At 67.2% G+C, this 55,945-nt stretch carries 53 protein-coding genes and 1 riboswitch (1 of these 54 cut by a window edge); of the genes, 30 read left to right on the plus strand and 23 right to left on the minus strand.

The window, feature by feature from the left end:
* Positions 1 to 150 precede the first annotated feature (150 nt).
* The 5 genes from NR101_RS08665 to msrB (NR101_RS08685) all read right to left on the minus strand — a co-directional run bounded on the left by NR101_RS08665 (position 151) and on the right by msrB (NR101_RS08685) (position 3,798).
* Complete coding sequence (locus tag NR101_RS08665; RefSeq protein ID WP_256775143.1) at positions 151 to 426, minus strand: DUF4031 domain-containing protein; 276 nt, start codon at positions 424 to 426, stop codon at positions 151 to 153.
* A gap of 14 nt (positions 427 to 440) precedes the next feature.
* Positions 441 to 944, minus strand: a complete 504-nt coding sequence (locus tag NR101_RS08670; RefSeq protein WP_256775144.1) for a hypothetical protein — start codon at positions 942 to 944, stop codon at positions 441 to 443.
* 418 nt (positions 945 to 1,362) lie between these two features.
* Entirely contained in the window at positions 1,363 to 2,307 is a 945-nt protein-coding gene (motB, locus tag NR101_RS08675; protein ID WP_256775145.1) for a flagellar motor protein MotB, read from the minus strand.
* Positions 2,308 to 2,316: 9 nt separating this feature from the next.
* A complete protein-coding gene (gene motA, locus NR101_RS08680) occupies positions 2,317 to 3,171 on the minus strand; it encodes a flagellar motor stator protein MotA (protein WP_256775146.1) in 855 nt (284 codons plus the stop codon).
* Positions 3,172 to 3,330: 159 nt separating this feature from the next.
* On the minus strand, positions 3,331 to 3,798 hold the full coding sequence (gene msrB / locus NR101_RS08685) for a peptide-methionine (R)-S-oxide reductase MsrB (RefSeq protein WP_256775147.1): 468 nt from the start codon (positions 3,796 to 3,798) through the stop codon (positions 3,331 to 3,333).
* A gap of 138 nt (positions 3,799 to 3,936) precedes the next feature.
* On the opposite strand from msrB (NR101_RS08685), the gene NR101_RS08690 reads away from it, so the two are divergent.
* Positions 3,937 to 4,359: a classical arabinogalactan protein 4 gene (locus NR101_RS08690; protein WP_256775148.1), complete on the plus strand. Its 423-nt coding sequence runs from the start codon at positions 3,937 to 3,939 to the stop codon at positions 4,357 to 4,359.
* 229 nt (positions 4,360 to 4,588) lie between these two features.
* Entirely contained in the window at positions 4,589 to 4,762 is a 174-nt protein-coding gene (locus NR101_RS08695) for a lana protein (protein WP_256775149.1), read from the plus strand.
* 72 nt (positions 4,763 to 4,834) lie between these two features.
* On the opposite strand, the gene NR101_RS08700 is transcribed toward NR101_RS08695, so the two are convergent.
* Positions 4,835 to 5,314, minus strand: a complete 480-nt coding sequence (locus tag NR101_RS08700; protein WP_256775150.1) for an Lrp/AsnC ligand binding domain-containing protein — start codon at positions 5,312 to 5,314, stop codon at positions 4,835 to 4,837.
* A 149-nt stretch (positions 5,315 to 5,463) separates the two neighbouring features.
* On the opposite strand from NR101_RS08700, the gene NR101_RS08705 reads away from it, so the two are divergent.
* Together NR101_RS08705 and alr are read left to right on the plus strand one after the other, a co-directional pair.
* Positions 5,464 to 6,774 (plus strand): D-amino acid dehydrogenase, encoded by a 1,311-nt coding sequence (locus NR101_RS08705; protein WP_256775151.1) that lies wholly within the window; start codon positions 5,464 to 5,466, stop codon positions 6,772 to 6,774.
* The gene (gene alr / locus NR101_RS08710; RefSeq protein WP_256775152.1) at positions 6,753 to 7,826 is read left to right on the plus strand and encodes an alanine racemase; all 1,074 of its coding nucleotides are present in this window, start codon (positions 6,753 to 6,755) and stop codon (positions 7,824 to 7,826) included. The genes NR101_RS08705 and alr overlap by 22 nt, the downstream gene beginning before the upstream one ends.
* A 75-nt stretch (positions 7,827 to 7,901) precedes the next feature.
* Here alr and NR101_RS08715 read toward each other — a convergent pair whose 3' ends face one another.
* A complete protein-coding gene (locus NR101_RS08715) occupies positions 7,902 to 8,468 on the minus strand; it encodes a DUF3016 domain-containing protein (protein WP_256775153.1) in 567 nt (188 codons plus the stop codon).
* A 258-nt stretch (positions 8,469 to 8,726) separates the two neighbouring features.
* Between NR101_RS08715 and NR101_RS08720 the strand changes: the two genes are divergently transcribed.
* Together NR101_RS08720 and NR101_RS08725 are read left to right on the plus strand one after the other, a co-directional pair.
* Entirely contained in the window at positions 8,727 to 10,709 is a 1,983-nt protein-coding gene (locus NR101_RS08720; RefSeq protein WP_256775154.1) for a PAS domain-containing sensor histidine kinase, read from the plus strand.
* Positions 10,710 to 10,753: 44 nt separating this feature from the next.
* Positions 10,754 to 11,044, plus strand: a complete 291-nt coding sequence (locus NR101_RS08725; RefSeq protein ID WP_256775155.1) for a DUF3247 family protein — start codon at positions 10,754 to 10,756, stop codon at positions 11,042 to 11,044.
* Positions 11,045 to 11,102: 58 nt separating this feature from the next.
* Here NR101_RS08725 and NR101_RS08730 read toward each other — a convergent pair whose 3' ends face one another.
* Positions 11,103 to 11,366 (minus strand): hypothetical protein, encoded by a 264-nt coding sequence (locus NR101_RS08730; protein ID WP_256775156.1) that lies wholly within the window; start codon positions 11,364 to 11,366, stop codon positions 11,103 to 11,105.
* Between the two features lie 152 nt (positions 11,367 to 11,518).
* Between NR101_RS08730 and NR101_RS08735 the strand changes: the two genes are divergently transcribed.
* From NR101_RS08735 to NR101_RS08745, 3 genes are read left to right on the plus strand one after another with little or no spacing between them, the layout of a single operon-like run.
* On the plus strand, positions 11,519 to 12,643 hold the full coding sequence (locus NR101_RS08735) for a class I SAM-dependent methyltransferase (protein WP_256775157.1): 1,125 nt from the start codon (positions 11,519 to 11,521) through the stop codon (positions 12,641 to 12,643).
* Complete coding sequence (locus NR101_RS08740; RefSeq protein ID WP_256775158.1) at positions 12,640 to 13,344, plus strand: pseudouridine synthase; 705 nt, start codon at positions 12,640 to 12,642, stop codon at positions 13,342 to 13,344. The genes NR101_RS08735 and NR101_RS08740 overlap by 4 nt, the downstream gene beginning before the upstream one ends.
* The gene (locus tag NR101_RS08745) at positions 13,341 to 14,018 is read left to right on the plus strand and encodes an HAD family phosphatase (RefSeq protein ID WP_256775159.1); all 678 of its coding nucleotides are present in this window, start codon (positions 13,341 to 13,343) and stop codon (positions 14,016 to 14,018) included. The genes NR101_RS08740 and NR101_RS08745 overlap by 4 nt, the downstream gene beginning before the upstream one ends.
* Before the next feature lie 1,305 nt (positions 14,019 to 15,323).
* On the opposite strand, the gene fabB is transcribed toward NR101_RS08745, so the two are convergent.
* Complete coding sequence (fabB, locus tag NR101_RS08750) at positions 15,324 to 16,532, minus strand: beta-ketoacyl-ACP synthase I (RefSeq protein WP_256775160.1); 1,209 nt, start codon at positions 16,530 to 16,532, stop codon at positions 15,324 to 15,326.
* Positions 16,532 to 17,047: a 3-hydroxyacyl-[acyl-carrier-protein] dehydratase FabA gene (gene fabA / locus NR101_RS08755; protein WP_038690696.1), complete on the minus strand. Its 516-nt coding sequence runs from the start codon at positions 17,045 to 17,047 to the stop codon at positions 16,532 to 16,534. Before fabA ends, fabB begins: the two co-directional genes overlap by 1 nt.
* Positions 17,048 to 17,290: 243 nt before the next feature.
* On the opposite strand from fabA, the gene dinB reads away from it, so the two are divergent.
* Positions 17,291 to 18,373, plus strand: coding sequence for a DNA polymerase IV (gene dinB / locus NR101_RS08760; RefSeq protein ID WP_256775161.1), 1,083 nt, complete (start codon positions 17,291 to 17,293; stop codon positions 18,371 to 18,373).
* Positions 18,374 to 18,541: 168 nt separating this feature from the next.
* Positions 18,542 to 18,910 carry a hypothetical protein gene (locus NR101_RS08765; protein WP_256775162.1) on the plus strand — a complete coding sequence of 123 codons (369 nt, stop codon included), beginning with the start codon at positions 18,542 to 18,544 and terminating at the stop codon, positions 18,908 to 18,910.
* Positions 18,911 to 19,014: 104 nt separating this feature from the next.
* On the opposite strand, the gene NR101_RS08770 is transcribed toward NR101_RS08765, so the two are convergent.
* Both NR101_RS08770 and NR101_RS08775 read right to left on the minus strand, forming a co-directional pair.
* A complete protein-coding gene (locus NR101_RS08770) occupies positions 19,015 to 19,929 on the minus strand; it encodes an MBL fold metallo-hydrolase (RefSeq protein ID WP_256775163.1) in 915 nt (304 codons plus the stop codon).
* A gap of 134 nt (positions 19,930 to 20,063) precedes the next feature.
* Entirely contained in the window at positions 20,064 to 20,702 is a 639-nt protein-coding gene (locus tag NR101_RS08775) for an NAD(P)H-binding protein (protein ID WP_256775164.1), read from the minus strand.
* A gap of 97 nt (positions 20,703 to 20,799) precedes the next feature.
* On the opposite strand from NR101_RS08775, the gene NR101_RS08780 reads away from it, so the two are divergent.
* Entirely contained in the window at positions 20,800 to 21,702 is a 903-nt protein-coding gene (locus tag NR101_RS08780) for a LysR family transcriptional regulator (protein WP_256775165.1), read from the plus strand.
* A gap of 191 nt (positions 21,703 to 21,893) precedes the next feature.
* Complete coding sequence (gene gph / locus NR101_RS08785; RefSeq protein ID WP_256775180.1) at positions 21,894 to 22,544, plus strand: phosphoglycolate phosphatase; 651 nt, start codon at positions 21,894 to 21,896, stop codon at positions 22,542 to 22,544.
* Positions 22,545 to 22,786: 242 nt separating this feature from the next.
* On the opposite strand, the gene btuB is transcribed toward gph, so the two are convergent.
* Positions 22,787 to 24,628, minus strand: coding sequence for a TonB-dependent vitamin B12 receptor (btuB, locus tag NR101_RS08790; protein ID WP_256775166.1), 1,842 nt, complete (start codon positions 24,626 to 24,628; stop codon positions 22,787 to 22,789).
* A gap of 120 nt (positions 24,629 to 24,748) precedes the next feature.
* Positions 24,749 to 24,981: riboswitch (cobalamin riboswitch) on the minus strand.
* A gap of 152 nt (positions 24,982 to 25,133) precedes the next feature.
* Between btuB and NR101_RS08795 the strand changes: the two genes are divergently transcribed.
* Complete coding sequence (locus NR101_RS08795) at positions 25,134 to 25,712, plus strand: histidine phosphatase family protein (RefSeq protein ID WP_256775167.1); 579 nt, start codon at positions 25,134 to 25,136, stop codon at positions 25,710 to 25,712.
* On the opposite strand, the gene NR101_RS08800 is transcribed toward NR101_RS08795, so the two are convergent.
* A complete protein-coding gene (locus tag NR101_RS08800) occupies positions 25,713 to 26,087 on the minus strand; it encodes a TfoX/Sxy family protein (protein WP_256775168.1) in 375 nt (124 codons plus the stop codon). It lies immediately after the preceding gene.
* Positions 26,084 to 26,566, minus strand: a complete 483-nt coding sequence (locus NR101_RS08805) for a GAF domain-containing protein (protein WP_256775169.1) — start codon at positions 26,564 to 26,566, stop codon at positions 26,084 to 26,086. The genes NR101_RS08800 and NR101_RS08805 overlap by 4 nt, the downstream gene beginning before the upstream one ends.
* 74 nt (positions 26,567 to 26,640) lie before the next feature.
* On the opposite strand from NR101_RS08805, the gene bioD reads away from it, so the two are divergent.
* The gene (gene bioD, locus NR101_RS08810; RefSeq protein WP_256775181.1) at positions 26,641 to 27,327 is read left to right on the plus strand and encodes a dethiobiotin synthase; all 687 of its coding nucleotides are present in this window, start codon (positions 26,641 to 26,643) and stop codon (positions 27,325 to 27,327) included.
* 216 nt (positions 27,328 to 27,543) lie between these two features.
* On the opposite strand, the gene NR101_RS08815 is transcribed toward bioD, so the two are convergent.
* The 4 genes from NR101_RS08815 to msrB (NR101_RS08830) all read right to left on the minus strand — a co-directional run bounded on the left by NR101_RS08815 (position 27,544) and on the right by msrB (NR101_RS08830) (position 32,751).
* Complete coding sequence (locus NR101_RS08815) at positions 27,544 to 28,962, minus strand: PLP-dependent aminotransferase family protein (RefSeq protein WP_256775170.1); 1,419 nt, start codon at positions 28,960 to 28,962, stop codon at positions 27,544 to 27,546.
* A 716-nt stretch (positions 28,963 to 29,678) separates the two neighbouring features.
* Positions 29,679 to 30,419 (minus strand): peptide-methionine (S)-S-oxide reductase MsrA, encoded by a 741-nt coding sequence (gene msrA, locus NR101_RS08820; RefSeq protein WP_256775302.1) that lies wholly within the window; start codon positions 30,417 to 30,419, stop codon positions 29,679 to 29,681.
* Positions 30,420 to 30,435: 16 nt separating this feature from the next.
* On the minus strand, positions 30,436 to 32,208 hold the full coding sequence (locus NR101_RS08825) for a cytochrome c biogenesis protein DipZ (RefSeq protein WP_256775303.1): 1,773 nt from the start codon (positions 32,206 to 32,208) through the stop codon (positions 30,436 to 30,438).
* Positions 32,209 to 32,244: 36 nt separating this feature from the next.
* Positions 32,245 to 32,751, minus strand: coding sequence for a peptide-methionine (R)-S-oxide reductase MsrB (gene msrB / locus NR101_RS08830; RefSeq protein ID WP_256775304.1), 507 nt, complete (start codon positions 32,749 to 32,751; stop codon positions 32,245 to 32,247).
* Positions 32,752 to 32,900: 149 nt separating this feature from the next.
* Between msrB (NR101_RS08830) and NR101_RS08835 the strand changes: the two genes are divergently transcribed.
* Positions 32,901 to 33,620 (plus strand): response regulator transcription factor, encoded by a 720-nt coding sequence (locus NR101_RS08835; protein WP_256775305.1) that lies wholly within the window; start codon positions 32,901 to 32,903, stop codon positions 33,618 to 33,620.
* A complete protein-coding gene (locus NR101_RS08840; protein WP_256775306.1) occupies positions 33,617 to 35,086 on the plus strand; it encodes a HAMP domain-containing sensor histidine kinase in 1,470 nt (489 codons plus the stop codon). Before NR101_RS08835 ends, NR101_RS08840 begins: the two co-directional genes overlap by 4 nt.
* A 301-nt stretch (positions 35,087 to 35,387) precedes the next feature.
* On the opposite strand, the gene NR101_RS08845 is transcribed toward NR101_RS08840, so the two are convergent.
* Positions 35,388 to 35,744 (minus strand): phasin family protein, encoded by a 357-nt coding sequence (locus NR101_RS08845; RefSeq protein WP_256775307.1) that lies wholly within the window; start codon positions 35,742 to 35,744, stop codon positions 35,388 to 35,390.
* A gap of 183 nt (positions 35,745 to 35,927) precedes the next feature.
* Entirely contained in the window at positions 35,928 to 36,281 is a 354-nt protein-coding gene (gene queD / locus NR101_RS08850) for a 6-carboxytetrahydropterin synthase QueD (RefSeq protein ID WP_256775395.1), read from the minus strand.
* Positions 36,282 to 36,469: 188 nt separating this feature from the next.
* Here queD and NR101_RS08855 point away from each other — a divergent pair, with 188 nt between their 5' ends.
* Both NR101_RS08855 and NR101_RS08860 read left to right on the plus strand, forming a co-directional pair.
* A complete protein-coding gene (locus NR101_RS08855; protein WP_256775308.1) occupies positions 36,470 to 39,121 on the plus strand; it encodes a TonB-dependent receptor in 2,652 nt (883 codons plus the stop codon).
* 90 nt (positions 39,122 to 39,211) lie between these two features.
* Positions 39,212 to 41,776: a M14 family zinc carboxypeptidase gene (locus tag NR101_RS08860; RefSeq protein WP_256775396.1), complete on the plus strand. Its 2,565-nt coding sequence runs from the start codon at positions 39,212 to 39,214 to the stop codon at positions 41,774 to 41,776.
* Positions 41,777 to 42,033: 257 nt separating this feature from the next.
* Here the strand turns inward: NR101_RS08860 and NR101_RS08865 are convergent, their stop codons facing one another.
* Entirely contained in the window at positions 42,034 to 43,434 is a 1,401-nt protein-coding gene (locus NR101_RS08865; protein WP_256775309.1) for a DEAD/DEAH box helicase, read from the minus strand.
* A gap of 489 nt (positions 43,435 to 43,923) precedes the next feature.
* On the opposite strand from NR101_RS08865, the gene NR101_RS08870 reads away from it, so the two are divergent.
* Both NR101_RS08870 and maiA read left to right on the plus strand, forming a co-directional pair.
* Positions 43,924 to 44,913 (plus strand): fumarylacetoacetate hydrolase family protein, encoded by a 990-nt coding sequence (locus NR101_RS08870; protein WP_256775310.1) that lies wholly within the window; start codon positions 43,924 to 43,926, stop codon positions 44,911 to 44,913.
* Positions 44,914 to 44,942: 29 nt separating this feature from the next.
* Entirely contained in the window at positions 44,943 to 45,587 is a 645-nt protein-coding gene (maiA, locus tag NR101_RS08875) for a maleylacetoacetate isomerase (RefSeq protein ID WP_256775397.1), read from the plus strand.
* A gap of 106 nt (positions 45,588 to 45,693) precedes the next feature.
* On the opposite strand, the gene NR101_RS08880 is transcribed toward maiA, so the two are convergent.
* Entirely contained in the window at positions 45,694 to 46,827 is a 1,134-nt protein-coding gene (locus NR101_RS08880; protein ID WP_038690656.1) for a PilT/PilU family type 4a pilus ATPase, read from the minus strand.
* A 154-nt stretch (positions 46,828 to 46,981) separates the two neighbouring features.
* Here NR101_RS08880 and NR101_RS08885 point away from each other — a divergent pair, with 154 nt between their 5' ends.
* From NR101_RS08885 to NR101_RS08925, 9 genes are all read left to right on the plus strand, one after another.
* On the plus strand, positions 46,982 to 47,326 hold the full coding sequence (locus tag NR101_RS08885) for a DUF4398 domain-containing protein (RefSeq protein WP_256775311.1): 345 nt from the start codon (positions 46,982 to 46,984) through the stop codon (positions 47,324 to 47,326).
* A gap of 14 nt (positions 47,327 to 47,340) precedes the next feature.
* Positions 47,341 to 48,237, plus strand: coding sequence for a hypothetical protein (locus NR101_RS08890; RefSeq protein ID WP_256775398.1), 897 nt, complete (start codon positions 47,341 to 47,343; stop codon positions 48,235 to 48,237).
* A gap of 368 nt (positions 48,238 to 48,605) precedes the next feature.
* Positions 48,606 to 48,824 (plus strand): YdcH family protein, encoded by a 219-nt coding sequence (locus NR101_RS08895; protein WP_256775312.1) that lies wholly within the window; start codon positions 48,606 to 48,608, stop codon positions 48,822 to 48,824.
* A gap of 222 nt (positions 48,825 to 49,046) precedes the next feature.
* Positions 49,047 to 50,417, plus strand: coding sequence for a pyridoxal-phosphate dependent enzyme (locus NR101_RS08900; protein WP_256775313.1), 1,371 nt, complete (start codon positions 49,047 to 49,049; stop codon positions 50,415 to 50,417).
* A 133-nt stretch (positions 50,418 to 50,550) separates the two neighbouring features.
* On the plus strand, positions 50,551 to 51,744 hold the full coding sequence (locus NR101_RS08905; protein ID WP_256775314.1) for a cystathionine gamma-synthase: 1,194 nt from the start codon (positions 50,551 to 50,553) through the stop codon (positions 51,742 to 51,744).
* A 3-nt stretch (positions 51,745 to 51,747) separates the two neighbouring features.
* Positions 51,748 to 52,530, plus strand: coding sequence for an ABC transporter permease (locus tag NR101_RS08910; protein WP_256775315.1), 783 nt, complete (start codon positions 51,748 to 51,750; stop codon positions 52,528 to 52,530).
* A gap of 104 nt (positions 52,531 to 52,634) precedes the next feature.
* Positions 52,635 to 53,759: an ABC transporter ATP-binding protein gene (locus NR101_RS08915; protein ID WP_256775399.1), complete on the plus strand. Its 1,125-nt coding sequence runs from the start codon at positions 52,635 to 52,637 to the stop codon at positions 53,757 to 53,759.
* The gene (locus NR101_RS08920; protein WP_256775316.1) at positions 53,740 to 54,987 is read left to right on the plus strand and encodes a methyltransferase domain-containing protein; all 1,248 of its coding nucleotides are present in this window, start codon (positions 53,740 to 53,742) and stop codon (positions 54,985 to 54,987) included. Before NR101_RS08915 ends, NR101_RS08920 begins: the two co-directional genes overlap by 20 nt.
* A 319-nt stretch (positions 54,988 to 55,306) precedes the next feature.
* Positions 55,307 to 55,945, plus strand: the start of a protein-coding gene (locus tag NR101_RS08925) for a glycosyltransferase family 2 protein (protein WP_306175470.1). Its footprint extends 930 nt past the window's final position; the window shows 639 of its 1,569 coding nt (coding positions 1-639); its start codon is at positions 55,307 to 55,309; its stop codon lies beyond the right edge, outside the window.

The following is a 55,945-nucleotide window of genomic DNA, read 5'->3' on the forward strand; positions in this document are numbered from 1 at the left end:
CCGGCACGCAGCGTGCGCTGGCAGGTTCATGAGGTTGCCGGCCAGCGGCCGGCACGCGGCGTGCGCTGAGAGGTTCATGAGGTTGCCGGCCAGCGGCCGGCACGCAGCGTGCGCTGGCAGGTTCATGAGGTTGCCGGCCAGCGGCCGGCACTACGGCTGGTATTGCTTGCGTGCGTTGGCGATGACTGCTTTGACCAGCGCGCGGTCGGTGTGCCGCGAGATGGCTTGCGCGCCCAGTTCGATGGCGTGGGCACGCAGCGGGGCGGGCACGTCGTAGTGGGCGCCGCTGGGTCGGTTCTGGAACGCCCGGCGGGGAATCCCGAGCTGCGCCGCCATGGCGTGCAGCTCGGGCAGGGTGTCGGCCATCAGATGCGCCCAGCGCTCGCCGCGCCAGGGATGGACCGCATCGTCGATATAGACCGTCACCGGATCGCCGTGGCTCAGGCCTGCGGCTTGTCGTCGCTGGCGGCCGGGGCGGTTTCGGCTGCGGCGTCGGTGCCGGCCTCGTCCACGATCTGCGCGTCTTCGGCGGTGTCTTCGGCGTCGTCGCCTTCTTCGCCTTCCACGCCTTCGAACTCGGAGACCAGCTGGGCCAGGTACTCGTCGGCGGTCTTGCCTTCGTCGGCGGCCAGGTCATCGATCAGCTGCTGCAGCTGGCTCGAGTATTCCAGGTTGACCTTGCGGCCTTCCTTTTCCTGCACGTTGGACAGGTGCTTGAGCATGGCCAGCATCGGCACCGGGTTGTCGGCGTTGCCCATGGTCTGGCCGCCGATGGCCAGCAGCCATTCGGTGCCCTGCAGGCCGATCGCGGCGACGACCTGACCCTCTTCGTTGGTTAGCACGGCATGGTTCTGCACCGGCTGCTGGGCGTTGAGGCGGTTGATCGGGCGCTTGGGCTGCTGCTTCTTGCGCTTGTCGCGCTTGGCCTTGGACTGCTTGGACATGGTGGCGTCTATCTACACAGGGAAAGACCGCCATTGTAATGGGGTTGGCCGCTGCCGTCGGCCCGCCCCTGCGGACAGGCTCCACACAGGCACGCGCGGCGCGGACGGCCCGCCCACGCAGGACCCGCCGGTAGGGTCGGGTCGCAGCCGACTGCCGATGGACCGCCCACGCCCGGGAACGCATGACCTCGAAACGATATGGCGCCCGGAACCGGCCGCTGCGTTGAGGGTCATGCCACATCGAACGTTGCCAACCGGCGTGCAGTCGGCCGGGGCGCGACCTACCAAGGCACGTGCTTCTCGTCCGGTAGTGCGGGGCCAACAGCGCCAGGCGTGCATGGCCCGACCATTCGGGCGTCCGACCGGCCCGCCGTCCATCCGAACGGCTGACCAGCTGCCCCCGCCCGGCTCCCTTCCGTCAGGGTGACCCCGCCGGTGCCTGCGCCGCCTGGATGTCCGGGTCGGCAGCGGTCGGCGACAGCGCCAGTTCCTGTCCGGCACCGGCCAACGCAGCGGCTTCGGCGGCCTTGGTCATCACCACGATGCTGATGCGGCGGTTGATCGGATTGTCCGGATGGGTCTTGTCGAACAACACCGAGGAGGACAGCCCGACCACGCGGGTCACCTTCTCCTCGGTCATGCCACCGTCGAGCAGGGCGCGACGGGCCGCGTTGGCGCGGTCGGCGCTGAGTTCCCAGTTGCTGTAGCCGTGCACGGCGTTGTAGGCGGTGGTGTCGGTGTGGCCGGTGATGCTGATCCGGTTCGGCACGTGGTTGATGAACTGCGACAGCTCGCGCAGGATGTCGCGCGTGTACGGCTTGAGCGCGGCGCTGCCCATGTCGAACATCGGCCGGTTCTGCTTGTCCACGATCTGGATGCGCAGGCCTTCCGGGGTGAGGTCCAGCAGCAACTGGTCCTTGAACGGTTCCAGCGCCTGGCTCTTGCTGATCGCTTCTTCCAGTTCCTGCTTGAGCGCCTCCAGCTGCTGCTTCTCGCGCTCGCGCTCGGTCTGCGGCACCGGCTTGGCCGCCTGCTGGTTCTGGAACGGGTCGTTGCTGTTGCCCCTCGAAATGTCGGTGGCGCCGCCCAGTTTGATCATCGAGGTGCTGGCGCCGCCGGGGCCGGCCATGCCTGGCGCGGCAGTCGGACTTTGCCCCGCCAGCGGGCTGGGGTTGCGGAAGTACTCGGAAATGGCCGCGCGCTCGGGCTTGGTGGTGGCCGCCATCAGCCACAGCACCAGGAAGAAGGCCATCATCGCGGTGACGAAGTCGGCGTAGGCAACCTTCCAGGCGCCGCCATGATGGGCGGCGTGGCCGGCCTTCCTGACCCGGCGGACGATGACGGTGGGTTTGTTCTCGGCCATGGCGGTGCCTTACTTGACCGTCTTGAGGTGCTGTTCGAATTCGCTGAAACCCGGGCGCACGTTCGAGGGCAGGGTCTTGCGGGCGAATTCGAGGGCGATCTTCGGGTTGTAGCCGCGCAGGCAGGCCAGCAGGGCGGTCTTGACCGACTCGTAGATGCGGCTGTCCTGTTCGGCGCGCGCCTCCACGGCCGCGGCCAGCGGGCTGACGAAGCCGTAGGCCAGCAGGATGCCCAGGAAGGTACCGACCAGCGCGCCGGCCACGTGCGCGCCGACCTCGGTGATCTCACCGCCGATCGAGCCCATGGTGATCACGATGCCCAGCACCGCGGCCACGATGCCGAAACCGGGCAGGCCGTCGGACACCTTGTTCAGCACCGCCGAGGGCTGCATGGCTTCGGCGTGGTGCTTTTCCAGCTCCATCTCCAGCAGCGGCTCCAGCTCGTGCGGCTCGATGTTGCTGCCGATCATCAGGCGCAGGCAATCGGTGATGAAGTCGACCAGGTGGTGGTCGGCCTGCACCTTGGGGTAGTTGGCGAAGATGCTGCTTTCGGCCGGGCGTTCGACATGGTCTTCCAGCGCCATGAAGCCCTCGCGGCGGGCCTTGTTGAGCAGTTCGTAGAGCAGGCTCAGGACGTCGATGTAGTCCTGCTGCTTGTAGGCCGGGCCCTTGAACACGCCGATGGTGGCCTGCAGGGTCTGCTTGACGGTCTTGACCGGGGTCCCCACCAGGAACGCACCCAGCGCCGCGCCGCCGATGATGACCAGTTCGTACGGTTGCCACAGGGCGGCCAGCTTGCCGTGCGCGCCGAGGTAGCCGCCGAGCACGCTGATGATGACGATGAGGAATCCAACGAAGATGAGCATGGGGCCGGCGCGGAGTAGGGGATACCTCCATGTCGGCCCGTCCCCCGGTTTTCTGAAGGGGGCGTTTGTTCGATGTCACACTTTTGCGACGCCGATGTGCGGACCTGCGGCCCGCACCCACCGGTCCGGGCCGGTCGCTTCAGTCCGCCGCCCGCGACGTCAACCCGCGGGCTGGGCCTCGGCGCCGCCGCGCTGCAATGGGTCCGGGTAGGGTTCGCCATTGGGGGTGAACGACAGCGAGACCGAATTCAGGCAATGCCGCTCGTGGGTCGGTGGTGGACCATCGGGGAACACATGGCCGAGATGGCTGTCACATCGCGCGCAGACGATCTCGGTACGGATCATGCCGTGGCTGATGTCGCGGATCTCGCGCACATGCGCCGGGTCGAACGGGGCGAAGAAGCTCGGCCAGCCGGTCCCGGAGTCGAACTTGGTGCTGGAACGGAACAGCGGCAGCCCGCACAGGCGGCAGCCATAGACGCCGTCCTGCTTGTTGTCCAGGAACACGCCGCAGTAAGGCGCCTCGGTGCCGTGCTGGAGCAGCACCCGGCGCTCATCGGCGCTGAGACCGGCCACCAGGGCCTGGCGCTGGGCGTCGCTGGGGGGAGAGAGATCGAAGGCGGTCATGGCGGTTCCTCGCGGGGGTGGGTTCAAGATTGGGCCGGCGGCGGGCGCTTCAACCCGCGCGGCCTTGATCGGCGATGTTCATGGTGCTGATACCCGCGTGGGTGCAAGGTGGAGTCCTGATCCTCGCTGGAGCCTGCCATGTCCCGCCACCCCTGCCTCGCCGCTGCGCTGCTGGTGCTGTTGCCGGCCGCGGCCATGGGGCAGATCGGGCCGCCGCCGAGCCCGACCAAGACCCGCCCCGTGGTGGTCACCCAGCCCACCCCCACGCCGCTGCCCACGCCGGTGCGTCCGGCCCCGGTCGACAGCCTGTCCGGGCAGATGGCGCCGGTGAAGTCCGACAGCCAGGTCCAGCAGCAGCTGCGGACCCATCCGATCCAGGCCCAGGGCGACGGCCCGGCCCAGCCGATCCAGGGCCCGACCCTGCAGCCCAAGGTGTACGACCGCCACGGCCGCATCATTCCCGGTGCCAAGCAGGTCGGCTCCAACCGCGTGCTCGATACCCGCACCGGCCGGTATTACGACGCCATCCCCAGCGGCAACGGCCAGCAGATCAAGCCGTAACGGCCGGGGGGACGACCCACAGTCGACTGCACGTGGCGATGCAGCGTTCGATGCCAGCATGACCTCACGCGCGGCGCGCCATCGATGAACGCTCCACAACCGCGCCCCGCAGTCATGTGCATCAACGATTGCGCTCACTGTTTTTTCGCCTGCGATTAACCGTTTTTCCGCAACCCTGTGCGTGCGCCGGAACGCGGCGTATTCCAAGGTTTTTCAGAAGAGTGCAATCATGACCAACCAGCAGAACCAGAAGGGCGGGAAGATGCCGCAGCAGGAACAGCAGGGCAGTCAGCAGCAGCACCAGAAGGCCGGCCAGCAGAACCAGCAGCAGTGGGACCAGCAGAACCAGAAGGGCGGCAAGCAGCCGGACCAGCGCAGCCCCGGTTCCAAACAGCAGCGCTGACGCGCGCGTCATTCCACGACCCGAGGCGGTGCGCGCAAGCGCGCCGCCTTTCGCGTTTGGTGACCGCCCAGCTCAATCCGGAATCGGCAACATCAACGTTTCCTTGACCTCTTCCATCACGATGTAGCTCTTGGATTCGCGCACGTGCGGCAAGGTCAGCAGCGTGCTGCCGAGCAGCTTGCGGTAGGACGCCATCTCGCTGATGCGGGCCTTGAGCAGGTAGTCGAAATCGCCCGAGACCAGGTGGCATTCCAGCACGTTGGGCAACTTCAACGCGGCGCGGCGGAACTCCTCGAAAATGTCGCCGGACTTGTAGGCCAGGCTGATCTCCACGAACACCAGCAGGCTGGCCTTGAGGTAGTGCGGATCGAGCTTGGCGTAGTAGCCGGTGATGGCGCCATCGCGCTCCAGGCGGCGTACCCGCTCGGTGCAGGGCGTGGTCGACAGGCCGACCCGTTCGCCCAGCTCGGTGAAGGAGATCCGGCCCTCGGCCTGCAGGATGCGCAGGATCTTGCGGTCGATCTTGTCCAGCTCGCGGGGGCGCACGGCCATTGGCGTCATCCAGGCATGGGGGTTGGCAGGACAATACCCTGCCATCGCTGCTAAAAACAGGCGAAAAGCTGGGTTTGGCCGGAATATACTTCCGTAAATATGGTCCCGGCACGCTCCAGTGCAGGGAATGATCGGGTTGGAGAAGCAGCATGCGCGTTCTAGTCCTTGGCAGCGGCGTCATCGGCACCACCAGTGCCTGGTACCTGCGGCAGGCCGGGTTTGAAGTCACGGTCGTGGACCGCCAGCCCGGTCCGGCGCTGGAAACCAGTTTCGCCAACGCCGGCCAGCTGTCGTTCGGGTACACCTCGCCGTGGGCCGCCCCCGGCGTGCCGCTGAAGGCGGTCAAGTGGTTGTTCTCCGAACACGCCCCGCTGGCGATCCGGCCCGGCCTGGATTGGCGCCAGTACGCGTGGCTGGCGCAGATGCTGCGCAACTGCACCCACGAGCGCTACGCGATCAACAAGGCGCGCATGGTGCGCATGTCCGAATACAGCCGCGACTGCCTGAACGAGCTGCGCCGCGAGACCGGCATCGAATTCGAAGGCCGCGACCTGGGCACCACCCAGCTGTTCCGCACCCAACAGCAGCTGGACGCCTCGGCGCAGGACATCGAAGTGCTGGCCCAGTACGGCGTGCCCTACAAGGTGCTCGACCGCGAGGGCATCATCGCCCACGAGCCGGCGCTGGCCGGGGTGGCCGACAAACTGGTCGGCGCGCTGTGGTTGCCGCGCGACCAGACCGGCGACTGCCAGCTGTTCACCCGTCGCCTGGCGCAGATGTGCGTCGATGCCGGGGTTGAGTTCCGCTTCGACCAGGACATCGCCGGCCTGCAGACCGATGGTGACCGCATCACCGGGGTGCGCATCGACGGCAAGCTGGAAACCGCCGACCGCTACGTGGTCGCGCTCGGCAGCTATTCGCCCTCGCTGGTGGACCCGCTGGGCCTGCGCCTGCCGGTGTACCCGCTCAAGGGCTACTCGCTGACCCTGCCGATCACCGACGCGTCGATGGCCCCGACCTCGACCATCCTGGACGAAAGCTACAAGGTGGCCGTGACCCGCTTCGACGACCGCATCCGCGTCGGTGGCATGGCCGAAGTGGGCGGGTTCGACCTGTCGCTGTCGCCGCGCCGCCGCGCCACCCTGGAAAAGGTGGTGGGCGATCTGTACCCGCACGGCGGCGACCTGTCGCGCGCCGAGTTCTGGACCGGGCTGCGCCCGGCCACCCCCGATGGCACGCCGGTGATCGGCGCCACCCCGTACCGCAACCTGTTCCTCAACACCGGCCACGGCACGTTGGGCTGGACCATGGCCTGCGGTTCGGGCCGTTACCTGGCCGACCTGATGAGCGCGCGCCAGCCGCAGATCAGCACCGAAGGCCTGGATATCTTCCGTTACGGCCATACCGCCGCATCCGTTGTTCATAGTGAGCCCAAAGCATGCGCCCAGCCCGCGCGTTGATCGACCTGGACGCGTTGCGCGCCAATTTCCGCCTCGCCCGTGACCTCGGCGGTGGCCGCAAGACGCTCGCCGCGATCAAGGCCGATGCCTACGGGCACGGTGCCATCGCGTGCGCGCGCGCGCTGCAGGGCGAGGCCGACGCGTTCGGCGTGGCCTGCATCGAAGAGGCGCTGGAACTGCGCCAAGCCGGCATCACCACGCCGATCGTGCTGCTGGAAGGGTTCTTCGATGCCGACGAGCTGCCGCTGATCGTGCAGCACAACCTGTGGTTCGCCGTCGGTGCGCCGTGGCAGGTCGATGCGGTGGCCGCGTTCGACACCGATGCCACGCTGCATATCTGGCTGAAGCTGGACAGCGGCATGCATCGTCTCGGCCTGTCGCCGGCCGATTTCCGCACCGCGCACGCGCGCCTGAGCGCGCTGCCGCAGGTCGGGCCGATGGTGCTGATGAGCCACATGGCGCGTGCCGATGAACTGGACAGCCCGCGTACCCGCGAGCAGGCCGACACCTTCGCCGCGGCGATCGAAGGCCTGGCGGGCGAAACAAGCCTGTGCAACTCACCGGCGCTGCTGGGCTGGCCGGACGTGCGCAGCGACTGGGTGCGCCCGGGCCTGATGCTGTACGGGGCCAATCCGCTGCCCACGCACTCGACGTTGACCGAGCGCCTGCGCCCGGTGATGACCATGCAGTCGAAGATCTTCGCCGTGCGCGAGATCGGTATCGGCGAGCCGGTCGGCTATGGCGCGCGCTTCGTTGCGCAGCGTCCGACCCGGGTGGGCGTGGTGGCGCTCGGTTATGCCGATGGCTACCCGCAGTTCGCGCCCAATGGCACGCCGGTGGTGATCGACGGCCACGCGGCCACGCTGATCGGGCGGGTATCGATGGACATGCTCACCGTGGATATCACCGACCTGCCGCAGGCCGGGGTGGGCAGCACCGTCACCTTGTGGGGCCAATCGCCGCGTTTGGATGTGCTGGCGCCGCTGTGCGGGGTCAGTGCGTACCAGCTGCCGTGTGCGGTCAAGCGGGTGCCGCACGTCCTGCAAGGGTGAGAACCGGGTAGAGCCACGCCCTGCGTGGCTGGGCACCGTCAGCGCCACGCATGGCTTGGCGTTACGCAATCCGGGTCAGTTGCTGGCGGTGGCCGGGGCGCGCAGGTCGCGCTGGGCCCAGTCGTCCAGCAGCCGCTTCTCGTAGCGCAGCGGATCGGTATCGCGCTGCATGCCGATGTTGTGCAGGTAGCCGGTGTCGGACAGCTTGCGCTCGGCCTCGGCCAGCACCTGGCCCTGGGCGTCACGCAGGGTATAGCTGAGCGTGATCCGCGGCGGGTAGACGTCGCGCAGGATGCGGATATCGGTGCCGCGCGGTCCGTGCCAGGGCTCGTAGTCGCCGGCGCGCTTGATGTCGGTGATGGTCACCTCCAGGGTCTGCCCTGGCTGCAACTGCTTGCCGGCGGTCTTCTGCGCGTACTGCGCCAACTGCTGCACCCAGTCGCCGCGCTCGGCCTCGAAGCGGTTGCTGCTCTGGCGGATTTCGGTGAACTGGGCCGGGTCGGTCCAGCTGACCTTGACCGGGCCATCGCCGCTCAAGGCACGCGGTGCCTGGGGATCGGTGACCGAACGCGGGGCCGCGCTGGCGCAGCCGATCACCAGCAGGCAGGTCAACAGTCCGGCTACCAAAGGTTTGCGGTTCATGGCGACTCCTCGATCACGATCACAGACGGATCCGGGCTTGAGTGTGTTCCTGTTCGCCGGGTGGGACAATCGACACGCCCCCTGCCGCAGCCCCCGGTTGCCGCGAATTCACCTACGTCAGAACCCGAACCCGCTTGACCCCGCGCTTGACGCTACGAATACGCGGTCTGGAAGATGCTGTATACCTCCGTTTCGCCAGTTGCCCCATTGACGCCTTTGTCCAGCCTGCCCACTTCCACCCTTGAACGTTCCCCTTTCATGACGCCTGCGGCAGATTCCGGCCTATACCGGAGCATGCTGGAGCAGATGAATGCCGGCTTCTGCGTGATCGAGGTGTTGTTTGAGGACAAGATCGCCGTCGATTACCGGTTTTTGGAGTTCAACGAGGCGTTCGAGCGAAATACAGGGCTGATCGGCGTACTTGGGCAGCGCGTCACCGAGGTGGTGCCGGGGCACGAAACCGAATGGTTCGAGGTCTATGGTGAGGTTGCCGCGACCGGCCAACCCCAGCAGTTCGAGCAGGAAGCGCGTGCGCTGGGACGCTGGTATTCGGTCGAAGCGGTGCGCGTCGGCGCCCCGGGCGACAACCAGGTGGCGGTGGTGTTCTTCGACATCACCAGCCGCAAGCAGATCGAAGTGGAACTGGCCGAAAGCGAAGCGCGTTTCAGTGCCCTGGCCGACGGGTTGCCGATGCCGGTGTGGGTGCTGGACGAGCTGGGCCACGCCCGGTTCGTCAACAGCGCGTTCACCGAGTTCTTCGGTGGCGACGAGCGCGTACCCGAAGCGGTCTGGCAGGGCCTGGTGCATCCCGACGATGCGTCGGTGTTCGACTACGAACTGCAGGAAGCGCTGAAAGCGCAGCGCTCGATGCACGCGCTGGTACGCGGCCGCCGCGCGGATGGGCAGTGGCGCTGGCTGGAAATGAACGCGCGTCCGCGCTTCTCGCGGATGGGCCGGTTCATCGGCCTGGCCGGCAGCAGCCCGGATGTGACCGAGCGCCGCGAAATCGAGATGGCACGCGAGGAGCTGCTGCAGTCCGAGCGCGCCGCACGCAGTGCCGCCGAGAACATGGCGCGGTTGAAGGACGAGTTCCTGGCCACGCTGTCGCACGAACTGCGTACCCCGCTGACCACCATCCTGGGCTGGAGCGAACTGCTGCTGCAGCGGGTGGACAACACCAGCCCGCTGTTCAAGGGCCTGGGCGTCATTGCCAACAGCGCGATGGCGCAGAAGCGCCTGATCTCGGACATGCTCGACCTCAGCAGCATGCTGCTGGGCAAGGTCCAGCTGGAAGTGGAAGTGCTGGACCTGCGCACCCAGCTGACCGAGGCGATGGGTGCCCAGGAGCTGGTCGCCGAGGGCAAGGCACTGCAGATGAGCCTGGTGCTGCCCGAGGAACCGGCGCTGGTCCTGGGCGATGCCACCCGGCTGCAGCAGGTGCTGTGGAACCTGCTCTCCAATGCGATCAAGTTCACCCCGGCCGAGGGCACCGTCACGGTGACCCTGCGCGCCGATGGCGGCCACTGGTCGATCAGCGTGGCCGACTCCGGCGACGGCATCGCCCCCGAATTCCTGCGTCACCTGTTCAGCCGCTTCCGCCAAGCCGATGGCACCACCACGCGGCGTCATGGTGGGCTGGGACTGGGGCTGGCGATCGCCCAGCAGCTGGTTGAACTGCACGGCGGCGCGGTATCGGCCGCCAGCGAAGGCCCTGGCCAGGGCGCCACGTTCACCGTGCGCTTGCCGCACTACCAGCCGCAGGCCGATGGTCGCCCGCTGCGCGAGGTGTTCAGCGGGCCGATCGGCGAACAGATCATCGAGCCGTATCCGCTCAAGGGCCTGCGCCTGCTGGCGGTGGAAGACCAACCCGAAGTGCTGGAGTACCTGCGCCGGCTGCTGGAGGAGCAGGGCGCGGAAGTCACCGCAGCGACTTCGGCCGGTGAAGCGCTGGCGCTGCTCGACCAGGGCGGCCACACCGGCATCGACGTGCTGCTGACCGATATCGGCATGCCCGGCATGGACGGTTACGGCCTGGTGCGGACCCTGCGCGAAGACATCGGCGTGGAAGCGGACGCGTTGCCCGCCGTGGCGGTGACGGCGCTGGCCCGCGCCGATGACCGCAAGCGCGCGTTGGCCTCGGGCTTCCAGGAGCACGTGGCCAAGCCGTATTCGGTGGCCCAACTCGTCTCGGCCGTGCGCAGCGTGCTCGGCAACCAGCGACGTGCCTTGCCGGACCGTTGACGTCGGCATGCCCACAATCGACCGGGTACGCCACAGGAGTCCACATGTCCCGTTACGCCCCCACCATCCACACCGATCCGGCGCGGATCGCCGCCCTTGAAGCACTGTTGCCGCAGCTGCACGGTCAAACCCGGGTCGAAGTGACCCTCGACGATGGCAGCCGCGTGCTGGGCACGGTCGCGGTGCAGCCGACGCTTCAGCAGTACCGCGACGCCGACGAGAACGAGGGCAGCAACGGCCAGCTGCGTCTGGACGACCTGGATACCCCGGTGCAGCAGCACCTGGTGTGGCTGGACCGGATCGCGGCGATCCGGCAGTTGCCGCCGGTGGAATGACGGGCGGCAAGCTGCCTGGACGGATCCGGCTCGAATACGCCGGATCAGACGGGCCGGCTCAGTGCTGGAACACCTCCGGCTCGGCCTCGAACCGGCGGGCGTAAGCGCGTTCGTCGGCCACCCGCGCCACCTCGTCATCGGCCATGTCCGGCGCGCCGTATACCGCATAGGCCACGCTGCCGTCGGCCTGCTTGCCCACCTGGTGCAGGCGGTAGCGCGAGTGGCCGCCGCCGCTGTCCTGCGGGTAATGCACTGGCGGCTGCGCGCCCTCCATGTCCATCTCGCTGTTGTCGACTACGCCACCGACAAACAATGCACGCATGAGCCATCTCCATCGCAAGTGAGCCTCCACCCTGACGGTTGGGATGTTGGCAGGGGATCAACGCGGCGTTGAATAAACGCAAATCGGCGCGGGACGGGGCCGATCCGGGCGAACCGGTAGAATGGCCGTCTCCTTTCAAGATGTGCCTCCCGATGGCTGCCCAGCACGACGCTCCCCTGGAAACCCTGTTCCTGCCGTTCGCCAGTGGCGTGCTGTCCTGGCCCGCCGGCCCGGTGCTGTTCCTGCGCGCCCGCGATGGCTGGCCGCTGCGCGAGCATGCCCAGCCGGGCCAGCTGGTCTGCGAGCAGAGCTTCCGACCGTTCGCCGACGCGCTGGAAGCCAGCGGCTGGACCGTGCGCGACGAGCAGCAGCTGGCCAGCGACACCACCCGCTACGCCGTGGTGCTGGTGTTGCCGCCGCGCCAGCGCGAGGAAGCCCGGGCCCTGTTCGCCCGGGCGCTGGCCCTGACCGCGCCGGGTGGCGTGGTGGTGGCCTGCCAGCACAACAATGAAGGCGCGCGCTCCGGTGAAGGCGACCTGCAGCAGCTGGCCGGCCTGGGCGGCAAGCTGACCAAGAACCACTGCCGCGCCTACTGGACCGCGCCGCTGAACGGCCAGCACGACGCCGCGCTGGCCCAGCGCTGGGCGACCCTGGACGCGCCGCGGGCGATCCTGGGCGGCCGCTTCCAGAGCCGTCCGGGCATCTTCGCCTGGGACCGCATCGACCCGGCCTCGGCGCTGCTGGTGGAGCAGCTGCCGGCCGACCTGGCCGGCCGAGGCGCCGACCTGGGCGCCGGCTTTGGCTACCTGTCGGCCGAAGTGCTGGCGCGCTGCCCGGGCGTGACCGGGCTGGACCTGTTCGAGGCCGAAGGCCGCGCGCTGGCGCTGGCGCGCGAGAACCTGTCCGCGCTGAACAAGCCCGCGGCGCTGGCCTACCACTGGCAGGACGTCACCGCCGGCATCGAAGGCCAGTACGACTTCATCGTCACCAACCCGCCGTTCCACACCCCCTCGCGTGCCGACCGCCCCGACATCGGTCAGCGTTTCATCGCCGTGGCCGCGCAGGCGCTGCGCCCGGGTGGGCGGATGTGGCTGGTGGCCAACCGCCACCTGCCGTACGAGCAGATCCTCAACGACAGCTTCGGCCAGGTCCGCGTGGCCGCCGAACGTGACGGCTTCAAGCTGATCCAGGCGACCAAGGCCAAGGACACCGGCCGCACCCGCGAGCCGACCCGGGTCAAGGACAGCCCGCGCGGCCGCAACTGGGACCGTGCATGAAGCTGGTCAAGCTTCTGGCCAACCTCGGCTATGGCAGCCGCAAGCAGGTGCAGGGGATGTTCCGCGCCGGCCTGGTCACCGATGCCGACGGCGAGGTGCTGTATGCCGATGACGTGATCGCGCACGAGGCGATCCGGGTCGAGGGCGAGCCGCTGGACCCCCCGCAGGGGCTGACCCTGATGCTGCACAAGCCGCGCGGTTACACCTGTTCGACCAAGGACAAGGGTCGGTTGATCTACGACCTGCTGCCGCCGCGGTATCGCGAGCGCGCGCCGGTGCTGTCCTCGGTGGGTCGGCTGGACCGGGACACCAGCGGCATGCTCCTGATGACCGATGACGGCGCGCTGCTGCACCGGATCGTGTCGCCCAAATCGCGCCTGGACAAGGCCTATGAAGTGACCTTGGCCGAAGACCTGCGCGGCGATGAAACCGCGCGCTTTGCCAGTGGCGGCCTGCTGCTGGAATCGGACGACAAGCCGCTGCTGCCGGCCGAGCTGCATGTAAACGGCCCGCGCCAGGCGCAACTGGTGCTGCATGAAGGCCGCTACCACCAGGCGCGGCGGATGTTCGCTGCGGTCGGCAACCATGTCGAGGCGCTGCACCGCAGCCGTATTGGTGGGTTGTCGCTGGACGGGCTGGAAGAAGGCCAGTGGCGCACCTTGGATGCTGCCGACCTGGAAACCCTGTTCGACGTGCCATGAGCCCGATCGCTGCGCTGCCGTTCCTGCCTGACGCGGTCATCTTCGACATGGATGGGTTGATGATCGACAGCGAGCGGGTGTCGGTCGAGTGCTGGTCCCAGGCCGCGCAGGAACGGGGGCTACCGTTCGAAGACGGCTTCTGGCTGCGCATGGTCGGGCTGGGCGATCGCGACTGCGAACGCCTGCTGCTGGAGCGCATCGATGCGGACCAGGTGGCGGCGCTGTTCGCGCGCTGCCACGACCTTTACGAACAACGCACGCACGCCGGGCTGCCGTTGCGGCCGGGCATCCTGGAACTGCTGCAGCTGTTGCGCGAGCACGACGTGCCGCGCGCGGTGGCGACCTCGACGCGGCAGCCGCGGGCATCGCGCAAGTTGGCGGCGTCCGGGTTGCTGGATTTCTTCGACGTGGTGGTGACCAGCAGCGACGTCGCCCATCCCAAGCCGGCGCCGGACATCTACCTGCTAGCTGCGCAGAAACTGGGCAAGGTGCCGGCGCGCTGCCTGGCGCTGGAAGATTCGCCGGCGGGCATCCGTGCGGCGGTGGGCGCGGGCATGACCGCGATCCAGGTGCCCGACCTGGTCCATCCCGACGAGGAACTGCGCGCGCTGGGCCACCGCATCGTCGGTTCGCTGGTAGACGCGCACGCGCTGCTGCTGCCGCATCTACGGTAGAGCCGAGCCACGCTCGGCTGCCTTTCCTGCCGGCATCATGACCGCCGGACCGAGCGCGACGGGCAGAAGCTGCGCCGGCAACGCCGATGGCGGTTTGATGAATGGTGGCTTCGGATGCGTATGCCGCGCTGCGCGCGGTTGCCGAGCATGGCTCGGCACTACCGGTCACGCGTGGTGCGGGATTACCGGCGTGTGATCGGTCCACGCGTGGTGCGCGATTGCCGGCGCGCGATCAGGTCGGGTGGCCTGATCACGCATCGGTAGAGCCGAGCCATGCTCGGCTGCTGTTCCTGCCGGGATCATGACCGCCAGACCGAGCGCGACGGGCAGAAGCTACGCCGGCAACGCCGGGTGGCGGTTTGACGGATCTTGGCTTCGGATGCGTAGGCCGCGCTGCGCGCGGTTGCCGAGCATGGCTCGGCACTACCGGTCACGCGTGATGCGGGATTACCGGCGCGCGATCCGGTCACGCGTGGTGCGGCCGGCGCGCGATCAGGTCAGGTGGCCTGATCACGCATCGGTAGAGCCGAGCCATGCTCGGCTGCTGTTCCTGCCGGGATCATGACCGCCAGACCGAGCGCGACGGGCAGAAGCTACGCCGGCAACGCCGGGTGGCGGTTTGACGGATCTTGGCTTCGGATGCGTAGGCCGCGCTGCGCGCGGTTGCCGAGCATGGCTCGGCACTACCGGTCACGCGTGATGCGGGATTACCGGCGCGCGATCCGGTCACGCGTGGTGCGGCCGGCGCGCGATCAGGTCAGGTGGCCTGATCACGCATCGGTAGAGCCGAGCCATGCTCGGCTGCTGTTCCTGCCGGGATCATGACCGCCGGACCGAGCGCGACGGGCAGAAGCTGCGCCGGCAACGCCGATGGCGGGTTGATGGATGGTGGCCTCGGATGCGTGTGCCGCGCTGCGCGCGGTTGCCGAGCATGGCTCGGCACTACCGGTCCACGCGTGATGCGGGATTACCAGCGCGTGATCGGTCCACGCGTGATGCGGGATTGCCGGCGCGTGATCGGTCCACGCGTGATGCGGGATTACCGGCGCGCGATCCGTCCACGCGTGGTGCGGGATTACCGGCGCGCGATCCGTCCACACGTGGTGCGGGATTGCCGGCGCGTGATCCGTCCACGCGTGGTGCGGAATTGCCCGCACGGCATCCGGTCATGTGGCCTGCAGCGGAACGTTTCGGTAGAGCCGAGCCATGCTCGGCTGCCTTTCCTGCCCGAAGCACGACCGCCGGACCCAAGGCAAAAAGCCCGGCGCAGTGGCCGGGCTTTTTCATCACTGCATCAATCGCGCATCACACCCGGCCGAAGACCAGCGCCGCGTTGGTGCCGCCGAAACCGAAGCTGTTGGACATCACCGTGTTCAACTGCGCATCCTGGCTCTGGCGCACGATCGGGAAGCCCTCCACCAGCGGATCGAGCTCGCCGATGTTGGCCGAGCCGGCGATGAAACCGTCGCGCATCATCAGCAGGCAGTAGATCGCTTCGTGCACGCTTGCCGCACCCAGCGAATGGCCGGAAAGCGCCTTGGTCGAGGACAGCGGCGGGATCGCTTCGCCGAACACTTCGCGCACCGCCTTCAGCTCGGTGACATCGCCCAGCGGGGTCGAGGTGCCGTGCGTGTTGAGGTAGTCGATCGGGCCGGACAGGTTGGCCATCGCCATGTTCATGCAGCGCACCGCGCCTTCACCGGACGGGGCCACCATGTCGGCGCCATCGGAGGTGACACCGTAGCCGACCAGCTCGGCGTAGATGCGTGCGCCACGGGCCACGGCGTGGTCGTAATCTTCCAGCACCAGCATGCCGCCACCACCGGCGATGACGAAGCCATCGCGGTCCTTGTCGTACGGGCGCGAGGCCGAGGCAGGGGTCTCGTTGAAGCGGGTGGACAGCGCGCCCATGGCGTCGAACATCACACTCATCGACCAGTGCAGGTCTTCACCACCACCGGCGAACATCACGTCCTGGGCGCCGTGGCGGATCAGGTCGGCGGCCGCGCCGATGCAATGGGCGGAGGTCGCGCAGGCCGCGGACAGCGAGTAGCTCAGGCCCTTGATCTGGAACGCGGTGGCCAGGCACGCCGACACCGTGGAGCACATCGTGCGCGGGACCATGTACGGGCCGACCTTGCGCACGCCACGCGCGCGCAGGATGTCGGCCGATTCGACCTGCCACTGGCTGGAACCGCCGCCCGAGCCGGCGATCAGGCCGGTGCGCGGGTTGGCGACCTGCGCCGCGTCCAGACCGGCATCGGCGATCGCATCGCGCATGGCGATGTAGGCATAGGCCGAGGCATCGCTCATGAAGCGTTTGAGCTTGCGGTCGATCTGCGCGTCCAGGTCCAGTTCGATGTTGCCGCCGACGTGGCTGCGCAGGCCGGCTTCGGCATGGTCAGGCAGGTTGCGGATGCCGGGACGGCCTTCACGCAGTGCGGCGGACACGGTGTCCAGATCGTTGCCCAGGCACGAGGTGATGCCCATTCCGGTAATGACGACGCGACGCATCAGAAGTTCTCGGTGGAGGTGAACAGACCTACGCGGAGGTCTTTGGCGGAATAGATTTCACGGCCGTCCACCAGCATGCGGGCGTCGGCCTGGGCCATCACCAGCTTGCGGTTGATGACGCGGGTGATGTCGATTTCATAGCTCACCAGCTTCGCTTCGGGCAGCACCTGTCCGGTGAACTTCACTTCACCGCAGCCCAGGGCGCGGCCGCGGCCGGGGGCGCCGAGCCAGGTGAGGTAAAAACCGGTGAGCTGCCACATGGCATCCAGGCCGAGGCAGCCGGGCATGACCGGGTCGCCGATGAAATGGCAGCCGAAGAACCACAGGTCCGGGCGGATATCCAGTTCGGCGCGCACCAGTCCCTTGCCGTGTGGGCCGCCGTCGTCGCGGATGTCGGTGATGCGATCGAACATCAGCATCGGATCGTTGGGCAGGCGACCGCTGCCCGGGCCGAACAGTTCACCGCGGGCGCTGGCCAGCAGTTGTTCGCGCGAGAACGCGTGGAGACGAGTCATGGAAAGCGCAATCCTGGAGAAGTTGCCATCGGGTAAAGCCGGCCGTGGGTCGGCTATGTTGCTGGGATACAAGTGCGCAAGAGTGCAGAGGAAAAGCGATTCAATCAAACGTTTTAACCGTACGCTGGCGTAGTGTTTTCAGCTTGAAAACCGCATGTTGTTGTTATGAAAAGACCATACTCAGGCGTGTGGCTGTAATCTTGTTCATCTAGCAATCCGCTTCCAGGTCCGAGTCTTCCCGCCGTGTCGGTTCTGCGCAAAATCATTCATGTGGACATGGACGCGTTTTACGCGTCGGTGGAGCAGCGCGACGATCCGTCGCTGCGCGGGCGGCCGGTGGTGGTGGCGTGGAAGGGCGCGCGCTCGGTGGTATGCGCGGCATCGTACGAGGCGCGGGTGTTCGGGATCCGCTCGGCGATGCCGGCGCTGCGTGCGGAGCGGTTGTGTCCGGATGCGGTGTTCGTGCCGCCGGATTTCGTGCGTTACAAGGCGGTGTCGCGGCAGGTGCGGGAGATTTTCCTGCGGCACACGGATCTGGTGGAGCCGCTGTCGCTGGATGAGGCCTACCTGGATGTGACGGTGCACAAGGGCGGGATGACGGTGGCCACCGAGATTGCCGAGATAATCCGTGCGCAGATCCGCGAGGAGACGCAGTTGACGGCGTCGGCGGGGATCGCGCCGAACAAGTTCCTGGCGAAGATCGCGTCGGACTGGCGCAAGCCGGACGGTCAGTTCGTGGTGCCGCCGCATCGGGTGGAGCGGTTTTTGACGCCGTTGCCGGTGAACCGGGTGCCGGGGGTGGGCAAGGTGATGGCGGGCAAGCTGGCGGAGTTGGGGATCGCGACGGTGGGCGATCTGCGCGCGCTGCCGCTGGAGGTGCTGGAGAGCCGCTTCGGGACATTCGGTGCGCGGTTGTACAGTCGCGCGCGGGGGATCGATGAGCGTGCGGTGGAGCCGGACCAGCCGGTGCAGTCGATTTCGTCGGAGGATACGTTCGCCGAGGATCTGCCGTTGGAGGCGCTTGAGGCGGCGATCATTGAGCTGGCGGGGAAGACGTGGCACGCGACGCGTAAGACCGAGCGGGTGGGGCATACGGTGGTGCTGAAGTTGAAGACGTCGCAGTTCCGGATCATCACGCGCAGTTTTACGCCGGAGTCGCCGCCGGAGTCGATGGAGGAGTTGCGGGATATCGCGCTGGCGTTGCGGGCGCGGGTGGATCTGCCGGCGGAGACGCGGTATCGGTTGGTGGGGGTGGGACTGGGGGGATTCCGGGAGCGCGAGGCGGTGAGCCAGCCGGGGCTGTTTGATCATCTGGATGATTATTGAGCTCAGAAGCCGTCGTGTCCTTGTGCCGACTGTTTGGGCGGCGTGGGTGGGTCTGCGGGACACGCCGTGAAGCCATCCCTGGAGGCTCGCGTGCGCCATCCATGGCGCACGACGGTCCCGCAGCCCCACCCACGCCACCCTTCGATACCGTGTCGGTGGGCAGGGGAAGTGCAACTGCCACTGCAACTGCAAGGAGCATTACTCTGTTTTGCGGCGCGGCATTTTGCTTCACGGCGGGGTTGGATCCGGATCGACCGCCGACCGAGCTTCATCATCTGGTGGGGGCATGACCTGCGAATGATGCGATGCCTCATTGCTGGCATTTTGCTTCGCAATCGGTTCGTATCCCAATCGACCAACGACCGTGTTTCAACATCCGGTGGTGGCATGACCCACGAACAACATCCCGCGTCACCACTACGACATTTCATGACCGCGATAGGGTCGCATCCCGATCGACTGCTGGCTGTGTTTCAACATCCGGTGGTGGCATGGCAAACGAACAACATCCCGCGTCACCACGACGACAGTGCATGACCACGGTAGGGTCGCATCCCGATCGACCGCTGGCCGTGTTTCAACATCCGGTGATGGCATGACCCACGACCAACGCGGGGTTTCTGCACCACCTCAATGCACCGTTACGGCCACTGCATTTCACCCTTGGCGACCTTGGCACTCACCTCCAACGAACTGACGCCCTGCAGGGTGGGGTAGCGTTTTTTCATCGCGGCAATCAACGCATCGGCGTTGCGGCTGCGTGCGGTTTCTTCGTCGAAGGCGCGGAGGTAGGCGGCGGTGAAATCGATGGCGCTGCTGTCCAGTGTCGCGCCGCTGGCGTAGTGGCCGGGGATGACGCGGGTGGGTTTGAGGGCCTTGATGGTGGCCAGGGTGGTGAGCCAATCGGCATGCGACTGCGCGCTCTGGGTGTCGGCCATCCAGACATGTTCGCCGGCGACTATGGGAATGCCGCCGAGGACGGTGCGCAGGGCGGGTATCCAGACGACCGTGCGGTCCGGGGTCGGGCCGTCGAGGCCGATGATCCGCAGTGGCTGGCCTTCGAGGGTGAGGGTGTTGCCGTCCAGGACCTGCGGGATGACGATGCGTGCGGGTTTGTCAGCGCCCATCTGCGGTCCCCAGTAGGCGAGTTTCCCAACCTGGGTGGCGGCGATGTGGGCGACGGTCTGCGCGGTAGCGACGATGCGGGCGTCGGGGAAGGCGTCCTGCAGGGTGGCCAGGCCGAAATAGAAGTCCGGGTCGCCGTGGCTGATGTAGATGGTGGTCAGGCGCTTGCCGGAGGCGCGGATGCGCTGGACCAGTTGGGCGGCGTCGGAGGCAGCGAACTGGGCGTCGATCAGCACGGCGTCGTGCTGGCCGGTGATCAGGTTGGAGGCCACCGAGAACAGCGCCTCGTTACCGGGATGGTAGGGCTGCACGTGCAGTGCATGCGCCTGGACGGCGGCAGGGGCGGCCTGGCTGGCGGCGGGTGCAGTCACGCCAAGCGCCGTGCCGATGGCCAGCGCAAGCGCCAAGGTGGTGCGCGGGAAGTTCGGCATTTCACTAATTCCTGTGCGGTGCGGCCCCGGCATCACGCCGGGGCCCGGTAGAGCCGAGCCATGCTCGGCTGTTGCGGTAGAGCCGAGCCATGCTCGGCTGTTCTGTCCGTGCCAACCAAGGGCCGGCGGCTGCTTCAATACGCGACCGTCGCAATCTGCCGCACGTACTGCGGCGTCTCGATCTCACTGACGAACGCATCGGCGTAGTCGGCATAGCTGATCCGGCTGTGGCCGTCGGCGGCCACCAGGAAGTTCTTCGCCTGGGTGCGGAAGCCGCCGCGCTGCGGACCCGGGCCGATTTCGGCGGCGGGGGAATAGAACGTCCAGTCGAGGTCATCGACGGCCTGCAGCTGCTTGAGCGTTTCGCGCGCGGCCAGGGCGACCGGCTTGTAGGCGTCCGGGAAGCCCTCGGTATCCACCAGCTGCACGCCGGGGGCCACTTCCAGGCTGCCGGCGCCGCCGACCATGATGAAGCGCGGCACGCCGGCCTGGCGCGCGGCCTTGACCAGCTCCGCAGAGACGCTGGTCACCGTGCCGGGGGCATCGCCCGGGCGCGGGCCGAAGGCGCTGGCCAGCACGTCGTGGCCGGCGATCACGGCGGCCAGGGCGTCGGTATCGTCCAGCGCGGCGACGGCGAGCTGGGCGCCGTCCAGTTCGGTCGGCAGGTCGTTTTCACGGCGCACGATGGCAGTGACCTGATGGCCGCGGGCGAGGGCCTGACGGGCGATTTCACGACCGATGCTGCCGGTGGCACCAACGAGGGCAATCTTCATGGGGGCGGATCCGTTGAGGAAGGAAGGCCAGCGTATGCGCCCTAAATCGTCCGAAAAACCGCGTATAACGGTCTAATTTGTTGCATGGATCGATCAGATGGACCGTATGACAGCCATGAACGTGTTCGTGGAGGTGGTCGAGCGCGGCAGCCTCACCGCCGCTGCCGAGGCGCTGGAGATGTCGCGTGCCATGGTCACCCGCTACCTGGCCGAGGTGGAGCGCTGGCTGGGCGCGCGGTTGCTGCACCGGACCACGCGCCGGATCAGCCTGACCGCGCCGGGCGAGGCCGCGCTGCTGCGGTTCCGGCAGATGCTGGCGATCGGCGACGAGCTGCACGGCGAGCTGGCCACCGACAATCCCGAACCGCACGGGTTGATCCGGGTCACCGCCAGCGTGTCGTTCGGGCAGATCCACCTGGCGGCGGCGGTGGCCGATTTCGTCAAGCGCCATCCACTGACCCGGGTCGAACTGCTGCTGGTGGACCGGGTGGTCAACCTGGTCGAAGAACGCGTGGATATCGCCGTGCGCATTTCGCGCGCGATCGATCCGGCGCTGATCGCGCGCTGGTTGGCGCCCTGTCGTTCCGTGCTGTGCGCAGCGCCGTCGTACCTGGCCGAGCGGGGCACGCCGACCACCGCCGACGAACTGGCCGGGCACAACTGCCTGACCCACCACTACGTTGGCAAAAGCGTCTGGCATCTGCAGCGCGACGGACGTGCGATCGCCGTAGCGGTAGGCGGCAACATCAGCGCCAACGAAGCCTCGCTGCTGCTCGAAGCGGTGCGTGCCGGTGCAGGCATCGCGATGCTGCCGACCTACCAGATTGCCCCGCTGCTGCGCAGTGGCGAACTTGTTGAAGTGCTGCCCCAGTACGACGTGGAAGGCCTGGGCATCCATGCGGTCTACGCGTCGCGCCGGCAGCTGCCGACGATCATGCGCAGCTTCCTGGATTTCCTGGTGGAGCGCTTTGCCAGTCCGACGTTCCTGGCGCAGCTGTAAACGCAGCCCCGGTAGAGCCGACCGTTGGTCGGCTGCACTTGAACCGGCAACCGCGCATCAGCGCGCCATGCAACCGCAACCGCAGCGGGCGCGTGCAGCCGACCAACGGTCGGCTCTACCGGGGCGTGCATCGGCCTCACACACGCACCTACGTACAATGGCGCTTCCCTGCTGTGGAAGTGAGCATTGCCTTGTCGTATCCGTATCCGTTGGTGGTGTTTGATCTGGATGGCACGCTGGTGGACAGCGCGGCCGATATTGCCGAGGCGTTGAACCGCACGCTGCAGGACTGGCAGTTGCCGCGCGTGCCGGAGGCGACGGTGTTGACCTGGATCGGCGATGGGGTGCGCCGGCTGGTGGAACAGGCGTTCACTGCGGCAGGCAGTAACGTGGATCTGGATGCGGTGATGCCCGGTTTCATGCGTCACTACGAGGCCTGTCTGCTGCGTAGCCCGCGTCTGTTCGACGGTGTGGAAGCGGCGTTGCAGGGTCTGCGCGCGCGCGAGGTTCCCATGGCCATCTGCACGAACAAGCCCTCGGCCCTGGTGGCGCCCCTGCTGCAGCATTTCGGGCTGCAGGATGTTTTCGCGCTGGTGCTCGGCGGTGATTCGCTGCCTGAGCGCAAGCCCAGTGGCGCGCCACTGCGGCATATTGCCGCGCACTTCGGCATCGCGCCGGACGCGGCGTTGATGGTGGGCGATTCGATCACCGATTACCGCGCGGCGGTGGATGCACGCATGCCGGTGGCGCTGGTCCGCTACGGCTATCCGCGTGGACTCGACCTGGACACCGTCGAGGCCGTGGCAGTGATGGATGATCTGCGGGAACTGCTGGCGCTGTAACGTTGGTGGAGCATTGGTCCACGGGGTGAGCGTGGGGCTGTGTGACGGCCCATGGTTGGCATGTTTTGCTGTTCGAAGGCGGCTGGCCCGCTGTCTTGGGTGGCGGGTGAGGGGGAGTTCGTCGCGCCTTGGGTGGCGCGACGGTTGCAAAGGCTGCCGAGCATGGCTCGGCATCAGGGGCTGCCGAGCATGGCTCGGCATCAGGGGCTGCCGAGCATGGCTCGGCACTACCTGACGGGTGCTTACCTCGGCTGGTAACGCACGCTCAGGCGGTATTCGCGGCCGGGCTGGTTGTACCAGGCCACGGTTTCGTAATCGCGGTCGAACACGTTGCTCACCCGGCCCAGCACCGACCAGTCGCGGCTCAGCGCGTATTCCAGGCGCAGATCGACCGTGCCGTAACCGGCCAGCCGCACCGTGTTGGCGGCGTTGTCGTACCGCTTGCCGGCACCGTTGGCGGTGATGCCGGCGCGGAAGCCGCCGAAGCTGCGGTCGATGTCCAGACGTGCGGTGTTCTGCGCGCGGCGCGCCAGCCAGTTGTCGAACTGCGCGCTGCCATCGGTGCGGTTACGCGGATCGGTGTGGCTGAGCTGTGCGTTGAAGTCAAACCCGGCCCACGCGATCGCGCCGGTCAGTTCCGCGCCACGGATACGCGCCTTTTCCACCTGCGACATCATGAAGGTGGTGGCGTCGTAGGTGATCAGGTCGTCGATGCGGGTTTCGTACACATCCAGGCCCCAGCGCCAGCTGTCGCCCTGCTGGGCGATGCCGAGGTTGGCGCTCTTGGATTTTTCCGGATCCAGGCCGGGCACGCCGCTCCACGGGTCGTAGAGATCGCTGAAGGTCGGGGCCTTGAAGGCGGTGCCGTAGTTGGCATTGAGGCGGAAGCCGCCACCCAGTTCCATGCCCCAGCCGAGGCTGCCGGTGGTGTGGTTGCCGAACTGTTCGTTGTCGTCGTTGCGTACGCTGGCCTGCAGGTGGTGCGCGCCGAAGCGGCCCTGGTACTGAAGGAATACACCGGTGTTGTCGCGGCTGTCGACCAGGTAACCGGCGCTGCTGCCATCCAGGTTGTCCTGGCTCCAGTCCACGCCGGCGCTGAGCAACTGGCCCTCGGCCAGGCCGATGTCGGTCTGCACCGATGCGCTGTCGCGATGGGTCTGCGCCGCGCCCAGCCAGGTGCTGCCGTTGTAGTTGTCCGACTCGTTGTCGGCGCGGCCGACATTGACGGTCAGGTTGAAGCGCTCGCTTGGGCTGTAGCGGACCTTGCCGCCGAGCACCTGCTGCAGCGTCTCTGAATAGTTGTAGTAGCCGTCGTAGTGGTTCTCGCCCTTGGCGCGCAGCGCGGTGCCTTCCACGCTCAGCGCATCGGTCAGCGTGTAGCCGCCACGCAGGCTCATGGACAGGTTGCGGTAGCCGTCACGGTCGGGTTCGTCGGCGCCGCAGCCGGCGAAGGTGGCCGCATCGCCGCGGCAGGAATTGATACCGTCGGTGTGCTGGTAGGCGATGTCGGTGCCGAACCAGCCGCGCTCGCCGCTGCCGCCGAAGCCGCCGCTGGCCTCGCGCAGGCCGTTGCTGCCGCCACCCACCTGCAGGTGCGGGGCGAAGGTGCCGACGTTGCGGCGGGTGAAAATCTGGATCACGCCGCCAATCGCATCGGCGCCGTACAGGCTGGACTGCGGACCGCGCACGATTTCAATGCGTTCGATCTGCGCCAGCGGCAGGTCCTGGATCATTGCCAGGCCCAGGTCGCCGGTGTTGATGCGCACGCCATCCACCAGCACCAGGGTGTGGGCGGAATTGGTGCCGCGCAGGAACAGCGAGCTCTGCTTGCCGAGGCCACCGTTGTTGGTGAGGTTGATGCCGGCGCGGCCGCGCAGCAGGTCCTGCAGCGACGGTGCCTGACTGCGCTCGATCTCGGCGCGGTCGATCACCTGGGCCGGCGAGATGCTGTCCTGCAGGGCGATGGGGGTGCGGGTGGCGGTGACCAGCACCTGGTCCAGTGCGGTGGCCTCGTCCTGGGCGGACGCCAGCAGGGGCAGGGCCGACAACACGGCCAGGGAAAGAACGCGGATCTGCAGCTTCATCGATGACTCCATGCACCGCGCACGCCCGCGCGGCAAAGGGTGGGGATGATCGCGCTGCAGGAGTCACTCGACGGAGAGCGGGCACACGGCACCGCTTGCCGCCGCCATGCCCGCCGCATCGCAACCAGTCGTCTTCCAGGCCGGTCTCCGGGCTCGCATGGCGATGGCGGTGCCATCGTGCCAGGCGCCTTCCCATGCCGGGGCACAGTGGCGTATTGCCTGGTGTTTCCACGCTTACCGTTGCGGGGGCAGCGCCGGAGTGGCGGCCAGGCACAGGGCCTGACGCGTCACCGGCTTCCCGTTTCAACCTGGCGGCATCGCAGCCCCAGGTCACCTGAAAGTGGGCGCAGTCTAAGCCATCGGCCGGGCCGGCGGAGCGCACCGGTTAGAATGCGCCTCGCTTTTTCGATGTGATCTCCATGACCCTACTGTGGTTGCAGCACCCCGGCACCGACGCCCGTGACCCGAACCGGCCGGCCGCAGCGGGCAGCAGACGGGGCGCGGCATGATCCTCGACCTGATCCGCCACGCCAGCACCGGCCGCGATGGCCACCTGGACGGTCGCACCGATCCACCGCTGGAAGACGGCAGCACCGATGCGTTGTGCGCACGCTATGCGACGCTGAGCTGGGCGCGTGTGCTCAGTTCACCGCGCCAGCGTGCGCTGGCCAGCGCCGATGCACTGGCATTGCCGCGCGGACTGGAGGTGATCGCCGACGAAGAGTGGGAAGAGCTGGATTTCGGCACCTGGGACGGGCAGGCGCTGCACGACCTGCCGATGCAGGAACTGTCCGCCTTCCACCTGGACCCGCATGCCAATCCACCGCCGCAGGGCGAAAGCTGGGGGCACTTCGAACGCCGCATCGGGCGCGGCCTGCATCGGCTGCTCGATGAGCCCGATCCGCCGGCGACGCTGATCGTCAGCCATGGTGGCCCGTTGCGGATGGTGCTGTCGCAGGTGTGCGGGCTGCCGATGGCGATGTGCTGGGCGCTGCGTATCGACCACGGTACGCGGCTGCAGTTGCGCGTGGAACGCGAGGACGGGCGGCTATGGGGCGAACTGCTGGAACTCCAGCAGGTCTGATCACTGCGCCGGTTCGTCCTCACGGTCGAACGGCGGCGCATCACCGGCGTCGTCGTCATCGCGGCGCTCGGCGGTGCGGTCGTACACCGGGCCGGAGGCGGGTGGGGCCTTCTTCAGCGGCTTGTCGGCGATGATCGCGTCGTACTCGGCGACCAGTTCGATGCGGCGCGCTTCGGGCAGTTCCTGCCAGTGGCAGTCCTGCAGCGCGCCTTCCAGCGAATAGAGCAGGTTGAGGCTGGGCTTGAAGCCGGCACGGCGGACCTTCACGAAGGCGCCCACCGCGCCGACCGCGGTCAGCTCCTCGGGCGTGCGCAGACCGACCTGGCGCAGCCAGGCCGCGCTTTTGGGGCCGATGTTGCGCAGCTTGACGCTCATCCCAGCGCCTCGACGAATACCGCGGCGATCGCTTCCAGGCCGGCCTGATCCTCGGCATCGAAGCGCGCCAGCGACGGGCTGTCCAGGTCGAACACGCCGATCAACGTATCGCCGTGGACCAGCGGCACCACCAGTTCCGAGCGCGAGGCCGAATCGCAGGCGATGTGGCCCGGGAAGGCGTCCACGTCCTCGATCCGCTGGGTCACCCGCTGGCTGGCGGCCGCACCGCAGACGCCCTTGTGCAGCGGGATGCGCACGCAGGCCGGCAGGCCCTGGAACGGGCCGACCACCAGCTCGGTGCCATCGTAGAAATAGAAACCGACCCAGTTCAGGTGCGGCAGCGCGTGGTACACCAGCGCCGACAGGTTGGCGGCATTGGCGATCCGGTCGCGCTCGCCGTGCACCAGCGCACGGGCCTGGGCCAGCAGCTGGCCGTACTGTTCCGGCTTGCTGCCGGTAAGCGTGGAGTTCTCGAACATGGGCCGAGTCTAGCAAGCAGCAGCCCGCCCCGGGACCGTCGATAATGCACCGCTCCTTCCCGACCACCGCGCCGATGACTGCCCCACCGCTCCCCGCCCTGTACGTCACCGGCACCGATACCGGCATCGGCAAGACCTTCAGCAGCTGCGTTCTGCTGCACGCCCTGCGCCAGCGCGGGGGCCGCGCGGTGGGCATGAAGCCGGTCGCCAGTGGTTGCCAATGGACGGCCGAGGGCCTGCGCAACGAAGATGCCACTGCGCTGCTGGCCGCCAGCGACCCGCAGCCGGCCTACGCCGACCTCAACCCGTATGCGCTGCCGCTGCCACTGGCGCCCGAGCTGGCCGCCGCCGACGCCGGCGTGAGCCTGGCGCTGGGACCGATAGAAGCCGCGTTCGCGCGCCTGCGTGCCCAGGCCGATACGGTGGTGGTCGAAGGCGTGGGCGGCTGGCTGGCGCCGCTGTCGGGCAGCCTCGACCAGGCCGACCTGGTGCATGCCCTGCGCCTGCCGGTGGTGATGGTGGTCGGGCTACGGTTGGGCTGCCTCAACCACGCGCGGCTGACCGCGGCGGCGATCGCAGCCAGCGGAGCGACCTGCATCGGCTGGATCGGCAATGAGGTCGACCCGCAGATGGCGCGCATCGACGACAACATGGCCCTGTTGCATACGCGGCTGCCGATGCCGTGCCTGGGGCGGTTGCCGTACGCACCGGGGGCCGAACCGGCCGGGTTGGCGGATTGCCTGCGCCTGCAGGAGGCGTAGGGCTTCCGAGCGCGGCGAAGCAGCCACCCATGGGGTGGCTCTACCGAGGCACGGTCCCAATCGGGCAGAGCCACCCCATGGGTGGATGGCCCCACCGTGGCAGGGCCTCAACCGGGTAGCGCCACCCCATGGGTGGCTGACGCCACCGTGGCAGTGTCCCAATCGGGTAGAGCCACCCTATGGGTGGCTGGCGCGCGGTGTTGGCCGGTGGCGTTTTCATTCGCCGCGCAGTGCGCAGGCCAGTTGGCCCAGCGTGCTGATCGCCGCCACGTAGCGCTCGTCCAGCTCCTGGCAGCAGGACAAGCGCAGGCAATGCCGGTATCGCGCACCGCGCGAATACACCTGGCCGGGCATGAACACCACGCCCTTGGCCAACGCCTGCTCGAACAGCTCGCCGGTGTCGATACTGGCGGGCAGTTCGACCCACAGCAGGAAGCCGCCGGTGGGCTGGGTGGCCAGCGTCCCGGCCGGAAAATGCTGGGCGATCAGGCTGCGCACGCGTCGCACCTGGTCGCTGTACAGACGCCGCAACCGGCGCAGGTGCTGCTCATAACTGCCCGCCTCGAGAAACGCACCGACCGCTTCGCCGAGCAGGCGCGGTTCGGCGCCGGTGGACTGGAACTTGAGCAGTTGGATGTCGGCGGCGAAGCGACCGGCGTCGAGCCAGCCGATCCGGTAGTCCGGGGCAAGGGTCTTGGAGAAGCTGCTGACCACCATCACCCAACCGTCGTCATCGAAGGCTTTGAGCAACGGCGACAGCGGCTCCTGGAACTGCAGCTCGGCATACACCGCATCTTCGATCAACGGAATCCGATAACGGTTCACCAGCGCGGCCAGCCGCTGCTTCTCGGCCACCGACATGGTGAAACCAAGCGGGTTGTGCACGCTGGGCATGGCCACGATCGCGGCCAGCGCGCCCCGTTCGAGCTGCGCGGCGACGGCATCCACGTCCAGCCCGAGGCGCGGGTCGGTGGGCAGTTCGATCGCCTTCAGGCCCAGGTTGCTCAGCAGCGGATACAGGTTGAAATACGACGGCGCTTCAATGCCCACCGCATCGCCCGGACGGGTCACCGCACGCAATGCGAGCTGCAGCGCTTCCATCGCGCCGTGGGTGAGCACCAGGCGTTCGACGCTGGTGTGCAGCCCGAGCCGCGGACCGCGCCGCACGATCTGTTCGAGCAGGCGCGTAGCGGCATTGGGCCGCGCGTAGGTTTCCACCATGCCGGCGCGGCGCAGCACCTGCGCGGTGCTGCGCGCCAGCTTGTCGCCGGGATAGAAACGGCGGCCACGGGGGCCGGCGAAGGCGAGGTCGACAACGCCGGGCTGCTGCTGTGCGGCCAGTACGCGGGCCATCATCAACTGCTGCGCCTGGGTGGTGGCCAGCGACGGCGCCTGGCGCAGCGAGCGGGTGGGCTCGGCCAGGCGCGCGCTGACCACGAAGCCGGCTTTCGGCCGTGGAATCACCAGGCCGGCGTCTTCGAGCTGGCGGTAGGCGGCGATGACGGTGTTGAGGCTGAGCTGGCGCTGCGCGGCCAGCCCACGCAGCGACGGCAGGCGCGTACCGACGGGCAGCCGGCCGCTTTGGATGGCGTCGGCCATTTCATCGGCCAGGGATTGGTAGAGGTTGGCTGCCATGGGGTGCCCGCAGGAATCTGTAACCATGCGGATGGCCAAACGCTGGCTCTGTATCCGCGGCTTGGCGCAGCCTAGCATGCTCCTGTCAGCGCCCGGCCCACCTCCGCCGCGCACCCCGGTCCTTCCCTCGCGCACGGCGGCGCGGTGTTTTGCCGTGCGCTTTTTTTTCCAGATCAACGGTCGGCGTGTGCGGGCTTTCGCTGGTTTGGGCGGGTACGGGTGGGTTTGCGGGACACGCCGCAAGTACGTCCCTGTAGGCTCGCGTACGCCTTGCGCACGTGCGCAATCCTGCGCACGTGGCAAGACCGGGGCTGGGCGTCCTGCCCAGCCCGTCCGACGCATGCGTCGGACCCATGGCGCATGACGGTCCCGCAAGCCCACCCGTACCCGCCCCAGACAGTTGGCTGGTGCGCAGCGAACAGGCACAAGCACAGCCACAGCGACAGCGACAGCGACAGCCAAGCATCAGCCACAAGCATCAGCCACAAGCATCAGCTACAAGCATCAGCCCTGCCGTCTTTGCGTCGCGCTTCCAGGGTTTTCAACGGCCACCGGCCCACTGTCTGGGGCGGGGGTGTGTGGGTTCGCGGGACCGTCGTACGCCATGGATGGCGTACGCGAGCCTCCAGGGATGGATTTACGGCGTGTCCCGCGAACCCACACACCCCCGCCCAGCGCGGGAGCACCGCAGACATCGACGCTCCAAAAGAACAGCATCACCGCGCAGAAAGAGTCGACACCAACCTCGGCTTCTCGCGATACAGCGCCGGATACTGCTGCTTCAGTGCCGCCACCTTGGGCGCATCGTTGATCTGGATGTACTGCGATTCCGGATGCAGGGTGAGGTAGTTCTGGTGATAGCCCTCGGCGGCATAGAAACGCTTGCCGCCGTCGACCTGGGTAACCACCGGCGCCGCATACGCCTTGGCGCGCTGCAACTGGACGATATAGGCGCGCGTGGCGTCGCGTTGCGCGGCGTCATCGGCGTACACCGCAGAACGGTACTGGGTACCGCGATCCGGACCTTGCCGATTCAGCAGCGTCGGATCATGCACCACCGAGAAGAACACCTGCATCAATTGCCCGTAGCTGACCTTCGACGGATCGTAGGTCACCTGCACCGCCTCGGCATGGCCGGTGCCGCCACTGCCCACGCGCGGATAGCTGGCGTCGGCGCCGCTACCGCCGATGTAGCCGGACACCGCGTTGTCCACGCCATTGATGTGCTGGAACACCCCCTGCACCCCCCAGAAACAACCGCCGGCGAACACCACCTGCGCACGCGTCCTGCCGGGTTGTTTGAAATCGGCACTGCCGCCCGGTGCAGGCACGGTGACCAGGGCCTGCGCCGGCGCGGCATGCACCGGGCCGTCCAGGCTGAGCACCGCCGTGACCGTCAGTGCGGCGATCACCGCGGCGATGCTGCCGGCAACCAGTTTGTCCATTGCGATCTTCATCGAAGGCCTCCAGGGCTCAACCGAACGTAAAGGCGTAGGCGTGCACACCCGGATCGAGGAACTCGATCTCGAAGGTCCGCTCGCGCACATCGCCGGATTGGCGGATCAACTGGTACAGACGGTGCCCGCCGACCTGGCCGTCGCCATCGGCCGACACATCGCCACCGGCCGCCGCGCCCGGCGGCTGGCCGTCGATGCGCACGCGGTAACGCACCGGCCTGCCATCGACCGCCGGCGCCAGCACCAGGTGCAGGTCGCGCGCATGGAAGCGGAACGCGATCCGGCCACCGGCCGCGTCCAACGCTGCTTCCTCATTGCCCACTGTCCAGCGACCGCCGAGCGCCCACTGGTTCAGGGCCAGCGTGGCCGGCACGGTGTAGTCGGCGGCGCGGTCCGGCTGCTGCCCGCCAGGCGAGGCGAAGTTCTCCGCGCGCGCATGGCCCAGGTAGGTCTCCGGCGATTTCAGGTTGCGCATGTCGGCCTGCTGCTCCACGCCATCGCGCGGTGCCGCCGGGGCCATCGCCATCGCCTGCGCCGGTTCGTCGGGCAGCGTGTTGCCTGCTTCGCGCAGCAGCTGGCGGATGATCTGCTCGGACTGGGCGTAATTGCCTTCGCCAAAGTGGTGCGCGCGGATACGGCCTTGGGCATCAATGAAGTAGTGCGCCGGCCAGTAGCGGTTGTTGAAGCCGCGCCAGATCGCGAAATCATTGTCGATCGCCACCGGGTAGGTGACCTTCAGGTCTTTCACCGCGCCCTGCACGTTGCCCAGGCTGCGTTCGAAGGCGAACTCCGGCGCATGCACACCGATCACCACCAGACCGTGGTCGCGGTAGCGTTCGGCCCATTCACGCACATACGGCAGGGCCCGCAGGCAGTTGATGCAGGAGTAGGTCCAGAAATCGACCAGGACGACCTTGCCGCGCAGGCCTTCAGCGCTCAACGGCGGGCTGTTGAGCCACCCGGTGGCCCCGGCGAGGGAGGGCAGGGTGCCTTCCACCGGCAGTTCGCCGTTCGGCTGGCCGCTGGCCGTCGACATTGCCGCACCCGCGGCCGGCGGCTGCCCGGGCAGCGTATCCAGCAGGCCCTGTTCGAGTTTGGCCGTGCTTACCGTGGACAAGCGCGTCAACACGCCGGTGTCCCAGCCCATCGCGATCGCCACCACCGCCAGCAGCGCGGCCACGCCGAGCGCGCGACGGATCCATTCGCCCATGCCCAGGCGCTGCTTGAGTGCGGCGAACACCCGGCCGCCGATCCAGATCGCCAGCGCCAGCGACGTCGCTGCGCCCAGTGCATAGGCCAGCAGCAGGCCACTGGTACCCACGCTGGCGCCCTGCAGCGCCGCGCCGGTGAGGATCAGGCCCAGGATCGGCCCGGCGCACGGCGCCCACAGCAGGCCGGTGGCGATGCCGATCAACAACGAGGTACCGATTCCGCCGCGTCCGGCGTCGCTGGCCGCATCGGCCGAGGCGCTCAGGCGTGCGCCAAGGCGTTGGAACGGCGAGAGCAGGCGGTTGGCCAGCGAGGGCCACAGCAGCGCCAGCGCAAACAGCGCCATCACCACCAGCGCGACCCAGCGCCCGATCTGGTTGGCCTGCGCCACCCACTGGCTGCCGACCGCCGCCAGGCTGGCGACCACCGCGAACATCAGGGTCATGCCCACCAGCAGCGGCAGGCCACTGCGCAGGAAGGGACGGTCCGAGCGCGCGAACACGAAGGGCAGCACCGGCAGGATGCACGGGCTGAGGATGGTGAGTACGCCGCCGAGGTAGGCCAGGACAAGCAGGAACATGGACAGATCCTTCCAGGATGCAGGGAGAAACGGCGCTCAGGCCGCGGTGAAGGTCATCGCCACGCCGTTCATGCAGTAGCGCAGCCCGGTCGGGCGTGGACCATCGTCGAACACGTGGCCGAGATGGCCGCCGCAGCGCCGGCAATGCGCCTCGATGCGGATCATGCCCAAGGTGGTGTCGCGGTCTTCGGCGACGGCGTCATGCAGCGGTGCCCAGAAACTGGGCCAGCCGGTGCCGCTGTCGAACTTGGTCGACGAAGAGAACAGCGGCAGCGCGCAGCCGGCGCAGTTGAACGTGCCGCGCCGATGCTCCTTGTTGAGCGGGCTGCTGAAGGGCCGCTCCGTGCTCTGCCGGCGCAGCACCGCGTACTGCGCCGGGCTGAGCTGTTCACGCCACTGCGCATCGGTGCGCATCACATCGAAACGACGGGTCGGGGCGGCGGTGGCAGCCGGTGCCGGGCCGCTGCAGGCGGTCAGACCAAATACGCCGGCAGCGGCCGTCATGGCGCCCATGCCGAGTACATTGCGACGGGAGTAACGCATGGCCGATCTCCAGGTCCGGGAACGATGGGGCCATGCTGCGCCCGGGCCGGTCAACGAATCCTCACGCAGGGTTAAATTTTCCGTGACACATTCAGGCCCGGATCGACCGACAATGCGGGCATCCCTTCCTGGCCGGCCCGCCCGCACCGATGAGCAGCGCCAAGCGTGTCCTGATCGTCGAAGACGATGTCCACATCGCCACCCTGCTGCGCATGCACCTGCGCGACGAGGGCTACGAGGTCACCCACGCCGCCACCGGCGACGAGGGGCTGGCCCTGCTCGAGGCGCAGCCGTGGAGCGCACTGGTGCTGGACCTGATGCTGCCCGGCGTGGACGGCCTGGAGATCTGCAAGCGCGCCCGCGCGATGACGCGCTACACCCCGATCATCATCACCAGTGCGCGTGCCAGCGAAGTGCATCGCATCCTCGGCCTGGAGCTGGGCGCGGACGACTACCTGGCCAAACCGTTCTCGATGCTGGAGCTGGTGGCGCGGGTCAAAGCCCTGCTGCGCCGGGTGGAAGCAATGGCGCAGAACGCGCGCATCGATGCCGGCGAACTGGACGTGGCCGGCATCCGCATCGATCCGGTCGCGCGCAACGCGCAGGTTGACGGACGGGCGCTGGAACTCACCCCGCGTGAGTTCGACCTGCTCTACTTCTTCGCCCGCCATCCCGGCCAGGTGTACTCGCGCATGGACCTGCTCAACCAGGTCTGGGGCTATCAGCACGACGGCTACGAACACACCGTCAACACCCACATCAACCGGCTGCGCAACAAGATCGAACGCGACCCGGCCAGCCCGCAGCGCATCCAGACGGTGTGGGGTCGTGGCTACAAGCTGGTCGGCGATGAAGGAGCAGCGGCGTGATCCGCCTGACCTTGTCCCAGCGCCTGTCGGTGGTCTTCTGCGCATTGTTGTTGGTGTGCTGCGGCGCGTTGATGTGGATCCAGATGCGCAGCACCGCCATGCACGAGCAGGAGACCGTGCAGCGGCTGTCGCGCGGGCTGGCCGAACATATCGCGCGCAGTGGTGAATTGATGGACGCGCGCGGCATGCGCGGCGGCGAAGTGCGCGCGCTGTTCGGCAAGCTGATGGCGGTCAATCCCAGCGTCGAGGTGTACCTGCTCGACGACGCGGGCCGCATCCTCGGCCATGACGCGCCCGACGGCCACCTCAAGCGCGACCGCGTGGACCTGGCGCCGGTACGCGCCCTGCTGCGCGACGAACCGTTGCCGATCCTCGGCGACGACCCGCGCAGCGCCACCGGCCGCAAGGTGTTCAACGCCGCCCCGCTGTGGGTGCAGGGACGCCAGGCCGGCTACATCTACGTGGTGTTGGTGGGCGAGCAGCGCGAGGCGCTGGCCGCCAACATCGCCGCCAACGCGACCCTGCGCACGACGTTGTGGTCGTTGGCGATCCTGGCCGCGGTCGGGCTGTTGGCCGGCGTGGTCGCGTTCCGTTGGGTCACCCGGCCGCTGCGCCAGCTGACCCGCCGCATCCAGGCCTTCGACGTGGACGCCGCCGGTGCCGGCACGCCGCTGCCACCGACCCCGCTGCGTCCCGGTGAGCGCGACGAACTGGCGATCCTGCAGCACAGCTTCGGGCACATGGGCCAGCGCCTGGGCGAGCAATGGCAGCAGTTGCGCGAACAGGACCTGCAGCGCCGCGAGCTGGTGGCCAACATTTCCCACGACCTGCGCACGCCGCTGTCCTCGCTGCACGGCTACCTGGAAACCCTGGCCCTGAAGGACGCCACGCTCAGCGCCGACGAGCGCCAGCGCTACCTTGGCATCGCGCTGGCGCAGAGCCGCAAGGTCGGTGCGCTGGCCCAGGCGTTGTTCGAACTGGCGCGGCTGGAACACGGCGCGGTCAGCCTGGACCTGCAGGCGTTCTCGCTGCCGGACCTGGTCCAGGATGTGTTCCAGAAATTCGAACTGGCCGCGCAGGCACGCCGGCAGACGCTCAGCGCGGACATACCGCCCGGGCTGCCGGCGGTCGTGGCGGATCTGCCATTGATCGAGCGCGTGCTGACTAACCTGCTCGACAACGCCATCCGCCACACCCCTGAAGGCGGCCGCATCGAGGTGGTGCTACGCGCGCAGGACGGCGAGGTGCAGGTCGCCATCGCCGACACCGGACCGGGCATCGCGCCCGAGCGCCGCGCCGGGTTGTTCCATACGCCCCCGGCGCTGGGCAGTGCGCGCCCCGACAGCGGCGGGCTCGGCCTGTTGATCGTCCACCGCATCCTGCAACTTCACCACCGCGACATCCGCCTGATGGAAAGCCGCGAAGGCGCGCTGTTCGTGTTCACCCTGCCAACTGCCGCACGCTGATGCCCGGGGCGGGGACATTGCGTCGACGGCCCGCGCGCGCTGGTAGAGCCGACCGTTGGTCGGCTGCACGCGCAGCCTGCGTGTGGTTTACGTGGAGCCGGCCAGCGGCCGGCACTACCCGCCAAACAACGTGGCGCGTTCCTCCCCGCAGGCGGGAAACGGCAAGGCGATCGTGGGCAGGTCAGCGACAACAACCGAGGCGCTGACGCGCGCCCAAAAAAAGACCCGACAGAGGGAGGGTTCTGTCGGGTCTGGGATTGCGTGGGGGGAGGGACCCACGCAAATTCGATGCTGTGTCTGCTCAGCCGCGCGTCTTGCCTGCGTCGGGCGTGGCGGCCGCGAACGGCTGCCGGGCGAGTTCGCCGAAGGCCTCGGAGGCCTTCAACCCAAGCCCCAGTACTTCCTGGTTGGCATGGGTCCAGCGCTCGAGATTGTCGCGGGCCAACTTCGCACCCTTGGGCAGCAGCGTATCCGGTTGCCGTGACTGCACGATGTCACCGAAGAACCCACTGGTGGCGGTGATGTTCTTCTCCAGCGTCTTCAACTGCACCCCGAACATGCTTTCGGCATTTTCCAGGGCGAGCCGATTGGCACGCGTGGCCGTGGCGGCCAGCTGGCGGGTGTAGGCGCTGAAGGAATCGGTGAACGCGGACGTCATGGCAGGACGGCTCGAGAACGTTGATGCACTGCAGCATACGCCAAATATATTGCATTGCAACAACTTGTTGCCAGTTTGGTCTTGTTTCAGTCAAACCGCTTTTACATCAAGGGGTTGCTTAAACGCGCCGAGGGCGCTCGTTGCGCTGGGAGCCGGCCAGCGGCCGGCACTACCGTGGTGCGATCAGCCGCGGTAGCGGCAGCCGGAGGTACAGGTCTCGTGCACGGTGACTTCGCTCAGCTGCGGCAGGGCCGGCTTGAGCTCTTTCCAGATCCAGATCGCCAGCCGTTCGCTGGTCGGATTCTCCAGGCCGGGGATGTCGTTGAGGTAGTGGTGGTCCAGGCGGTCGTAGATCGGCTGGAAGGCCGTTTTGACGTCGCCGAAATCCATGATCCAGCCGCTGTGCTCGCCCGGCTCGCCTTCGACTTTCAGCTCCACCCGGAACGAGTGCCCGTGCAGGCGCGCGCACTTGTGGCCCGGCGGCACGTTGGGGAGGAGGTGGGCAGCCTCGAGGGTAAAGACTTTGAAGATTTCCATTGGCGCATTGTACCGGTGGACCTGCCGGGCGGTGACGGCAACAGCCCATCGCTCCTTCACGGAAACATTTCCATCCGGATGAAGAGATGTTAGGTTCTCTTATATCCGTATGAAGAGATGTTATTGGCCGGTTCATCGCCAGGCATGGATTACTGCGGAACTCGTCGTCCACCACCCCACTGAAGTCCATGCCCAAGCACACCCTTCTTGTAGCGGCGCTTTCCGCCGCTCTGGCTACGCCTTTGCCCGCGTTCGCCGATGCCGCCCCCGATGCAACCGCCGATGCCGCCGGCGACAGCAAGACCCTTGCCGCCGTGCGGGTCACCGGTTCCAACATCAAACGTACCGATACCGAGTCGGCCAACCCGGTCCAGGTGATCGGCCGCCAGCAGCTGGAAGAGACCGGCAAGGCCACCGTCGCCGACCTGCTGCGCTCGATCTCGGCCAACACCGGCAACGCCAACAACGAAACCACCAACAACGGCTGGGCCTCCGGTTCGGCCGGCATCGGCCTGCGCGGGCTGTCGCAGAAGAACACGCTGGTGCTGCTCAACGGTCGGCGTCTGGCCAATTACGGCTTCCCGGCCGGCGGCCTGTCGGACACCTTCGTCAACCTCAACGCGCTGCCGCTGGTGGCCGTGGAACGCATCGAAGTGCTCAAGGACGGCGCCTCGGCCGTCTACGGCTCCGACGCGGTGGCCGGCGTGGTCAACATCATCACCCGGCAGAATTTCCAGGGCGCCGAACTCGGTGGCAGCCTCGGCACCGCCGACCAGGGCGGGCTGGACGAGCAGAACCTGAAGTTCGTCGGCGGCATCGGTGACCTGGATACCGACGGCTACAACATCCTGGTCAGCCTGGAAGGCTACAACCGCGAGCGCCTGGACCAGGACCAGCGCGACCTCACCAAATCCGGCATCTACACCGACAAGCCTGGCGGGCGCTGGAACGGCTGGTCGGCCAAGGGCGCGCGCTACCTGGTCAATGGCACGTCGGTGCCGATGCTCGATGCCAGCGGCAACTGCCCGCAGGGCACCACGCTGGTGGCCAGCGCGCCGATCGACGGCCTGGCCGGCAACACCTGCGGCTTCAACCAGGCGCCGTACACCACGCTGATTCCCTCGACCAAGCGCTACCAGGCCTACGTCAACGGCACCTTCCGGGTGAACGACAACGTCGAGGCCTTCGGTGAAGTGCTCTACAGCGACATCAAGGGCGTGTCCTGGTTCGGCAGCAGCCCGTTCTTCACCCTGGAAAGCGGCCGTTTCGCGCTCAACGCCGATACCGGCCTGGCCGAACCGGTCTCCTCCAACCTGCCGGCCAGCAGCCCGTACAACCCGTACGGCCGCGCGGTGCCGATCGAGTACACCTTCTTCAACCTCGGCGCGACCATCAAGACCAACCGCTCGCAGGCCTACCGCGGCCTGGTCGGGCTGCGTGGCAGCCTGCAGAACTGGGACTGGGAAGTGGGCGCGTTCGGTGCGCGCAGCAGCGAGCGCGAAACCGTGTCCGGCGGCTTCGCCAACCGCTACGCACTGGCCGATGCGCTGGCCAGCGGCAGCTACAACCTGCTCAATCCGGCCGCGACGTCGCCGGAGGTTCTCAATGCGATCAACATCAGCACGCTGCGCCCGGCCGAATCGGTGCTGCAGGGCGTGGACGCCAAAATCTCCGGCGCGCTGGGCCACACCTGGGCTGGCGAGATCGGCTTCGCCGCCGGGGCCGAGTGGCGTCGCGAGAAACTGGACTCCAACAACCCCTGGCAGATCGATGCCGGCCTGCAGATCCGCCCGGCGATCGCCGAGGTGCACGGCGAGCGCAAGGTCACCGCCGCCTATGCCGAAGTCAACGTGCCGCTGGCCGAGCGCCTGGAACTGCAGGCGGCCGCGCGTGCCGACCACTACAGCGATTTCGGCGATGCGTTCTCGCCCAAGCTGAGCCTGCGCTGGCAGCCGTGGGACATCCTGCTGGTGCGTGCGGCCGCTTCCAAGGGCTTCCGTGCGCCGTCGCTCTCGGAGAATTCCAACAGCACCAGCATCGCCTACGGCAGCGTGATCGATCCGCGCGACCCGGACGTGCCGGGCTCGCGGCAGAACCCGACCTTCTTCACTGTCGGCAACAACGATCTCAAGCCCGAGCGCACCAAGAGCTTCAATGCCGGCATCGTGCTCTCGCCGTGGTCCAACACCAGCCTGAGCGTGGATTACTACCGCATCGAGCTGGAAAACCTGGTGGGCACCAACAACACCCAGACCCTGGTCACCGACAACGTGCCGGGTGCGGTCAGCCGCGATGAGCGCGGCAAGCTGCTGGCGGTGTTCAACCGCTACCAGAACCTGAGTGAGCTGAAGACCTCCGGCTTCGATGTCGAACTGCGCCAACGCTTCCCGACCACGCAGGCCGGCGACTTCGGCCTGGGCACCGCCTTCACCCACGTGCGCAACTACAGCCGCCCGACCGTGGTCGGTGGCCCGCTGGTGGATTACGCCGGCAGCAACCTCGGCGCGACCCTGCCCAAGAACAAGGCGACCTCCACCTTCGACTGGAGCTACGGCGATTTCCGCACCGCGCTCACCTGGTACTACACCAGCGGCTATGACCAGAAGGCCAGCGCAGCGGCCACCGCCGTGCAGGACCGCGTGGACGCCTACAGCCAGTTCGATCTGTACCTGGGCTACACCGGCATCGACAAGCTGACCCTGTACGCCAAGATCCAGAACCTGGCCGACGAGGAACCGCCGTACGACGCGTCCTTCCCGGGCATCCGCGCGCCGTACGACTTCAGCCAGTACGACCTGCGCGGCCGCTACTTCACCGTCGGCTTCGACTACCGCTTCTGACCTCATCCAGCGCACCGGAGCGTGCGTATCCACAGGGCCGGAAGGAACCGGCCCGTCTTTCGGGGAATCGCTGTGTCTTTGCAACGTCGTCTGTTCTCTCCCATCGCCTGGGTGGCGCTGGTGCTGTCTGTGCTCGCTGCGCCTGCCTCCGCGCAGAGCGCGTACTTCTTCCCGGCCGGCGGTGATTTCGATCCGGCCGTGCCCACGCCCCAGCAGTTTCTCGGCTATGAGATCGGCAGCCGTTACACGCGGCACGATCAGCTGGTGGCCTACTTCAACGCACTGGCCAAGCACTCGGACAAGATCAAGGTTGAAGAAATCGGCCGCAGCTACGAGGGCCGCCCGCTGCTGATCGCCACGGTGACCTCGGCGCAGAACCTGCAGAACCTGGACGCGCTGCGTCGCCAGCACGTCACCCTGGCCGATCCGGCGCAGCCGCTCTCGGCCGCCGGCAGCGGCCCGGTGGTGGTGTGGCTGGGCTACAGCGTGCACGGCAATGAAACCTCCAGCGGCGAAGCGGCGATGCTCACCGCCTACTACCTGGTCGCCAACCGCAGCGCGGAGACCGCGCAGTGGCTGCAGCAGGCGGTGGTGCTGTTCGATCCGGCGCAGAACCCGGACGGGCGCGACCGCGCGGCGAGCTGGCACAACGCCTATGCGTCCTCGCCGGCCTCGCCCGATCCGGCCGACAAGGAGCACGTCGAGCCGTTCCCGCAGGGCCGCACCAACCACTACTTCACCGACCTCAACCGCGACTGGCTGGCCCTCACCCAGCAGGACACGCGACCGAAGATCGCCTATTTCCACCAGTGGTACCCCAACGTCCAGATCGACTTCCACGAGATGGGCAAGGACAGCACCTACTACTTCGAGCCGTCACCGGCGAGCATGCACAGCCCGCTGATTCCGGCATCGTCGTACGAGTTCAACAAGACCCTGGCCAAGTACCACGCGCAGGCACTGGATGCACTGGGCTCGCTGTATTACACGGGCGAGAACTTCGACAATTTCTCGCCGGTGTACGGCTCCACCTATCCGGATTTCCATGGTGCGGTCGGCGTGACCGTGGAGCAGGCCAGCTCGCGCGGCCGCGTGCAGGAATCGGCCAACGGGCTGCTGACCTTCGGCTTCACCATCCGCAACCAGGTGGCGACCGGACTGGGCACGGTGCGCGGCGCAGTGACCGAGCGCGATGGGCTGCTGAAGCTGCAGAAGGACTTCTTCCAGTCCGCACTGAAGCAGGCCAACCAGCAGCCGGTGAAGTCCTTCGTGTTCGGCGACGCGGCCGATCCGGGCCTGACCCAGCGGCTGCTGGATCTGCTGCTGCAGCACCAGATCACGGTGCAGGCGTTGAGCGCCCCGGTCACCGTGGAGGGGCAGCGCTTCGAGCCGGGCAGCGCGTACGTCGTCCAGGCCGCGCAACCGCAGTTCCGCCTCGTGCATTCGATCTTCGCCGACACCCCGCCGATCAAGGGCGATGTGTTCTACGGCAGCACCTCCTATGCGATCGCGCCGGCCTACGGCATCGCCTTCGCCGCGAGCCGCAGCCGCATTGCCGGTGGCGAGCGCGTGGCCAGCGTACCGGCCGCCAACGGTGGCGTGGTCGGCGGTCAGGCGGGCTACGCCTACGTGTTCGATTGGCGCGATTACAACGCCAGCCGCGCGCTGTATGCGCTGCAGGCCAAGGGCGTGGTGACCCGCGCGGCCTTCCAGCCGTTCACCGCGGCCACCGCGCAGGGTGAGCAGTCATTCGGCTATGGCAGCGTGGTGGTGCCGGTCGCGGGCCAGCCGCTGGCCGGTGCCGAGCTGCTTGCCGCGGTCGATGCGGTCGCACGCAGCAGTGGCGTGCACATCCAGGCGCTGTCCAGCGGGCAGAGCCGTGGCGGCATCGATCTGGGCAGTGACAGCGTCAAGGCGCTGCGCAAGCCGGCGGTGGCGCTGGTGATGGGCGAGGGCGTAAGCGCCACCGAGATCGGCTCGGCATGGTTCCTGCTTGATCAGCACCTGCAGTTGCCGGCCAGCAAGATCGATCCGGCCCAGCTGGGCAAGATCACGCTGGACCGCTACACCACCATTGTCCTGGCCGGCGGTACCTATGCCGGCGTGGACGCCACCGCAGTGGCGGCGCTCAAGCGCTGGATCAACGCCGGTGGCTCGCTGATCACCTACGGCACGGCCGCGCGCTGGGCGATCGAGCAGAAGCTCAGCGACGAAGTGCTGGGGCCGGAGGAGAAGGAGCCGGAAGGCGCCCGACGTGCGTTCGGCGACCAGCGCGACATCGCAGCCATCGAGCGGGTGAGCGGCAACATCCTCAGCGCGGACGTGGACAACACGCATCCGCTGGGCTTCGGCGTGCCGCGTCGGCAGCTTGCGGTGAACAAGGAAAACGGCCTGAGCTTCCAGCCCAGCCGCAATCCGTTCTCCACCGTGGTGCGCATCGACGAGGCGCCCAAGGTCAACGGCTACCTTTCCGAGCGCAACCGCAGCCGCGTCGCCGGTGCCGCGTGGCTGCTGGTGTCCCCGCAGGGACAGGGCAACGTGGTGCTGTTCGCCGATGATCCGGCCCACCGCAAGTACTGGCACGGCACCGAGCGCCTGCTGTTGAACGCGATCTTCTTCGGCAACCAGCTCAACCCGAGCAAGCCGCGCGGGTAACGCAACGCCGCCATCGCAAGGCAACGGCGGCCACCCGTAGAGCCGACCGTTGGTCGGCTATCAGGACACCCGAACGAAGAGCAGCCGACCAACGGTCGGCCATCGCGATCCCACGTAGAGCCGACCGTTGGTCGGCTATCAGGACACCCGAACGAAGAGCAGCCGACCAACGGTCGGCTCTACGGCCCGGATGCAAACCAAAAAAAGGGCGACGCATGAAGCGTCGCCCTTTTCAATTCAACCGGTCCGCGAACGGATCAGCTGGCGCGACCGCCACCGCCGCCCTGGCTGCGGCCGCCAGCGGCATTGCCACCGCCACGGCGCTGGCCCTGCGGCTGGCCACCGCGCGGTGCACCGCGGCCGGCGCCATCACGCTGAGCGCCGCCGGCCTTCTTCGGGCCGGCATGGGCGTGGCGCGGGGCCTCGGCGTGCGGGCGACGTGCGTGCTTGCGCGGCGAGCGATCGCCACCCGGCAGCTCGGCCTTGCCCGGCGCGCTGTTGCCCCAGCGGATCGGGGTCTGCGGCTCGAAGCCCGGCACATCGCGGATGTCCATGTCCTTGTCCAGCAGGCGCACGATCTGGCGCAGCAGCTTGGCTTCGTCCTGGGCCACCAGCGAGATCGCCTGGCCGGTCGCACCGTTGCGGCCGGTACGGCCGATGCGGTGCACGTAATCCTCGGCCACCATCGGCAGGTCATAGTTGATGACCTTCGGCAGCTCGTTGATGTCGATGCCGCGCGCGGCGATGTCGGTCGCCACCAGCACGGTCACGCGGCCAGCCTTGAAGTCGCCCAGTGCGCGCAGGCGCTGGCCCTGGCTCTTGTTGCCGTGGATCGCCGCGGTCTTGATGCCGGACTTGTCCAGGAACATGGCCAGCTTGTCGCAGCCATGCTTGGTACGGCCGAACACCAGGGTCTGCTCACGGCTGTCCTGGGCCAGAAGGTGCAGCAGCAGCTCGCGCTTGCGCGGGCCATCGACCGGGTGCACGCGATGGCTGATGTTCTCGGCAACGGTGTTCTTCGGCGTGACCTGGATCTGCTCCGGGTTGCGCATGAACTCCAGCGCCAGCTGCTTGATGCTCTCTTCAAAGGTCGCCGAGAACAGCAGGGTCTGGCGGTTCTGGCGCGGCAGCTTGGCGAGGATCTTCTTGATCGACGGCAGGAAGCCCATGTCGAGCATGCGGTCGGCTTCGTCCAGCACCAGGATTTCGATGCCGGAGAGGTCGACGCTGCGACGCTCGATGTGATCGATCAGGCGGCCCGGGCAGGCGACCAGCAGGTCCACGCCACGGCGCAGCACGTCGAACTGGTTGCCCATGCCGACGCCGCCGTAGATGCAGGCGCTCGGGATGCGCAGGTACTTGCTGTAGCCGCGCAGGCTGTCATGCACCTGGGTGGCCAGCTCGCGGGTCGGGGCCAGCACCAGTGCACGCGGACGGCGCGGGCCATCAACGGCCTGCGGATTGGTGCCCAGGTGCTGCAGCAGCGGCAGGCCGAACGCGGCGGTTTTGCCGGTACCGGTCTGTGCGCCGGCCAGCAGGTCGCGGCCTTCCAGGGCGAGCGGGATGGCCTGCTCCTGGATCGGAGTGGGGGTGTCGTAGCCCTGCTCGGCCAACGCGCGCAGCAGGAACGGGGCAAGGCCCAAGGATTCAAAAGACATCGGGTGGAAGCTCCAAAGACAAAGTAACGCCAGGCCGAATGGCCGGACGCGAGGCAGATCAGAGTGATCGGCTGACTCGGAGCGTTCCCGTAAACCGCGCTGCGAGAATTGGGTGCAGCCAGCGCGGTGCGCAGACTGGTATGCATGACGAATGGCGTCGGAGTGGGGGCGGGCGACGGATCGATGATCCATATCGCCGGCGATCCCGAAGGGAAACGGACGGCCGCTGCAGACCGGCATAGTCTAGCGGATAGTTGAGTTCCGTACCAAATCCCCCTGTTCAGCTTGGAGACGCCAGCGCCGAAGTATCCGGAGCTACCCGGCGCCCGTCGCAATCCGTAGCGACCGGCCGTTGGCCGGGCGACCTTCGCGGGCGACCACCCCAGCATCATTCGCATGGGCTATCGTCGTTCTGGCGCAGTGCGACTTGGATTGACCGCGCATTTGATTACACTTGAAACCTATTTTCGCGATTCCGGATACCCACCCATGAAGCTTGGTTCTTTGAAGGAAGGCGGCCGCGACGGCACCCTGATCGTGGTCTCTCGCGACCTGCGCCACGGCGTGCGCGCCACCGGCATCGCCACCACGCTGCAGCAGGCGCTGGAAGACTGGTCGCACTTGGCGCCGCGCCTGAACGCGCTGTACGAATCGCTCAACGACGGCAGCGCCGACGGCGTGTTCGACATCGACCTGCAGGCGCTGGCCGCGCCCCTGCCGCGCGCCTATGAATTCGTCGATGGCAGCGCCTACCTGCCGCACGTGGCGCGGGTGCGCCGTGCGCGGGGCGCCGAAGTGCCGGAGAGCTTCTACACCGATCCGTTGATGTACCAGGCCACCAGCGCCGGCTTCTACGGCCCGCGCGACGCGGTCAAGGTGGTCAGCGAGGACTACGGCATCGACCTGGAGGCGGAGATCGTGGTGATCACCGACGACGTGCCGATGGCCGTGACCCCGGAACAGGCCGCCGGCCACATCCAGCTGGTCGGGCTGGTCAACGACGTCTCGCTGCGCAATTTGATTCCCGGTGAGCTGGCCAAGGGCTTCGGGTTCCTGCAGTCCAAGCCGCGCTCGGCGCTGTCGCCGGTGTTCGTCACCCCCGATGAGCTGGGTGAGGCCTGGCAGGACAGCAAGGTCCACCTGCCGCTGCTCACCCATATCAATGGCGAATGGTTCGGCGCGCCGGAAGCCGGCGTGGACATGCAGTTCAACTTCGCCCAGCTGGTTGCGCACGCGGCCAAGACCCGTCCGTTGGGCGCCGGTGCGATCGTCGGCTCGGGCACCATCGCCAACGAGGACACCAGCAAGGGCGCCTCCTGCTTCGCCGAACAGCGCACGGTGGAAACCCTGCGCGACGGCAAGCCGAGCACGCCGTTCATGTCCTTCGGCGACGTGGTCCGGATCGAGATGCTAGACGCGGCCGGCGAGAGCATCTTCGGGGCGATCGAGCAGCGCATCGAACAGGCCGCCAAGCCCTGAACGCGGCCACCGCCACCGACGAGAGCGCCATCGAACTGTTCAGCTACTGGCGGTCCAGCGCGGCGTATCGCGTGCGGATCGGGTTGAATCTCAAGCAGCTGCCGCACCGGATCACCCCGGTGCACCTGGTGCGCGATGGTGGACAGCAGCACAGCGCGGCCTACGCCGCGCTCAACCCGCAGGAACTGGTGCCCACGTTGTGCCATGACGGGCAGGTGCTGCAGCAGTCGATGGCGATCCTGGAATACTTGGACGAGCTGTTCCCGCTGCCGGCGCTGCTGCCCGACGATGCGGCCGGGCGTGCGCGGGTGCGCGGTCTGGCACAGTTGGTGGCGTGCGATGTGCATCCGCTCAACAACCTGCGGGTGATGCAGTTCTTCAGCGACACCTGGAACGTGCCGCAGGTCGAGCGCGATGACTGGACCCGGCACTGGATGCGGGTGGGGTTCGACGCGATGGAGCGGATGCTGGTCGAATCGGTCGATACCGGCCGTTTCTGCCATGGCGACAGCCCGAGCCTGGCCGACTGCTGCCTGGTGCCGCAGCTGTACAACGCGCGCCGCTTCAACCTGGACCTGGAGCCGTACCCGACCCTGGCCCGGATCGATGCGGCGTGCCTGGCCTTGCCGGCCTTCGACACGGCGCGCCCGGAAAACCAGCCCGACGCCGCCTGACCGGCGGTAACGCGCAGGGTAGTGCCGGCCGTTGGCCGGCTCCTCAACAGACTGGATCGAAACCGCACCGGTAGAGCCACGCCATGCGTGGCTCCCCGATCACCCCTCAGAACCCGTGCGTGATCGCCGCCGGCGCACTGTTGGCCGAGAAATCCGCGTAAGGATCGTGCTCGCCACTGCCACCTTCGGACAGCCGGAACTTCAACGCCAGGCCATCGCGCGAGTCGGCCGCGCGCAGCGCTTCCTCCTGCTCGATGATGCCGTTCTTGGCCATCCGGAACAGGCACTGGTCGAAGCTCTCCATGCCTTCTTCCAGCGAGGCTTCCATCGCAGCCTTGATCTCATGCACCTGGCCGCGGCGTAGCAGGTCGCGGATCATCGGGGTGTTGATCAACACCTCGGTGGCCGGCAGGCGACGCCCGTCCTTGCCCTTCACCAGGCGCTGGGACACCACCGCGCGCAGGTTCAGCGACAGGTTCATCAGCACGTTGCGGTGGGCGCTTTCCGGGAAGAAGTTGAGGATGCGCTCGATGGTCTGGTCGGCGTTGTTGGAGTGCAGCGTGGCCAGGCACAGGTGCCCGGTTTCGGCGAAGGCGATGGCCGCCTCCATGGTTTCGGCATCCAGGATCTCGCCGATCAGGATCACGTCCGGCGCTTCACGCATCGCGTTCTTCAGCGCGTTGTGGAAGGCGTGCGTATCCAGCCCGACCTCGCGCTGGTTGACGATGGACATCTTGTGCTTGTGCAGGTACTCGATCGGGTCCTCGATGGTGAGGATGTGCCCGGTCGTGGTGCTGTTGCGGTGGTCGATCATCGAGGCCAGCGAGGTCGACTTGCCCGAACCGGTCGAGCCGACCACCAGCACCAGCCCGCGCGGGGTCATGATGACGTCCTTGAGCACCTGCGGCAGGTTGAGCTCTTCGATGCTGGGAATCTTGCTGCGGATGGCACGGATCACCATGCCCACCTCACCGCGCTGCTTGAACACGTTGACGCGGAAGCGTCCGGCCTCGGCCAGGGCGATGGCCATGTTGAGCTCCAGCTCGCGCTCGAACTCGGGCACCTGGCCCTCGTCCATCAGCGAGTAGGCGATCTTCTTGACCATTCCCGGCGGCAGGCCGGTATTGCCCAGCGGGTACAACTTGCCCTCGATCTTGATGTATACCGGTGCTCCGGTCGTCAAGAACATGTCCGAAGCGTTCTTTTCGGTCATCAGCTTCAGGAAATAGCCGATATCCATGCGAAATGTTTCCCCAACAATCGGCCGCGTGCCATTGCAAGCACGCCGCAGGCTTCCGACAATGGCCGCGCTCCTACTTCTGGCGACGGCACCCCCAATGAATCCTAGCTTCGCACAAATACGACGTGTCCCGTACCGGACGCTGCTGATATGCGTGACGGTGTGCACACTCGCGTTCGCAGGCGCCGCCCAGGCGCAGGACGGCGCGCTGGAGCTGATGCAGGCCCGGCAGGCGGTCGACAAGGCCACCCAGGCCGATGCCGACCAGTACGCCCCGGACCTGATCGCCGTGGCCCGACAAGGGCTTGAACAGGCCCAGCGCGCGGCCGGCGACCGCCGCGAGCGCAAGAACGCCCCGGCCCTGGCCGTTCGCGCCACGGTCGATGCCGACCTGGCCCGCGCCCGCAGCGAGGAGGCCACGGCCACCGCCCAGCTGCAGCTGCGCCGCAATGAGGTGACCCAGCTGCAACGCCAGCTCGCCACCGGGGAGAACCGTTGATGAAGGTCGCGCCGATGAAGTCCCCGACGTTGCGTGCCTCCACCCTGCTGCTGGCCGCCAGCCTGGCGCTGCCGCTGCTGGCCCGGGCGGCCGAAGACCCGGCCGTGGCCCAGTTGAGCCAGCGGCTGATGGCCATCCAGGCCAACCCCGATGCGGCCCAATTGGGCGCCTTCGAGCGGCTGCAGGCCCAGCAGGCGGTCGCGGAGCTGGCCAAGGCCAAGCGCCGTGATGTGGACCAGGCCCGTTACCTGGCCGAGCGCCGGGTCGAGATCGCCGAAACCAGCGTGCGTGCCGCGCTGGCCCAGCGCGAGGTCGACCAGCTCGAACGCACCCGCAGCGAGCTGCTGATCGAAGCCAGCCGCCGCGATGCCCAGCGCGCCCGCCAGGAGGCCGAACGCCTGCGCGTGCAGGCGCAGATCCAGGCCGAGGAGAGCGAGCGCCTGCGCGTGGCCGCCGAACAGGAAGCCCTGGCCCGCCAGGATGCCGAAACCGCGCTGACCAGCGTGGCCGGCAAGCAGACCGCGCGCCTGAGCGCAGCCCAGCAGAGCGCGGCCAAGCTGGCCCGCGAAGAGGCCGAACTGGTCTCGGGCAACAAGCTGCCGGGGTCGAAGTTCGACACCCGCGGCGAGGTCTTCACCTTCAACGGTGATGCCTTCGCCGCCGGCAAGGGTGCTTTGTCGGCCGGGGCCAAGGGCCAGGCCAAGGCGCTGGCCGAGTACCTCAACATCGGCAAGAAGGGTCGGGTGCGGATCGAGGCCTATGACGCCGCCGCCGGGGTGGGCGATCAGCGTGCCCAAGCCCTGCGCGACGCGCTGGTGGCCGCGGGCGTCAGCGCCAGCCGGCTGCAGGTGAGCGGCAAGAAGGCGGCGGCGACCAAGGCGCGTTCGGCCGAGGTGATCATCGCGCCCTGAGGACAGGTTGGTGGTCGACCGCGACCGTTGGTTGTGATGCAACTGCTTGTTTTCGTTTAATTTTCGTTGTTTCGCGTGTTCAGCCTGAACCTCTGCTGGGCCACGTCGAAAATTTCAGATGAAACGCTTGAAGACCCTCCGGAGCAGGCGTAGGGTCAGTTGTCCGGGTGGCCTTCCGCGACCCGGACGATTGGAGGGCCGGGCCGATGAACCGAGGGCTTGAACCACAGCAGTCTGCAGTCCGGGCAGTCCCGGTTGCACGTGCAGGTTCGGTCGCGGTTCGTGTCCGGCGTTCCACCCAAAAGCAACGCCCCGTGCCGTGAGGCCGGGGCGTTCTTGTTTCTGCAAGAAGCGATAGGAGGTTCATCATGTTCGAAGGTCAGCCCCAGAGCGAGATCGATGCACGCCGCAAGCGTGACCCGGAATTCAAGGCACTGTACGAGCGGCACCAGAAGTTGAACAAAAAGTGCATGGATGCCCAGCTGGGTGTGTTGCCGATAGACGATCTGACCCTGGGCCGGATGAAGCGTGAGAAGCTGCTGGCCAAGCAGAAGCTGGAACGGATGTACGACTCCCCCATGCATTGAGCCCTTTGGGTACCGGCCTACGGTCGGTACCTTCCCCCGTCGCCGCGGGCGGCGTCCGTCTCCTCGTCGGGGGACGCCGTCCGCGTCGTTCTGTGCAGGGCCTTGTGCAGCAGGCCCTTCGTCGGCCGCCGACCGCCGTAGATCGCGGCAACCTGACTTTCTCCGCCAACCGTCGGATAATCACCGGTCCGGCCGCATTGCGGCGCGAATCGATGTGAACCGATGGCAATCCATTCCTCCGTACTTGAACTCATTGGCCAGACCCCGATCGTCAAGGCCCAGCGCCTGGGCACCGGCGTCTGCGAGCTTTATCTCAAGCTCGAAAGCGCCAATCCCGGAGGATCGATCAAGGATCGCATCGGCCTGTCGATGATCGAAGCCGCTGAAAAACGCGGTGACCTCAAGCCGGGCGCGACCCTGGTCGAGGGCACCGCCGGCAACACCGGCCTGGGGCTGGCGCTGGTCGCCCAGCAGAAGGGCTACAAGCTGATCCTGGTCGTACCCGACAAGATGAGCCGCGAGAAGATCTTCAACCTCAAGGCGATGGGCGCCGAAGTGCGCCTGACCCGGTCGGATGTGGCCAAGGGCCATCCGGAGTACTACCAGGACATGGCCCAGCGCGTGGCCGAGGAAACCCCGGGCGCGTACTTCATCAACCAGTTCGGCAACCCGGACAACCCGGCGGCGCATGAGTTCGGCACCGGTCCGGAGATCCTGGCACAGATGGACGGCGACCTGGACGCGATCGTGTTCGGTTGCGGCAGCTCGGGCACCATGACCGGCCTGTCGCGCGCGTTCGCCACCGCATCGCCGAAGACCGAACTGGTGCTGGCCGATCCGGTCGGCTCGATCCTGGCCGAGTACATCAACGACGGCGTGCTCAACGACAAGTCCGGCAGCTGGCTGGTGGAAGGCATCGGCGAGGACTTCCTGCCCTCGATCGCCGACTTCAGCCGCGTCACCAAGGCCTATGCGATCAGTGATGCCGAGAGCTTCCATACCGCGCGCGAGCTGCTGGGCAAGGAAGGCATCCTCGGCGGCTCCTCCACCGGCACCCTGCTGGCTGCCGCGCTGAAGTACTGCAAGGAGCAGACCACCCCGAAGAAGGTGCTGGTGCTGGTCTGCGACACCGGCAACAAGTACCTGTCCAAGATGTACAACGACTACTGGATGCTGGACAACGGCTTCCTGGAGCGCCCGCAGTCGGGCGACCTGCGCGACCTGATCCTGCGCCCGTACGGCCAGCGCGACACCGTGGTGATCGGGCCGAAGGACCTGCTGACCACCGCCTACCAGCGCATGAAGCTGTACGACGTGTCGCAGTTGCCGGTGATGGACGGCGACCAGCTGGTGGGCATCGTGGACGAAAGCGACGTGCTGTTGCATGTCTACGGCGACGAAGCCCGCTTCCGCGACCCGGTCGCCACGGCGATGGTCAGCAAGCTGGACCGGCTGGACGTGAAATCGCCGATCGAGGCCCTGCTGCCGGTGTTCGACCGCGGCCAGGTCGCCATCGTCATGGACGGCACCGCCTTCCTGGGCCTGATCACCCGCATCGACCTGCTGAACTACCTGCGCCGCCGGGTCCAGTAAACCGCCCCGCGCCGGCCGCAGCTGCTCTGAATCAGCGTTTATCCGCGTCAACGGTCAATTAAGCCGCCGCTGATAGACTTCCGCTCCTTTTGCGGGAGCCCCTACGGGGGGCTCTCCATTGCTGGGAAACAACATGTCCGACCACGCTTCCTCCGGGCACGGCAACCGTGCGCTTGCCCTGGCTACCCTGGCCATCCACGGCGGACAGTCGCCCGATCCGAGCACCGGCGCGGTGATGCCGCCGATCTACGCGACCTCCACCTACGCCCAGTCCAGCCCCGGCGAACACCAGGGCTTTGAGTACTCGCGCACCCACAATCCCACCCGCTTCGCCTACGAGCGCTGTGTGGCCTCCCTGGAAGGCGGCAGCCGCGGCTTCGCGTTCGCCTCGGGCATGGCCGCCAGCTCCACGGTGATGGAGCTGCTGGACGCCGGCAGCCACGTGGTGGCGATGGACGACATCTACGGCGGCACCTTCCGCCTGTTCGAGCGCGTGCGTAAGCGCACCGCCAACCTGAAGTTCAGCTTCGTGGACCTGACCGACCTGGCCGCCTTCGAGGCCTCGATCACCGCGCAGACGAAGATGGTCTGGATCGAAACCCCGACCAACCCGATGCTGAAGATCGTGGACATCGCCGCGGTGGCCGCCATCGCCAAGCGCCATGGCCTGATCGTGGTGGTCGACAACACCTTCGCCTCGCCGATGCTGCAGCGCCCGCTGGAACTGGGCGCGGACCTGGTCCTGCACTCGGCCACCAAGTACCTCAACGGGCACTCGGACATGGTCGGCGGCATGGTGGTGGTCGGCGACAACGCCGAGCTGGCCGAGCAGATGGCCTTCCTGCAGAACTCCATCGGGGGCGTGCAGGGCCCGTTCGACAGCTTCCTGGCCCTGCGCGGCCTGAAGACCCTGCCGCTGCGCATGAAGGCTCATTGCGCCAACGCGCTGGCCCTGGCCCAGTGGCTGGAGACCCACCCGGCGGTGGAGAAGGTGATCTACCCCGGCCTGACCTCGCACCCGCAGCATGAACTGGCCACGCGCCAGATGAACGGCTACGGCGGCATCGTCTCGATCGTGCTCAAGGGCGGATTCGCGGCGGCCAAGCGCTTCTGCGAGAAGACCGAGTTGTTCACCCTGGCCGAGTCGCTGGGCGGGGTGGAAAGCCTGGTGAATCATCCGGCGGTGATGACGCATGCGTCGATCCCGGTGGAGCGCCGGGAGCAGCTGGGGATCAGTGATGCGCTGGTGCGGCTGAGCGTGGGGGTTGAGGAGTTGGGGGATCTGCAGGTGGATCTGGAGCAGGCGCTGTTGGCTGGGAACTCCTGATCGATGCAGAAGCACGCCAACCTGCTGTTCCTGTTCCGCCAGCTGCTGGGGCGTGAGCTGGCCGCCCGTTATCGCACTACCACGTTGGGCGTCCTGTGGCTGGTGCTGCAGCCGGTGCTCATGCTCTGCGTTTACACCCTGGTCTTCAGCGGCGTCTTCAAGGCACGCTGGGCAGGGGCCGAATCGACCGGTGACTTCGCCCTGATGCTGTTCGCCGGGCTGGTGCCGTTCACGCTGTTGTCCGAGGTGCTGGTTACCGCTCCGGGGATCATCGCTGGGCAGCCCAACTTCGTGAAGAAGGTAGTGTTCCCGCTGCCGGTGCTGTCCATGGTGAAGGTGGCGGCCGCGCTGACGACCGCTGGGATCGGCTTGCTGATCCTGCTCGTCGCGCAAACCTGGCAATCCGGCCTGCCCTCGGCCTGGGCGCTCACCGCGCCGCTGATTCTGCTGGAAATGACCCCGATGCTGCTGGCGATCGCCTGGTCGTTGTCCGCGCTGGGTGTCTATCTGCGCGACATCGGCCAGTTCGTCGGCATCCTGAGCAGCGTGCTGCTGTTCCTGAGCCCGATCTTCTTCCCGGCCAAGGCGATGCCTCCAGCCGTGGCCGGGCTGATCCACTTCAATCCACTGGTGACCCCGATCGAACAGCTGCGCGCGGTGACGGTCCAGAATGCGGCGCCTGACCTGGCTGTGCTGCTGCCCCACTTCACGCTGTCGGTGATCTTCGCGCTTGTCTCCTACGCTCTCTTCCGTCGCCTTTCGCGCGGATTCTCGGACGTCCTATGAACAGCCCACTTCCCGCTGAAACGGCAACCCTTGCCGACGCGGCGATCGAAGTCCTGAATGTCACCAAGGACTATCCGGTCTACGCCAGCCCGCGCGATCGCCTGATGTCCCTGCTGCGGCCGTCCGGTGATCGCGCCAGCCGTACCTTCCGTGCTCTGGATGGGGTCAACCTGGTCGTGCCCCGCGGCGAGACCGTTGGCATCATCGGCCGCAACGGGGCAGGCAAGTCCACCTTGCTGCAGATCCTCTGCGGGACGGTCCGCCCGACCTCCGGGTCGGTGAACATCCATGGCCGTTTCGCGGCGCTGCTCGAACTCGGCGCGGGCTTCAATCCGGATTTCTCAGGGCGCGACAACGTCTACCTGAGTGCCTCGCTGCTGGGTCTGAGCCGCAAGGAAGTAGACGACAAGCTTGAGTCGATCATCGCCTTCGCCGACATCGGCGATTTCTTCGATCGGCCCGTAAAAACGTACTCAAGCGGCATGTACGTGCGCCTCGCGTTCTCGGTGGCCATCCATACCGAGCCGGACGTGCTGATCATCGACGAAGCGCTGTCGGTGGGTGACATCCGCTTCCAGATGAAATGCCTTGCCCGGATCGAGCAGATCCGCGCGCGCGGCGCCACCATCCTGTTCGTCTCGCATTCGCTGGAGCAGGTAAAGCGCTTCTGCCAGACCGCCCTGTGGCTGGAAGGCGGCAAGGTCAAGCTGCATGGCGAGGCCAGTTTCGTCGCCGATCGATTCCGCGACTATGAACTGGGGCGCGAGCAGGCAAGTGAGGCGGCGGCCGAGACGTGTCGTGCGCCACGCCCGGATAGCATCCCCGCGCACCTGGAGACGGTTGCGTTGAGCACGGACATGCTCGCGCCATTCGAGCCGTTGAGCGTGGACATCAGCTATACCGTGGTCGACGACGCGGTGCAGGGTCTGTTGCTCGGCGTGGCGATCAAGGGCATGGATGGTTTGCACATCTTCGGTCCAAATACCTATCTGGAGCGCGTGCAGATCCCGACCTCGCGTGGGTCGCACCGCGTCACCTATCACATTCCTTCGATGACCCTGCTCACCGGCACGTACCGTGTCGATGTGGGCCTGTTCACCGACAAGGGCCTGGTCTGCCTGGACTACCTGTCCGAAGCCAGCGTATTCACCGTGGCTGCGCCCTATTTCAGCGAAGGCGTGGTCTATATCCCCCATGAGTGGAAGGTCCATGACGTCGACGCTTCTTGATATCCCGTTCGACCATTACCAGCGTTACGCTGCGGCCGCACACCTGCTCCAGACCCTGGGGCTCGACGCGCCGAGCGTGCTGGAGGTAGGGGCCAATCGGCAACGCCTGCTGGGCCAGTTCCTTCCGCAGGCGACCTTCCTGTACACCGACCTTCACGTTGAGGGTGACGAGAAGGACTTCGTTGTCGCCGATGCAACCGCGCTGCCGTTTACCGACCAGCAGTTCGATGCGGTGGTGTCCCTGGACGTGCTTGAGCATATTCCCGCCGATCTGCGCACGCGCGCCATCGCAGAAATGGCGCGTGTTGCAGGTCGCGCCGTGATCGTCGGTTTTCCGCCCGAGCGGCCCTGGGTGGAGCAGGCCGAGGTGGAGGCCAACGGGCGTTGGCATGAGTTGTTCGGTGAAGATTACGTGTGGCTGCAGGAGCACAAGGAGTTCGGCCTGGTGCAGACGGCCGAGGTCGTGCAGACCTTCGAAGCCGCCGGCATGGAAGTACTGCGCTTTGGCCAAGGCAATGCCACTTTGTGGGCAAGCTTGATGGGCACGCATTTCATCAAGGTCAAGTTCCCCGAGCTGGAACCCTTGGTGGAAGCGGCCGATCGCCTGTACAACAGCCGGGTTTTTGCCGGCGACCATAGCGATGAGCCGTACCGCGAGTACTACGTTGCCGTGCGCCGTGACACCGATGCCGCGCGCCTGCGGGCCAATCCTCCCTTCCAGGCCGGGTCGGACGCGGAAGCGACTGCCCTGCTGAGCGGGTTGGCCAAGGGCCTGCGCGCTCTGGGGCTCCGTGCCAACAACGCGGAGCGCGAATGGGAATCCACGGCCCGGATGCTGGACGCCTACATCGCAGACTTGGCGGTAGCCAAGCGCGAATGGGGCGCTGCTGCCAACTACGCCCAGCAGTTGCAGGCAGCCAAAGACGAAAGCGATGCAGGTTGGCTGGCCCGTGACGTCGAGAGCCAGACGGCCCTTCAGCACGCCCGGGAAGAGCTCCACGCAATGGTGCAGACCGTCTCCCAGCGCGACGAGCAACTCGCGCAGGCCGAGCAGCGTCTGCTGCAGGAGCGCGAGCAGCAGGATCAGGCGCGCCGCAGGCTGGAAAGCCAGCGGGCGGACGATGCGGCCGCCTACACACGGTCGCGCAGGAAATGGAAGCTGGTGATGCTGGCACTGGGGGTCGGCGGACTGCTGGCCGGCTACGCCGCCGCATGGGTCACGTTGTGAGTCGGCCTGTCTACGTGCGTGCCCAGGCACCGAATAAAAAGGGAGTTATCTGATGCTGTCCAAACTGAGCAACGTGCTCAAGGCGATCTACTGGAGCGTCCGCCGTGCACAGGGCCAAGGTGTTTCCGCAGGAAGCATCTTCTCTGCGCTTGCGCGTGCCTCGCGCAAGGGGCCGCGACAATTGGTGCGGGCGATCCTTGCCTATGCCAATGGGCCGCAGACCCCGCCGAACCCGCTTGCGCCTGATGCGTATGCGCAGTGGCTGGCCGCCCAGCGACCGGTGCCGGTACCGGCCGACGCCGGCCTGATCAGTGTGGTGATGCCGGTCTGCAACACGCCGGAGAATTTCTTGCGCGAGGCCATTGCCAGCGTGCAGCAGCAGACCTACCGGAACTGGGAAATCTGCATTCACGACGATGCTTCCGACCAACCGCATGTCGCCTCGATCCTCGCCGAACTGCAGCGCGAGATCCCCAGGTTACGGGTGACCCGTTCGGCGCAGCGCAGTGGCATTGCAGCGACCACCAACGCGGCGCTCGCGCAGGCCAGCGGTCGTTGGGTGACGTTCCTGGATCATGACGACCTGCTCGAACCCGACGCGTTGGCCTCGGTCGTCGAATGCCATGTCCGTACCAACGCCGATATCGTGTACTCCGACCATGACGTGCTGGGTGATGATGGACGCCTTCGTCACCCGTATTTCAAGCCGGACTGGAACCATGACCTGTTCATGGCGCAGATGTATCTGGGTCATTTGGTCAGCTTCGAGCGCAACTTGATCCAGCGCCACGGCGGTCTGGACAGCAGCTGCGATGGTTCGCAGGATTACGACCTGGTCCTGCGCTGCGTGGCTGACGGTGCGCGTGTAGCCCACGTGCCGCGCGTGTTGTACCACTGGCGCGCCCATGCCGGCTCGACGGCCGCCAATGCCGGTTCCAAGCCCTACGCGCACGATGCC

The sequence above is a fragment of the Stenotrophomonas sp. Ste86 genome, from assembly GCF_024519465.1.
Taxonomy (GTDB): domain Bacteria; phylum Pseudomonadota; class Gammaproteobacteria; order Xanthomonadales; family Xanthomonadaceae; genus Stenotrophomonas.

What these genes read in the sequence shown, in the direction of transcription:
- msrA (WP_256775302.1), bottom strand. Translation starts at nt 30,419, where the DNA reads ATGAAGATCGCAATGGACAAACTGGTTGCCGGCAGCATCGCCGCGGTG.
- NR101_RS08865 (WP_256775309.1), bottom strand. Translation starts at nt 43,434, where the DNA reads ATGTCTTTTGAATCCTTGGGCCTTGCCCCGTTCCTGCTGCGCGCGTTG.
- NR101_RS08800 (WP_256775168.1), bottom strand. Translation starts at nt 26,087, where the DNA reads ATGAGCGTCAAGCTGCGCAACATCGGCCCCAAAAGCGCGGCCTGGCTG.
- NR101_RS08805 (WP_256775169.1), bottom strand. Translation starts at nt 26,566, where the DNA reads ATGTTCGAGAACTCCACGCTTACCGGCAGCAAGCCGGAACAGTACGGC.
- NR101_RS08775 (WP_256775164.1), bottom strand. Translation starts at nt 20,702, where the DNA reads ATGAAGATTGCCCTCGTTGGTGCCACCGGCAGCATCGGTCGTGAAATC.
- msrB (WP_256775147.1), bottom strand. Translation starts at nt 3,798, where the DNA reads ATGACCGCCTTCGATCTCTCTCCCCCCAGCGACGCCCAGCGCCAGGCC.
- NR101_RS08855 (WP_256775308.1), top strand. Translation starts at nt 36,470, where the DNA reads ATGCCCAAGCACACCCTTCTTGTAGCGGCGCTTTCCGCCGCTCTGGCT.
- NR101_RS08845 (WP_256775307.1), bottom strand. Translation starts at nt 35,744, where the DNA reads ATGACGTCCGCGTTCACCGATTCCTTCAGCGCCTACACCCGCCAGCTG.
- alr (WP_256775152.1), top strand. Translation starts at nt 6,753, where the DNA reads ATGCGCCCAGCCCGCGCGTTGATCGACCTGGACGCGTTGCGCGCCAAT.
- msrB (WP_256775304.1), bottom strand. Translation starts at nt 32,751, where the DNA reads ATGCGTTACTCCCGTCGCAATGTACTCGGCATGGGCGCCATGACGGCC.
- NR101_RS08780 (WP_256775165.1), top strand. Translation starts at nt 20,800, where the DNA reads ATGGACCGTATGACAGCCATGAACGTGTTCGTGGAGGTGGTCGAGCGC.
- NR101_RS08835 (WP_256775305.1), top strand. Translation starts at nt 32,901, where the DNA reads ATGAGCAGCGCCAAGCGTGTCCTGATCGTCGAAGACGATGTCCACATC.
- queD (WP_256775395.1), bottom strand. Translation starts at nt 36,281, where the DNA reads ATGGAAATCTTCAAAGTCTTTACCCTCGAGGCTGCCCACCTCCTCCCC.
- btuB (WP_256775166.1), bottom strand. Translation starts at nt 24,628, where the DNA reads ATGAAGCTGCAGATCCGCGTTCTTTCCCTGGCCGTGTTGTCGGCCCTG.
- motB (WP_256775145.1), bottom strand. Translation starts at nt 2,307, where the DNA reads ATGGCCGAGAACAAACCCACCGTCATCGTCCGCCGGGTCAGGAAGGCC.
- NR101_RS08745 (WP_256775159.1), top strand. Translation starts at nt 13,341, where the DNA reads ATGAGCCCGATCGCTGCGCTGCCGTTCCTGCCTGACGCGGTCATCTTC.
- NR101_RS08870 (WP_256775310.1), top strand. Translation starts at nt 43,924, where the DNA reads ATGAAGCTTGGTTCTTTGAAGGAAGGCGGCCGCGACGGCACCCTGATC.
- NR101_RS08910 (WP_256775315.1), top strand. Translation starts at nt 51,748, where the DNA reads ATGCAGAAGCACGCCAACCTGCTGTTCCTGTTCCGCCAGCTGCTGGGG.
- NR101_RS08720 (WP_256775154.1), top strand. Translation starts at nt 8,727, where the DNA reads ATGACGCCTGCGGCAGATTCCGGCCTATACCGGAGCATGCTGGAGCAG.
- NR101_RS08715 (WP_256775153.1), bottom strand. Translation starts at nt 8,468, where the DNA reads ATGAACCGCAAACCTTTGGTAGCCGGACTGTTGACCTGCCTGCTGGTG.
- bioD (WP_256775181.1), top strand. Translation starts at nt 26,641, where the DNA reads ATGACTGCCCCACCGCTCCCCGCCCTGTACGTCACCGGCACCGATACC.
- NR101_RS08900 (WP_256775313.1), top strand. Translation starts at nt 49,047, where the DNA reads ATGGCAATCCATTCCTCCGTACTTGAACTCATTGGCCAGACCCCGATC.
- motA (WP_256775146.1), bottom strand. Translation starts at nt 3,171, where the DNA reads ATGCTCATCTTCGTTGGATTCCTCATCGTCATCATCAGCGTGCTCGGC.
- NR101_RS08690 (WP_256775148.1), top strand. Translation starts at nt 3,937, where the DNA reads ATGTCCCGCCACCCCTGCCTCGCCGCTGCGCTGCTGGTGCTGTTGCCG.
- NR101_RS08795 (WP_256775167.1), top strand. Translation starts at nt 25,134, where the DNA reads ATGATCCTCGACCTGATCCGCCACGCCAGCACCGGCCGCGATGGCCAC.
- NR101_RS08920 (WP_256775316.1), top strand. Translation starts at nt 53,740, where the DNA reads ATGACGTCGACGCTTCTTGATATCCCGTTCGACCATTACCAGCGTTAC.
- NR101_RS08735 (WP_256775157.1), top strand. Translation starts at nt 11,519, where the DNA reads ATGGCTGCCCAGCACGACGCTCCCCTGGAAACCCTGTTCCTGCCGTTC.
- NR101_RS08895 (WP_256775312.1), top strand. Translation starts at nt 48,606, where the DNA reads ATGTTCGAAGGTCAGCCCCAGAGCGAGATCGATGCACGCCGCAAGCGT.
- NR101_RS08700 (WP_256775150.1), bottom strand. Translation starts at nt 5,314, where the DNA reads ATGGCCGTGCGCCCCCGCGAGCTGGACAAGATCGACCGCAAGATCCTG.
- NR101_RS08825 (WP_256775303.1), bottom strand. Translation starts at nt 32,208, where the DNA reads ATGTTCCTGCTTGTCCTGGCCTACCTCGGCGGCGTACTCACCATCCTC.
- NR101_RS08915 (WP_256775399.1), top strand. Translation starts at nt 52,635, where the DNA reads ATGTCCCTGCTGCGGCCGTCCGGTGATCGCGCCAGCCGTACCTTCCGT.
- NR101_RS08770 (WP_256775163.1), bottom strand. Translation starts at nt 19,929, where the DNA reads ATGCCGAACTTCCCGCGCACCACCTTGGCGCTTGCGCTGGCCATCGGC.
- NR101_RS08740 (WP_256775158.1), top strand. Translation starts at nt 12,640, where the DNA reads ATGAAGCTGGTCAAGCTTCTGGCCAACCTCGGCTATGGCAGCCGCAAG.
- fabA (WP_038690696.1), bottom strand. Translation starts at nt 17,047, where the DNA reads ATGACTCGTCTCCACGCGTTCTCGCGCGAACAACTGCTGGCCAGCGCC.
- NR101_RS08880 (WP_038690656.1), bottom strand. Translation starts at nt 46,827, where the DNA reads ATGGATATCGGCTATTTCCTGAAGCTGATGACCGAAAAGAACGCTTCG.
- NR101_RS08730 (WP_256775156.1), bottom strand. Translation starts at nt 11,366, where the DNA reads ATGCGTGCATTGTTTGTCGGTGGCGTAGTCGACAACAGCGAGATGGAC.
- NR101_RS08670 (WP_256775144.1), bottom strand. Translation starts at nt 944, where the DNA reads ATGTCCAAGCAGTCCAAGGCCAAGCGCGACAAGCGCAAGAAGCAGCAG.
- NR101_RS08905 (WP_256775314.1), top strand. Translation starts at nt 50,551, where the DNA reads ATGTCCGACCACGCTTCCTCCGGGCACGGCAACCGTGCGCTTGCCCTG.
- NR101_RS08890 (WP_256775398.1), top strand. Translation starts at nt 47,341, where the DNA reads ATGAAGTCCCCGACGTTGCGTGCCTCCACCCTGCTGCTGGCCGCCAGC.
- fabB (WP_256775160.1), bottom strand. Translation starts at nt 16,532, where the DNA reads ATGCGTCGCGTCGTCATTACCGGAATGGGCATCACCTCGTGCCTGGGC.
- NR101_RS08815 (WP_256775170.1), bottom strand. Translation starts at nt 28,962, where the DNA reads ATGGCAGCCAACCTCTACCAATCCCTGGCCGATGAAATGGCCGACGCC.
- NR101_RS08725 (WP_256775155.1), top strand. Translation starts at nt 10,754, where the DNA reads ATGTCCCGTTACGCCCCCACCATCCACACCGATCCGGCGCGGATCGCC.
- NR101_RS08705 (WP_256775151.1), top strand. Translation starts at nt 5,464, where the DNA reads ATGCGCGTTCTAGTCCTTGGCAGCGGCGTCATCGGCACCACCAGTGCC.
- NR101_RS08695 (WP_256775149.1), top strand. Translation starts at nt 4,589, where the DNA reads ATGACCAACCAGCAGAACCAGAAGGGCGGGAAGATGCCGCAGCAGGAA.